The 57,671-nt window shown below is 46.7% G+C and carries 47 protein-coding genes and 2 pseudogenes; 30 read left to right on the top strand and 19 right to left on the bottom strand.

Annotation, left to right across the window (positions count from 1 at the left end):
- Nucleotides 1–491 precede the first annotated feature (491 nt).
- A complete protein-coding gene (locus ACO0KV_RS10830; protein ID WP_423042542.1) occupies nt 492–1,127 on the top strand; it encodes a DUF4136 domain-containing protein in 636 nt (211 codons plus the stop codon).
- A gap of 9 nt (nt 1,128–1,136) precedes the next feature.
- Here ACO0KV_RS10830 and ACO0KV_RS10825 read toward each other — a convergent pair whose 3' ends face one another.
- From ACO0KV_RS10825 to ACO0KV_RS10815, 3 genes are all read right to left on the bottom strand, one after another.
- Nucleotides 1,137–3,350, bottom strand: a complete 2,214-nt coding sequence (locus ACO0KV_RS10825; RefSeq protein ID WP_423042541.1) for a DUF1631 family protein — start codon at nt 3,348–3,350, stop codon at nt 1,137–1,139.
- A 258-nt stretch (nt 3,351–3,608) separates the two neighbouring features.
- Nucleotides 3,609–4,583: a quinone oxidoreductase family protein gene (locus ACO0KV_RS10820; RefSeq protein ID WP_423042540.1), complete on the bottom strand. Its 975-nt coding sequence runs from the start codon at nt 4,581–4,583 to the stop codon at nt 3,609–3,611.
- A gap of 9 nt (nt 4,584–4,592) precedes the next feature.
- On the bottom strand, nt 4,593–5,504 hold the full coding sequence (locus ACO0KV_RS10815; protein ID WP_423042539.1) for a DMT family transporter: 912 nt from the start codon (nt 5,502–5,504) through the stop codon (nt 4,593–4,595).
- A 244-nt stretch (nt 5,505–5,748) separates the two neighbouring features.
- Here ACO0KV_RS10815 and ACO0KV_RS10810 point away from each other — a divergent pair, with 244 nt between their 5' ends.
- From ACO0KV_RS10810 to ACO0KV_RS10765, 10 genes are all read left to right on the top strand, one after another.
- On the top strand, nt 5,749–5,952 hold the full coding sequence (locus ACO0KV_RS10810) for a hypothetical protein (protein ID WP_423042538.1): 204 nt from the start codon (nt 5,749–5,751) through the stop codon (nt 5,950–5,952).
- Between the two features lie 238 nt (nt 5,953–6,190).
- The gene (locus tag ACO0KV_RS10805) at nt 6,191–6,916 is read left to right on the top strand and encodes a YebC/PmpR family DNA-binding transcriptional regulator (protein WP_423042537.1); all 726 of its coding nucleotides are present in this window, start codon (nt 6,191–6,193) and stop codon (nt 6,914–6,916) included.
- A 1-nt stretch (nt 6,917) separates the two neighbouring features.
- Entirely contained in the window at nt 6,918–8,192 is a 1,275-nt protein-coding gene (gene purD, locus ACO0KV_RS10800; protein ID WP_423042536.1) for a phosphoribosylamine--glycine ligase, read from the top strand.
- A gap of 132 nt (nt 8,193–8,324) precedes the next feature.
- Nucleotides 8,325–9,224, top strand: a complete 900-nt coding sequence (gene hemF / locus ACO0KV_RS10795) for an oxygen-dependent coproporphyrinogen oxidase (RefSeq protein ID WP_423042535.1) — start codon at nt 8,325–8,327, stop codon at nt 9,222–9,224.
- A complete protein-coding gene (nadD, locus tag ACO0KV_RS10790; protein ID WP_423042534.1) occupies nt 9,215–9,886 on the top strand; it encodes a nicotinate-nucleotide adenylyltransferase in 672 nt (223 codons plus the stop codon). The genes hemF and nadD overlap by 10 nt, the downstream gene beginning before the upstream one ends.
- A 4-nt stretch (nt 9,887–9,890) precedes the next feature.
- Nucleotides 9,891–10,592 carry a ribosome silencing factor gene (rsfS, locus tag ACO0KV_RS10785; protein WP_423042533.1) on the top strand — a complete coding sequence of 234 codons (702 nt, stop codon included), beginning with the start codon at nt 9,891–9,893 and terminating at the stop codon, nt 10,590–10,592.
- Nucleotides 10,593–10,712: 120 nt separating this feature from the next.
- The gene (gene rlmH / locus ACO0KV_RS10780; RefSeq protein ID WP_423042532.1) at nt 10,713–11,183 is read left to right on the top strand and encodes a 23S rRNA (pseudouridine(1915)-N(3))-methyltransferase RlmH; all 471 of its coding nucleotides are present in this window, start codon (nt 10,713–10,715) and stop codon (nt 11,181–11,183) included.
- Between the two features lie 20 nt (nt 11,184–11,203).
- Nucleotides 11,204–11,821, top strand: coding sequence for a Maf family protein (locus ACO0KV_RS10775; protein WP_423042531.1), 618 nt, complete (start codon nt 11,204–11,206; stop codon nt 11,819–11,821).
- Between the two features lie 12 nt (nt 11,822–11,833).
- Nucleotides 11,834–13,300 (top strand): ribonuclease G, encoded by a 1,467-nt coding sequence (gene rng / locus ACO0KV_RS10770; protein ID WP_423042530.1) that lies wholly within the window; start codon nt 11,834–11,836, stop codon nt 13,298–13,300.
- A gap of 267 nt (nt 13,301–13,567) precedes the next feature.
- Nucleotides 13,568–15,142, top strand: coding sequence for an HDOD domain-containing protein (locus ACO0KV_RS10765; protein ID WP_423042529.1), 1,575 nt, complete (start codon nt 13,568–13,570; stop codon nt 15,140–15,142).
- Between the two features lie 139 nt (nt 15,143–15,281).
- Here the strand turns inward: ACO0KV_RS10765 and ACO0KV_RS10760 are convergent, their stop codons facing one another.
- Both ACO0KV_RS10760 and ACO0KV_RS10755 read right to left on the bottom strand, forming a co-directional pair.
- Entirely contained in the window at nt 15,282–15,746 is a 465-nt protein-coding gene (locus ACO0KV_RS10760) for a hypothetical protein (protein WP_423042528.1), read from the bottom strand.
- A gap of 162 nt (nt 15,747–15,908) precedes the next feature.
- Nucleotides 15,909–16,457: a hypothetical protein gene (locus ACO0KV_RS10755; protein ID WP_423042527.1), complete on the bottom strand. Its 549-nt coding sequence runs from the start codon at nt 16,455–16,457 to the stop codon at nt 15,909–15,911.
- Between the two features lie 100 nt (nt 16,458–16,557).
- Here ACO0KV_RS10755 and ACO0KV_RS10750 point away from each other — a divergent pair, with 100 nt between their 5' ends.
- The 8 genes from ACO0KV_RS10750 (at nt 16,558) to ACO0KV_RS10715 (ending at nt 23,413) form a co-directional block, all read left to right on the top strand.
- Entirely contained in the window at nt 16,558–16,923 is a 366-nt protein-coding gene (locus ACO0KV_RS10750; protein WP_423042526.1) for a winged helix-turn-helix domain-containing protein, read from the top strand.
- A gap of 116 nt (nt 16,924–17,039) precedes the next feature.
- On the top strand, nt 17,040–17,471 hold the full coding sequence (locus ACO0KV_RS10745; protein WP_423042525.1) for a DUF2946 domain-containing protein: 432 nt from the start codon (nt 17,040–17,042) through the stop codon (nt 17,469–17,471).
- Nucleotides 17,472–17,775: 304 nt separating this feature from the next.
- Nucleotides 17,776–18,249 (top strand): copper chaperone PCu(A)C, encoded by a 474-nt coding sequence (locus tag ACO0KV_RS10740; protein WP_423042524.1) that lies wholly within the window; start codon nt 17,776–17,778, stop codon nt 18,247–18,249.
- A 52-nt stretch (nt 18,250–18,301) separates the two neighbouring features.
- A complete protein-coding gene (locus ACO0KV_RS10735) occupies nt 18,302–18,847 on the top strand; it encodes a YcnI family protein (protein ID WP_423042523.1) in 546 nt (181 codons plus the stop codon).
- An 82-nt stretch (nt 18,848–18,929) separates the two neighbouring features.
- Complete coding sequence (locus ACO0KV_RS10730; protein WP_423042522.1) at nt 18,930–19,931, top strand: TonB-dependent receptor; 1,002 nt, start codon at nt 18,930–18,932, stop codon at nt 19,929–19,931.
- A gap of 42 nt (nt 19,932–19,973) precedes the next feature.
- Complete coding sequence (locus ACO0KV_RS10725; protein WP_423042521.1) at nt 19,974–20,396, top strand: DUF2946 domain-containing protein; 423 nt, start codon at nt 19,974–19,976, stop codon at nt 20,394–20,396.
- A gap of 137 nt (nt 20,397–20,533) precedes the next feature.
- On the top strand, nt 20,534–22,933 hold the full coding sequence (locus ACO0KV_RS10720) for a TonB-dependent receptor (RefSeq protein ID WP_423042520.1): 2,400 nt from the start codon (nt 20,534–20,536) through the stop codon (nt 22,931–22,933).
- A gap of 288 nt (nt 22,934–23,221) precedes the next feature.
- Nucleotides 23,222–23,413, top strand: coding sequence for a CsbD family protein (locus ACO0KV_RS10715; RefSeq protein ID WP_423042519.1), 192 nt, complete (start codon nt 23,222–23,224; stop codon nt 23,411–23,413).
- Between the two features lie 78 nt (nt 23,414–23,491).
- Here the strand turns inward: ACO0KV_RS10715 and ACO0KV_RS10710 are convergent, their stop codons facing one another.
- From ACO0KV_RS10710 to ACO0KV_RS10665, 10 genes and pseudogenes are all read right to left on the bottom strand, one after another.
- Nucleotides 23,492–23,944 (bottom strand): c-type cytochrome, encoded by a 453-nt coding sequence (locus ACO0KV_RS10710; protein ID WP_423042518.1) that lies wholly within the window; start codon nt 23,942–23,944, stop codon nt 23,492–23,494.
- A 67-nt stretch (nt 23,945–24,011) separates the two neighbouring features.
- Nucleotides 24,012–25,235, bottom strand: a complete 1,224-nt coding sequence (locus ACO0KV_RS10705) for an acetate/propionate family kinase (protein WP_423042517.1) — start codon at nt 25,233–25,235, stop codon at nt 24,012–24,014.
- Nucleotides 25,232–26,656, bottom strand: a complete 1,425-nt coding sequence (locus tag ACO0KV_RS10700) for a bifunctional enoyl-CoA hydratase/phosphate acetyltransferase (RefSeq protein WP_423042516.1) — start codon at nt 26,654–26,656, stop codon at nt 25,232–25,234. Before ACO0KV_RS10700 ends, ACO0KV_RS10705 begins: the two co-directional genes overlap by 4 nt.
- Nucleotides 26,657–26,703: 47 nt before the next feature.
- Nucleotides 26,704–27,483 (bottom strand): enoyl-ACP reductase FabI, encoded by a 780-nt coding sequence (gene fabI / locus ACO0KV_RS10695; RefSeq protein ID WP_423042515.1) that lies wholly within the window; start codon nt 27,481–27,483, stop codon nt 26,704–26,706.
- 128 nt (nt 27,484–27,611) lie between these two features.
- A complete protein-coding gene (locus ACO0KV_RS10690; protein WP_423042514.1) occupies nt 27,612–28,769 on the bottom strand; it encodes an ABC transporter permease in 1,158 nt (385 codons plus the stop codon).
- 22 nt (nt 28,770–28,791) lie between these two features.
- Nucleotides 28,792–29,946 (bottom strand): ABC transporter permease, encoded by a 1,155-nt coding sequence (locus ACO0KV_RS10685; protein WP_423042513.1) that lies wholly within the window; start codon nt 29,944–29,946, stop codon nt 28,792–28,794.
- Nucleotides 29,943–30,899 (bottom strand): annotated as a pseudogene (locus tag ACO0KV_RS10680) (ABC transporter ATP-binding protein); the annotation flags it as partial. The pseudogene ACO0KV_RS10680 and the gene ACO0KV_RS10685, both read right to left, overlap by 4 nt.
- Nucleotides 30,900–31,409: 510 nt before the next feature.
- Nucleotides 31,410–31,844 (bottom strand): annotated as a pseudogene (locus tag ACO0KV_RS10675) (ATP-binding cassette domain-containing protein); the annotation flags it as partial.
- A 122-nt stretch (nt 31,845–31,966) separates the two neighbouring features.
- Nucleotides 31,967–33,079, bottom strand: a complete 1,113-nt coding sequence (locus ACO0KV_RS10670; protein WP_423042512.1) for an HlyD family secretion protein — start codon at nt 33,077–33,079, stop codon at nt 31,967–31,969.
- Between the two features lie 42 nt (nt 33,080–33,121).
- A complete protein-coding gene (locus ACO0KV_RS10665; RefSeq protein WP_423042511.1) occupies nt 33,122–34,405 on the bottom strand; it encodes a TolC family protein in 1,284 nt (427 codons plus the stop codon).
- Between the two features lie 364 nt (nt 34,406–34,769).
- Between ACO0KV_RS10665 and ACO0KV_RS10660 the strand changes: the two genes are divergently transcribed.
- Nucleotides 34,770–36,632: a PHA/PHB synthase family protein gene (locus tag ACO0KV_RS10660; protein ID WP_423042510.1), complete on the top strand. Its 1,863-nt coding sequence runs from the start codon at nt 34,770–34,772 to the stop codon at nt 36,630–36,632.
- A gap of 102 nt (nt 36,633–36,734) precedes the next feature.
- Here ACO0KV_RS10660 and ACO0KV_RS10655 read toward each other — a convergent pair whose 3' ends face one another.
- Together ACO0KV_RS10655 and ACO0KV_RS10650 are read right to left on the bottom strand one after the other, a co-directional pair.
- Nucleotides 36,735–38,735: a diguanylate cyclase domain-containing protein gene (locus ACO0KV_RS10655; RefSeq protein ID WP_423042509.1), complete on the bottom strand. Its 2,001-nt coding sequence runs from the start codon at nt 38,733–38,735 to the stop codon at nt 36,735–36,737.
- A 199-nt stretch (nt 38,736–38,934) separates the two neighbouring features.
- Entirely contained in the window at nt 38,935–39,510 is a 576-nt protein-coding gene (locus tag ACO0KV_RS10650) for a Crp/Fnr family transcriptional regulator (protein ID WP_423042508.1), read from the bottom strand.
- 781 nt (nt 39,511–40,291) lie between these two features.
- Here ACO0KV_RS10650 and ACO0KV_RS10645 point away from each other — a divergent pair.
- Both ACO0KV_RS10645 and ACO0KV_RS10640 read left to right on the top strand, forming a co-directional pair.
- On the top strand, nt 40,292–41,401 hold the full coding sequence (locus ACO0KV_RS10645; protein ID WP_423042507.1) for a glycosyltransferase family 9 protein: 1,110 nt from the start codon (nt 40,292–40,294) through the stop codon (nt 41,399–41,401).
- 36 nt (nt 41,402–41,437) lie between these two features.
- Complete coding sequence (locus tag ACO0KV_RS10640; RefSeq protein ID WP_423042506.1) at nt 41,438–42,556, top strand: glycosyltransferase family 9 protein; 1,119 nt, start codon at nt 41,438–41,440, stop codon at nt 42,554–42,556.
- Between the two features lie 75 nt (nt 42,557–42,631).
- Here ACO0KV_RS10640 and msbA read toward each other — a convergent pair whose 3' ends face one another.
- Nucleotides 42,632–44,383 (bottom strand): lipid A export permease/ATP-binding protein MsbA, encoded by a 1,752-nt coding sequence (gene msbA, locus ACO0KV_RS10635; protein WP_423042505.1) that lies wholly within the window; start codon nt 44,381–44,383, stop codon nt 42,632–42,634.
- 17 nt (nt 44,384–44,400) lie between these two features.
- On the bottom strand, nt 44,401–47,928 hold the full coding sequence (dnaE, locus tag ACO0KV_RS10630) for a DNA polymerase III subunit alpha (protein ID WP_423042504.1): 3,528 nt from the start codon (nt 47,926–47,928) through the stop codon (nt 44,401–44,403).
- Nucleotides 47,929–48,272: 344 nt separating this feature from the next.
- Between dnaE and ACO0KV_RS10625 the strand changes: the two genes are divergently transcribed.
- The 8 genes from ACO0KV_RS10625 to ACO0KV_RS10590 all read left to right on the top strand — a co-directional run bounded on the left by ACO0KV_RS10625 (nt 48,273) and on the right by ACO0KV_RS10590 (nt 57,419).
- Nucleotides 48,273–50,309, top strand: coding sequence for a TonB-dependent receptor plug domain-containing protein (locus ACO0KV_RS10625; RefSeq protein WP_423042503.1), 2,037 nt, complete (start codon nt 48,273–48,275; stop codon nt 50,307–50,309).
- Between the two features lie 3 nt (nt 50,310–50,312).
- Nucleotides 50,313–51,296, top strand: coding sequence for an ABC transporter substrate-binding protein (locus ACO0KV_RS10620; RefSeq protein ID WP_423042502.1), 984 nt, complete (start codon nt 50,313–50,315; stop codon nt 51,294–51,296).
- Entirely contained in the window at nt 51,293–52,621 is a 1,329-nt protein-coding gene (locus ACO0KV_RS10615) for a diguanylate cyclase (protein ID WP_423042501.1), read from the top strand. Before ACO0KV_RS10620 ends, ACO0KV_RS10615 begins: the two co-directional genes overlap by 4 nt.
- 419 nt (nt 52,622–53,040) lie before the next feature.
- Entirely contained in the window at nt 53,041–54,783 is a 1,743-nt protein-coding gene (locus ACO0KV_RS10610) for a glutamine--tRNA ligase/YqeY domain fusion protein (RefSeq protein WP_423042500.1), read from the top strand.
- A 288-nt stretch (nt 54,784–55,071) separates the two neighbouring features.
- A complete protein-coding gene (locus tag ACO0KV_RS10605; protein ID WP_423042499.1) occupies nt 55,072–56,079 on the top strand; it encodes a CsgG/HfaB family protein in 1,008 nt (335 codons plus the stop codon).
- Entirely contained in the window at nt 56,079–56,411 is a 333-nt protein-coding gene (locus ACO0KV_RS10600) for a hypothetical protein (protein WP_423042498.1), read from the top strand. The genes ACO0KV_RS10605 and ACO0KV_RS10600 overlap by 1 nt, the downstream gene beginning before the upstream one ends.
- A gap of 7 nt (nt 56,412–56,418) precedes the next feature.
- Complete coding sequence (locus ACO0KV_RS10595; protein WP_423042497.1) at nt 56,419–56,784, top strand: DUF4810 domain-containing protein; 366 nt, start codon at nt 56,419–56,421, stop codon at nt 56,782–56,784.
- Nucleotides 56,781–57,419, top strand: coding sequence for a DUF799 domain-containing protein (locus ACO0KV_RS10590; RefSeq protein ID WP_423042496.1), 639 nt, complete (start codon nt 56,781–56,783; stop codon nt 57,417–57,419). Before ACO0KV_RS10595 ends, ACO0KV_RS10590 begins: the two co-directional genes overlap by 4 nt.
- The last annotated feature ends 252 nt before the right edge of the window (nt 57,420–57,671 follow it).

The raw sequence follows: 57,671 nt of genomic DNA, 5'->3' as shown, positions 1-57,671 counted from the left end.
GGTGTAATACCAGCAGGACAATCTTTCGCGACTCCTATACCAAAGTCTCATGAACCTTGCTCAGACCAGCATTTTACCAAGTCAACACCGGATAAGCATAAAACCACCCCAAGATTCGTCATTTAAAATACCAATCTGTCTGAAACTGCCCATTGTTATCCCCACCAGACACCCAACTGGTGCACAAGTTTTTTTTACGCCATATCCAAGCCCTTCCATTTCTGGCCCTGACGTAAGTCCGATGAGTACGCGACATGGCAATGAATGTTCCGTAAAAAATAGAGGAACTATTGTCTCAAATTGAGATCAAAAAGTTACAAATCGACATAGATCTAGGATGCATTAGTCTTATCATCATGGTATGGAAATGCATTGAGGTTGTCATCGACTAAGTGACCTATTAACCGAGATCCAAAAAAGCGCGGAAAATCGACTAGGAACTGGTCAATCCCATGGATCGTTGGCAATCGAAAAACAAAAAAGGAGTTGCAATGAAACGTTATTTAACCCCTGCCTTGCTGGCGTTGAGCATGTTGTTGACTGGCTGTGCTACTACCTTCAGCAGCCAAGTCAGCGTATTTCACGAATGGCCATCTGTTGCTCAGGATCAATCCTATATTTTAGAACGACAACCAGCACAAGAAAATGATCCAGAATATAAGTTTTATGAAGAAGAATTAAGAGCCGAATTGGGCTTGCACGGTTTCAAAGAAATTACTCCTGGCGCGACACCTGCATTGAAAATCGGTATGCAATATGCAACAACGCTCAGTGAATTGCAATTTATCGGACCATGGCATCCAGCCATGTATGACCCTTACTGGGGAATGCACTTCAGAAGTGCCTATTTTTATAGTCCCTATGGTTATGGTCCTTATTATGGCCGTCATTTCCGCGGACCAATTGACGCCAACGCTGTTCGCTACTATCTGCATCAATTAGAAATCAATATCAGCGAATTTAACAGCAATAAAAAACTGGCGACCATCAAGGTGAGTAGCGAACAATCTGACCCGCAGATTGCAACACAAATGCCTTACTTGTTAGAAAGTGCACTACGAGGGTTTCCTGGCAAAAACGGCAGCACGACGACGGTAGAACTGCCGCTCAAAAAAGACGGCAAGTAAGTCAGTCTCTTATCCCGGCGGATCGCGCAGTGCCTCAACCAAAGCGCGATCCACAACGGAGGCTGCAGATATCTGCACGGCGCTACCGCTTCTGAACTGCGCCACTAATTCTTCGGTCGCAATTGAAAACGAGTCATGGCCCTGACGATTCGTAAAAATATAGCGAGTCCGCTTCGGACTGACCCATGCCAATTTAAATCGGGTAGTCACACCTGCACTGGTCGTATAGTCAACCCAGACACCACGCTCCATGTCTTCGACCATTTGTAAGCAATCGTCAGGAAGATGTTCATGTTGATCCTGAACGTGCTTGTTCAGACGTCTTTCACTTGCTCTCTGAGCAATATTTACTGCAATTTCAAGCTGCCGACGTGGCGACAACTCTAATGGCGCTCTGGCGATCGCCGCGTGGCGCTCAGCCAGTTTTGAGAAAAACAAAACACGTTCCGGCTCATCCCATTTGATGGCATTGAGCCAAGCGTTCAATAACGTCAGCATGGCAGGTAATTTACTGACTAATTCTTTACGCTCTTCGGAGCTATTTTTAGGTTTCAGACTCCATACCAGATCATCCATTGTCCGCAACGCATTTTCTAATGCATTTGGTTTTTCTTCTTTGACGTTATGGGCAATGGTCAAAATTCTGATCCATTGATTCAACAAAAACTCTTCCAGGAATCCAGCCACTTCGCCAGTTTCAACACGGATGGCGACGTCGTTTTCAGCAAACTCGCGTGCGAGTCGCATTTTCTCTTGCTTAAGAGCAAGCGCAACCGGTTCGACGATCGACTGTTCGGCACTTTGCTCCTCTTCTTTAAGAAACGCCTCCAGATCAGCCACAACATCAGAAAAGAGGTCAATTTGCTGATCGAAATCCTGCTGAACCTTCTCGACGATTCCCTCAATCATTTGAAATAACGGATCTTCGTGGCTGGCGTCACCACTAAAGAACACGCTCGATTTTGCCAAGGTATCAATTAACACGCGTGCTGGGTGGCTGTCTTTGAAAAAGAAATCCTTGTCCATCAAAGCGACTTTGAGCGTCGGAATTTGTAACTGGCCGATCAGATTTTTTATGTCAGACGGAATGCTGGGATCACTAAAAACATAATCAAAAATTCTGGCGAGCAATTCGATCGTGTTTTGGTCGATATGCGTTAACTCTCCAGCAGCGGGATTCTGGGATAACTGACGTAAATGCAAGCGTTCGGCCGATAAGGCATCAGAGATATGCACCCTTTGCAAATTCGTCAGGTAGTTAAAAAAATCTCGATCAATGGTTACCGTATCGGCGGGCGCAGCAGATCCGCGAGGCACACCTTGTGGTGCATCTGTCCAACCATGTGTATCGCCGAGATTGGCACGCCCTCCCGCTTGATCGCGTTCTTTATCGGCAACGAAAGTAGAATTAATCGACGTTTCCCTGGAAGCATTCACCTCTTCTCGGGAGAGTGAAAAAATATGGCGCAATTTATTTTCGAGGTACGGATCTTGCGACTCGCGATCATGGAGCCGAGTGCGAATAAAACGCTTTTTATCTTCTTTCTTGGCGCTTTCAATGTCAACTAAAATGCCGCGCTCAATTAACGCATCATTTAAGCCCTGATAGACGCTATGGAGTTGCAGGAATAACTCAGGCTGCAAGAGACTTAAGACCAAATGCTGCGTTTCTTTACTGGCCTCAAACTCTAGCCACGCTTGCATCACGGCCGTCACAAACAACTCCGGACGGAACGGATTTTGAGTAACGCTGATCGGCGTTCGTCGTAAAACATGGCCTATGCGAATATTGAGTCCCACAAGTTGCTCTGCATTTTGGACTTCTAATGCGCTGCTGAGATTCGTCGTCAGCACCTTGCTTTCCATCTCTTCAAAACTGACAAGGGCAATATTTTGCGTTTCCGACGGTGATTTTATTTTACGCGTATTAACGACGCTGACTTCTTTGGCCAGAATTGCATTAATTTGTGAGGTCAGAATTTTGTAAAAACTGCTCTGATTGCGCTTAAGGAGGTGATAAGCCAAAAAACTACTTGCCGCTTCCTCTGGTCGAACAGTTTGCTCAGAAACCACAAATAGCGCTTGGGTCAAACGAGACGCGAACGCCTCGACCTGTGAGGAGACAAGATGAGTCGCTACCGGTACCAGGCTCTGCAATAGCAGCAAACGACTTGAGCTGGAAAAATCACTTTGCTTAGCAGCATTTAAAGGTATGGTGTCCATGACTAAATTTTCAAATTACGAGGTGAACACCTGAAAAGCATGCCATTAACATTTTAGGCCATCGCTTTTGCATCAGCATGTTTTTTCAGGTCACCGGAGCACCCATCAAGTCAAGAGGTATAGTACGCCTCACTCAAAAAAGTGACCAGTACTATCAATATAACTGCCACTAACAAAACAAGCAGTAAACGCCCAAATTTGGGGCTTCCATTCGTGTCAGGTTGCAGCTCGCCGTTATTTTGAGCCATAATTTTTGCCCTATGGAATTAATATTGTGGAACCTGTTGTTTTTCGGGCTTCTAAATCCTGATGGGCCTGCGCTACCTCACTCAATGGATATCGCTGGTGAATATCAATCTTCACTTTGCCACTCTCCACCATTGAAAACAAATGGGCTGCCATCGTTTCAAGATCGCTGCGTTTGGCGGTATAACTCATCAGGCTAGGACGGGTAATAAACAAAGACCCCCGTGAAGCCAACTCATTGAGACTAAATGGCGGGACAGCACCAGATGCATTGCCGAAACTCACCATCATACCTAAAGGAGAAAGGCAGTCCAGTGAATTAATAAATGTATCTTTACCAATGGAATCATACACAACTGGCACGCCTTTCCCTCCGGTAATTTCTTTCACCCGCTCGACAAAATTTTCTGTATTGTAATTAATTACGTGGGCACAACCATGGGCTTTCGCTAGTGCCGCTTTTTCATCGGAACCAACCGTGCCAATCATGGTGACACCAATTGCCCGTGCCCACTGGCAGGCAATCAAACCAACTCCACCTGCGGCCGCATGGAACAAAATTGTTTCACCACCTTGCAAAGCGAATGTTCTATGAAACAAATACTGGACAGTCAGCCCTTGCAACATCATCGCTGCTGCCGTCTCAAAAGAAATACTGTCAGGCAAACGGACCAAGGTATCTGCTGGCATGATGCGGGCTTCTGCGTAAGCGCCCACCGGACGCCCTGCATACGCAACACGATCACCGACGGCAACATAAGTAACACCCTCCCCCACAGCCTCAACAATACCCGCACCTTCCATCCCTAAACCAGCAGGTAAAGCTTGGGGATACAATCCGGTCCGAAAATAAACGTCAATGTAATTCAGCCCGCAAGCTTTATGTCGGACCAACACGTCACCCGGACCTAGTTTGCCCAGTGCTACCTCCTCGTACACCATGACTTCGGGGCCACCAACTTGATGCATCCTGACTGCTTTAACCATTGCGTTCTCCTAAATTTTCTTTTTTGACAATAAGTACATACCACCCATTACTAAAGCCGTACCACCCAGTTGCCACGTAGTAATTGGCTCAGCAAGAAAAAAAGCACCTAAAAATAAGGTTGAAACAGGGCCAATCATGCCCGCCTGAGAAGCCGTGGCCGCACCGATGCGTTTGACGGCAATCATCGTCATAAATACAGGCAGTACAGTGCAAAATATGGCATTAATTAGAGACAGCCAATATACCTCAGTTGGCTGAACCAGCATCGAAACGGGTCGCAAAACGAAAAACTGTCCGATGCAAGCGACACTCGATACGCACATGGCATACGACACTAGACGCATCGATCCCACAGTAGTCACTAGTTGACCTGACTGGAGCAGATAGACAGCGTAGGACACTGCGGCCCCCAATACCATCGTCGAGCCTAACAAAACGTTATCGCCGCCAAATTTCAAATCATGCAAAAAAACCAAAATAATGCCGGCATAACTGACAATCAGTGCAGCCCACTCAAGCAACGTCACTCTTCTTTTTAAAAAAGTCGCCGACATCAATAACACAAACGAGGGCGTCAAAAATAAAATCAGCCGCTCCAGTCCTGCGGTGATGTACTGCAGACCCAAAAAATCCAGAAAAGAAGACAAATAGTAACCAACTAGCCCCAAACCAACCAGACGCCAGCGATCAGCTGCGGATAATGGTGCTGAAGTTTTCATTTGCCATAAAGCGATTCCTGCAAAAAGCGGAAACGAAAATGCCATGCGAAACGTAATCAGCGTCACCGCATCGACGTGATAGCGATAAATCAACTTAGCGACGATCGCTTTAGTTGAAAATAAAATGGCACCGGTCAAAGCGATCATTAAACCGCCTAAATAGTGCCGGCGACGAGACGGTGAGGTAATTGATGAGTTCATAGTTGGCATTGTAAAGCTATATACAAGTTTCTGATTTCTTTGCGTACACATCGTGACGCAACTTTTCTCGCAGAAAAAACGCTCACAACGGGAAAGAATCTTCTCAGTATATTTCCTGATAGAAAAAATATAACAATCACTTACATTTTTTGTCCTAATAACATGAGAATGTGACTTTACTTAACGATTAATCAACAAATATTTACTTACAATCTAAACTTCTTTTTACAAAAAGCCCTATCCCATGCAATGCTTCACACCAAGAGAACTTTTTTCAGAAGAAAAACTGATACTTCCAAAACTGGTCACCAAAGCGGTCCTATCCGTACCTGTAAGCCACGATCATCGCGAGGCAACGAACCAGAACAATGAATTGCAGCAGATATTTCGTCGTTTATCGCAAGCAAAAGTGCCAGGAAAATCAACTCCGACGATCGAACAACCATAAGCGCTTGTCCTGGTTAGCGATATCAAAACGATCATTCGCGACATCCATCGCCGTTGAACGCATGGGCTAATTGGTTTCGGTTTTTCGGCTCCGACCCACGCTCCATTCGCGAATGCAATCGATTTCAAGAATTTCTGCTGTAGCAATATGGTAAAATGCCGCTCTTCAATATCAAACTAAGCCAGGCAAAACTGCCACTCAAACGGGTGTGTTATTGCCGATTCAGGAAAGAGCGATCATGGCAGGACATAGTAAATGGGCCAATATTAAGCATAAAAAAGCGGCGACTGATGCAAAACGCGGCAAAATCTGGACCCGTCTGATTAAAGAAATTACCGTTGCTGCCCGTATGGGTGGTGAAGACGTTGACTCCAATCCGCGCTTGCGTCTCGCTGTGGATAAAGCGGCTGATGCCAATATGCCAAAAGAAAACGTGACCCGCGCTATTCAGCGCGGCGCTGGCACATTAGAAGGCGCCGACTATGAAGAAGTCCGCTATGAAGGTTATGGCATCGGTGGTGCCGCATTGATCGTTGACTGCATGACTGACAACCGCGTTCGTACGGTGGCAGAAGTTCGCCATGCTTTCAATAAATACGGTGGCAATATGGGCACTGAAGGCTCCGTTGCCTTTATGTTTAAACATTGCGGCCAAATGTTGTTTGCACCAGGTACGAATGAAGATGCCTTGATGGAAGCTGCGTTAGAAGCAGGTGCTGATGACGTCATCACGGATGATGAAGGCGGTATTGAAGTATTATGCGCACCATTCAGCCTGTCTGATATCCGTTCTGCATTAGAAGCTGCTGGATTTAAACCAGAAGTTGCGGAAGTCCTCATGAAGCCAGACGTTGAGACTGTTTTTACTGGTGAGGACGCGATCAAAATGCAAAAATTGCTGGATGCTCTTGAAAATCTGGACGACGTCCAGGAAATCTATACAAACGCCATCGTTGAAGAATAATATGAAAATTCTCGTTGTCGGCTCGGGTGGCCGTGAACATGCACTCGCCTGGAAACTCGCTCAATCGGAACGCGTACAGACGATTTTTGTCGCACCAGGTAACGGTGGAACCGCGAGTGATGTCCGTCTGAAAAACATCAACATCACAGATCCATCTGCGCTGGCTGACTTTGTTGAGCAAGAACATATAGGCTTGACTGTCGTCGGACCGGAAGTGCCGCTGGCGGCTGGTATCGTGAATATTTTCCGTGATCGCGGCCTGAAAATTTTCGGACCAACAAAAGAAGCAGCACAGCTCGAAAGCTCCAAGGATTTTGCCAAAGCTTTCATGAAAAAACATGCAATTCCGACTGCGGAATACCAAACTTTTTCAGATCTGCAAGCGGCGCACGACTATATCGCAGCTAAAGGTGCACCGATCGTCATCAAAGCAGACGGCCTGGCAGCCGGTAAAGGCGTAGTTGTTGCAATGACATTGGCAGAAGCGCACGATGCAGTTGATATGATGTTGTCTGATAACAAACTGGGTGATGCTGGCGCGCGCGTTGTTATTGAAGAATTTTTAGTTGGTGAAGAAGCCAGCTTTATTGTGATGGTCGACGGCAAAAATATTTTACCGTTAGCGACCAGCCAGGATCACAAACGTCTCTTAGACAATGACGAAGGACCAAATACCGGCGGCATGGGTGCTTATTCACCGGCACCGATTGTCACACCGCAGTTGCATGCACGGGTGATGCGCGAAATTATCGACCCAACCGTCCAAGGAATGGCGAAAGACGGTATCGTCTTCACAGGCTTCCTGTATGCTGGTCTGATGATTGATGACCACGGCAATCCAAAAACATTGGAGTTCAATTGCCGTATGGGCGATCCAGAGACACAACCAATCATGGCGCGTCTCAAAACAGATTTGCTCAACGTAATGGAACACGCGGTCAACGGCACGCTCGACGCTGTCGAACTGGAATGGGATCGCCGTACAGCAATGGGGGTGGTGATGGCAGCCGCTGGTTATCCGGATACACCGCGCAAAGGCGATAAAATTACGGGCATTCCGGCAGAAACTGCAGACAGTGTGACTTTCCATGCTGGTACTATCCAGCATGAGAAAACCTTGCTGAGCAACGGCGGCCGTGTGCTATGCGTCGTCGGGCTCGGCGATACAGTCAAGCTGGCACAGAAACATGCTTATGATGTCGTGGAGAAAATTCACTTCGATGGAGCACAATACCGCCATGATATCGGCTGGCGTGCGCTGAACAAAAAACACTAAATTTATTACCAAGCAAAGATCAGGCTCAAAGATAGCTGAGCTGACGGGCTCAAGTCCTGTAAAATCACGACTTGCACGGAAATTAGGGCTGGACACTGTCCAGCCCGTCTTGCTTTTTAAGAAGGCAATAGAATGACGGATACTCAAGCTGTTAAGAATTACTTTTTATCGTTGCAAAAAAATATCGTTGCAGCATTAGAGGAAGTCGACGGCAAGCAATTTCTGACGGATAGCTGGGAGCGCCCTGAAGGTGGCGGCGGTATTTCCAGAGTCATTGAAGAAGGCCAGGTGTTTGAACGCGGTGGGGTTAACTTCTCACACGTCATGGGAAATAATTTACCCCCTTCTGCTGCCGCCAGCCGCCCTGAGCTGGCAGGCCGCAAATGGGAAGCCATGGGCGTGTCGCTGGTATTACATCCGCGCAATCCGTATGCACCAACGGTACACATGAATGTCCGTTTCTTCATCACCCATGCAGAAGGTCAGGATCCTGTGTGGTGGTTTGGTGGCGGCATGGATCTGACACCCTATTATGGGTTTGAAGAAGATGCGCAGCATTTTCATCAAACATGTAAAGATGCCGTTTCACAATTTGGTGCAGACTTACATCCGCGCTTTAAAAAATGGTGCGATGAGTATTTTTACCTGAAACACCGTAAAGAAGCACGCGGCGTTGGCGGTATTTTTTATGATGATTTTAACGAACTTGATTTCACCAGCAGTTTTGCGATGACGAGAGCAGTTGGCGATGCATTTATTCCTGCATACCGTCCAATTCTTGAAAAGCGTCACACTCTGGTCTATGGTGAACAAGAGCGTGACTTCCAAGCTTACAGGCGTGGTCGTTATGTGGAGTTTAACCTAGTGTTTGATCGTGGTACCCATTTTGGCTTGCAATCAGGCGGTCGGACCGAGTCCATCCTGATGTCGATGCCGCCGATTGTAAAGTGGCGCTATAACTGGACGCCGGAGGCAGATAGTCCGGAAGCCAGACTGTCCACCGAATTTCTGGCGCACAGGGAATGGGTTTAACAATAAAAGAAACGCGATGTGTACTGGTGCTGGGGGGTAGTTTCGATCCCGTCCACGTCGGCCATGTCGCCTTAGCGAGATGCCTTACTCGCCTGCTTGAGCCGGATGAATTGCGACTCATTCCCGCTGGGCAACCTTGGCAAAAATCAGCTCTGACGGCTACATCAGAGCAAAGAGTCAGTATGCTAAAACTGGCTTTTGAGGACTGGACCGACTGCCCAATCATCATCGATGAGCAAGAAATCCAGCGCGCAGAACAACAGCAGAGCAGTTACACCGTCGATACGCTCAGGCAGTTACGTGCAGCACTTGGCCCAGACACATCGCTGATTTTTGCGATGGGTGCAGACCAGCTGCTAAATTTGCATACGTGGTATCAATGGCGTGATTTATTCGAGGTTGCCAATTTATGTGTTGCGGCACGTCCCGGATATAGTTTGAACATAGCGTCACGGGAAGTTGCCAAAGAATGGCATGAACGACTGAGCAATGCAGAAGAAATGCGCCGTCAGCCATTTGGCAGAACGACGATAGAAACTGATTTGGCAGTCGATGTGTCCGCAACCCAACTGCGCACCGAATTAAAACAGCATAACCCGACAATGAGATTGCTAGTCCCCCACAAGGTGCTAGACTACATACAACAACATTCAATTTATTAAAAAAATGGATATTAAAAAATTACAAGCCTTAGTCGTTGATGCATTAGAAGACGTCAAAGGACAGGATATACAGTTATTCGACACAACCCATCTGACGAGCTTATTTGACCGCGTATTAGTGGCATCCGGCACATCCAATCGCCAGACCAAAGCGTTAGCAGCATCCGTACGCGACAAAGTGAAAGAAAATGGCGGCGCAGTCATCAGCGTTGAAGGTGAAACGACTGGTGAATGGGTATTGGTCGATTTGGGCGACATGGTAGTTCATATTATGCAACCAGCGATCCGCGCTTATTACCGTCTGGAAGAGTTATGGGGCGATAAGCCTGTCAAACTCGGCGCAGAAAAACGTACAGTAAAACGTGTGACTGCTGAATCTGACGATGCAGACAAGCCAAAACGTGCTCCGCGTAAAACAACTGGTAAAGCAGCGCCGCTGGAAGTTACGCACGACATGATGGCGATTCAAACAACCCTCGATGATGAGAAGAAACCAGCCCGTAAGCCACGTGCAACAAAAGCGGCTGACGGCGAAGCAAAACCAGCACGTAAGCCAGCAGCCCGTAAGGCAGCTGACGGCAGTGCAGTAAAACCTGCAAAAATCCCAACCGGTGGCCGGATTAAAGTCGCAGCGACCAAAACAGCAGTCGCCTCAGCCAAACAAGCAGCAGCCAAACGTCCGGCGCGTAAAAAAACAGCTGAATAAACACTTATTCAGAAGCAAACAATGGCTGCCTCGTGCAGCCATTTGCTTGAGTGCTGTTATATCACTTGTGCTAGCCTCAATGACAGATTCCCTTTTTACGTTTTCATCAAAAGCAATAACATGCAACTCATCATCGCCGCTGTCGGGCACAAGATGCCTGAATGGATTGAAACTGCGTTTCAGGAATATGCAAAACGCATGCCTCCAGAAATACGTATTCATCTCAAAGAAATAAAACCCATCGAGCGTTCTGGCAGCAAAACAGCAGAAACGGTCATGGCGTTAGAACGCGCTAAGATTGAGGCTGTTATCCCCAAAAATGCCCGCGTCATCGCCTTAGATGAACGAGGCAAAGACTGGACTAGCGTTGCGCTGTCCCAAAACCTCAGCAACTGGCAACAAGATGGTCGTGATGTCGTGTTTGTCATCGGCGGTGCCGATGGGCTCGATGCTGGATTCAAAGCCAATGCCGATGGCCTGATCCGGATCTCTAGTCTGACTCTGCCACACGGCATGGTGAGAGTTATCCTCGCAGAACAACTTTATCGCGCCTGGACAATCACCCAGAACCATCCGTATCATCGTGTTTAATCTCTTCATGACAGACCAGTATGCTGCACGAAAATAAAATCTATCTCGCTTCAAAAAGTCCACGACGCCGCGAACTGTTAAATCAGATTGGTATCGAATACGATCTGTTGTTGCTACGCGATGCACCACCTCGCGGCCCAGATGTAACCGAGGTTGTGTTGCCAGGTGAACTTCCATATGACTATGTCAGCCGTGTCACACAGGAAAAAGCAGCCATGGCCTGGAAAGTGATGCAGTTGCGAAAGCTCCAACCAAGACCCATTCTGGCGTCCGATACCACTGTGGTAATTAATCAAAAAATACTCGGAAAACCAACAAATCAAGAAGAAGCCGTAGCGATGTTAACGCAGCTTGCAGGGAACACCCATCACGTGCTGACAAACATCGCGGTTCAGCATATGCACGGTCTTGACACAGTCACTCATACCTCAGAGGTCAGTTTTGCGCCGCTGACAGAAGCGCAAATTTTGGCCTATTGTCAGACTACCGAACCCTACGACAAGGCAGGTGGATATGGGGTTCAAGGTGTTGCGGCGCGCTTTATTTCCAACATCAATGGCAGTTATTCTGGCATCATGGGATTACCGTTATTTGAGACTTGCAAAGTGTTACGTCAGTCTGGAATTTTTATCCCTTAACATCTGAATTTCATGAGCGAAAACCTCCTCATCAACATCACACCGCAAGAAACCCGCGTAGCCCTAATTTTTCAGGGTGCGGTACAAGAATTGCACATTGAGCGGACCTTATCCCGCGGCTTGGTCGGTAACATTTATCTCGGAAAGGTAGTCCGGGTTCTACCAGGAATGCAATCAGCGTTTATTGATATTGGCTTAGAACGTGCCGCGTTCTTGCACATTGCCGATATCTGGGATGCCCGCCTACCGGATAGTAATTCTGCGACACCGCTGACGCCCATCGAAAAATTACTTTACGATGGCCAGGCGGTGACTGTGCAGGTTATTAAAGATCCCATCGGTACCAAAGGAGCGCGATTATCCACGCAGATTTCGATCGCTGGTCGCATGTTGGTCTATCTGCCGCAAGATTCACACATCGGTATTTCTCAAAAAATCGAGAACGAACAGGAACGTGAAGCCCTGCGTAACAAGGTACAAAGTCTGCAACAGCCGGATGAAAAAGGTGGCTTCATTGTACGTACAATGGCTGAAGATGCTTCTGACGAAGATCTGAAAGCGGACGTAGATTATTTACGTCGTACTTGGTCAACCATCACGCAACTCGCCAAGACGCAACCGCCGACCAGCCTCCTCTATCAGGATTTGAACCTAGCGCAGCGCGTGCTACGCGACTTCGTCAATGAAGAAACTGACAGTATCCAGGTTGACTCCAGAGAGAATTTTTTAATGCTGCAAGAATTTGCGACGCGCTATATGCCGTCGGTCATTCCTAAGCTATCCCACTATACCGGTGAGCGTCCACTTTTTGATCTGTATGGTGTCGAAGAAGAGATAGAGCGTGCGTTAGGCCGACGGGTTGATCTCAAATCCGGTGGTTATCTGATCATTGATCAGACCGAAGCAATGACCACGATCGACGTCAATACAGGCAGTTTTGTCGCCGGACGTAACTTTGACGATACGATCTTTAAAACCAATCTGGAGGCTGCACACGCTATTGCCCGTCAGCTCCGCCTGCGCAATCTGGGCGGCATCATCATTCTCGATCTCATCGATATGGAGAACGAAGAGCATCAGGCCGCTGTCTTAGCAGAATTAAATAAAGCCTTGTCACGCGACCGCACTAAACTCTCAGTGTCTGGCTTTTCAGCTTTGGGTTTAGTTGAAGTCACACGCAAACGTACCCGCGAATCACTCGCTCATATTCTGTGCGAAACCTGCCCTGCCTGTTCAGGTAAAGGCCAGGTAAAAACAGCGCGCACTATTTGCTATGAAATTCTGCGGGAACTACTGCGCGAAGCAAAACAGTTTAACCCGCGTGAATTCCGTATCATGGCATCACAGATCGTGGTTGATATGTTCCTAGAAGAAGAATCACAGCACCTCACGATGCTCGGCGACTTCATCGGCAAGCCAATTTCACTACAAGTTGAGAACGTCTTCCATCAGGAACAATACGACATTATTTTGATGTAATCAGTATTGCATTCTCAGCGTCAGGCTGACTAAAGTAAAAACCCAGTTAGCCTGACCATCCCCCCCTTTTTTTCCTCAATTGCACCAATATTTATTTTTGGTTGCGTTTTCAAAAACTCATCGCTATAATTTTTATATCATTAAGCTTTCTGCACCGCCGTGTCTAGTAAGAGCGGTACCTGGTAAGGCTGCAAGGTAAACAACCATTCAGCATCAGTAACGCATCGACACGTTGAATGACCATCATTGGGTGAAAAAGCACAAATTATGCGACAGACAGACACAGCAGTCCCTCCAGTTACGATGCCCAGCTTTCAGTTGGAGCGCCTTCTGCGGAAGATTAATGAAGAGAGCGCCTTACCCACGCTCGGTGTTGCGATCGCTAAGGTAATAGAGATTACTTCTTCTGATGAAGATTCCGTTGCCCGACTGGCGCACTTCGTCCTCTCCGATGTCGGTCTGACCCAAAAAATTTTAAGTCTGTCTAATTCAGTGCAATATCGCCGCAGTTCCAGCGCCGCGATTACAACGATTTCACATTCTATTTTTTTATTGGGCTTTAATACGGTCAAAACCAGTGCGATGGCCATGCTCCTGATTGATTTTTTTAATGACAAAGCACAGGCAGTTAGCGTCCGGCGAGAATTAGTCCAATCTTTATGCGCCAGCATTATCGGACGGGAGATGTCGCAACGAGGTCATTTTCAGTTTAGCGAAGAAGCCGCGGTCGCCGCGTTATTTAAAAATATTGGCAGCGTTCTGGTCGCCTCTTTCGACCATTCGTTGTATATGCAAATCAAACAATTATCTGAAACGACAAACACAACACCCAGTGAGGCGGCGGAACGTTTATTAGGCTGCAGTTTCGAACGCCTCAACGAAATTGTCTTGCGCGCATGGAGTATCCCAGAAAGCATTATCCGGTCCATCGGTGTAGTCGAGTTTGATGCCATCAACAAACCATCTCTTCGTGTGGACTGGCTCAAACACGTTGCCAGCTTCAGTGATACCTTAGCAAAATTGATCATGGTAGGAAACCATAGCGCCACAGATCAGGTCGACAAGATTCTGAAAAAATATCGCAAAGTACTCGATATTGATCAAAAAGCGCTGGATGCCATGCTGCTAAAAGTAGAAGCTGAAACAAGACAATTGGCGAAAACGATGAATATCACCCTTTCCAACGATTATTCCCAGTCGGATGAGACCAGTCATAATGTAGACATCGCCAGCGAATTTATGACGACAACCGCAGCGCTCGCAGCACCGTTTACCCCTGCAAAGCATCTGAGCGGCAAGCCCTTTAATGCGCATAAGCTACTTCTGGCAGGCGTACAGGATGTAACCCAAATGCTAGCAGCAGAGGAGGTGCGCATCAGTGACCTGACGATGCTCATTCTCGAAACGCTCTATACCAGCATGGGCTTTCGCTTTGCCACGATTTGTTTACGCGATCCAACAACAGGAGACTACCTGTCGCGCACTTCTGTCGGCGAAGACTATCTGACGATCCAAAGAGGGTTTCATTTTGCGGGTAAATATGAAGCAGATTTATTTCACTTAGCGATGAATAATAACGTTGATGTCATGATCTCTGATGCAATGGCCCCCAAGATCCGCAACCTTCTCCCAGGGTGGCATCAAGCGCTATTACCGGATACAGGCAGCTTGATGATTTTGCCTTTGACAATACTGAAAAAACCGCTGGGATTTATTTATGCTGACCGCGCCATTGTTGCGGAGGAAGGTGTACCAGATGACGAAGCGGCATTGATCAAGACATTAAAAAATCAGATGCTGGCGGCGATGATGCGTAGCCATAAGATGCACGCGGTGTTATAGATAATGCTCTGGGGTGAGAAAAAAATAAGGCGCGCCCCATCAATCAATCAATCAATCAATCAATCAATCAATCAATCAATCAATCAATCAATCAATCAATCAATCAATCAATCAATCAATTAATTAATTAATTAATTAATTAATGTTGAATTTGAATCAAACCATATTTAGCAGCACTCTGCTGAAATTTCACCTGTCCCATTAAGTCTACGACCTTGACATTGAGAATAAGGTCAGAACTGGCATTTTGTGCGCGGATAGAAAAATCCCTCTTTAAGGGAATGTGCAGACTATATCCATCCACACCTCTTTTCCCAAGCTGTTCAACATTCACTGCCGCATACAAGCCATACTCATCGCCGTTCTTAATCTCAAAAACGGTATCCGAGTTAATACCCCCGCCAGAAAAACAAGACGTAATACGACTCGCCGCTGGGTATGAACCAGACAAATCACTACCGCAGGTAAGAATAGCTTCATACGCATCAGGCATGGCTTTTCCGAAACCGAAATAATGATATTGACTACCGAAGTGCTGAGTGCAAAGAAGTAATATCGCTCCAGATACGACAATCCAGGTCAGATTAACAGAGTTTCTTTTCATGCCACGATGCTCATCATCAAGTTGAATTTTAAAAATTTAACAATGCATTGATTGCTATGATAACCATATCGTTATTTATTTCATAGCGTTAAATTTAAAATTTGATGTGCGCTTGATGTCAATCATGCCGAAGATAAACAAGCCTCTAGAATTGGACTAGGACTACCTCGCAAAATGGGTTCTGTGCACGGACAATAGTCCTTTAATCGCATACACAACGATCAGACTACCGAACAAATCGCCGACAAACATGACAAAGAAGTCAGAAAAGAAATCCTGCGTGTCCCCGTGCACAAAAAACCAGATGTGATGAAAGAATGGGCTTGCAAATGCATAACCAAGGATACAGATCAATAGGCGTTTTGGCGTCAAATTTGCTAAGGAGGCATGCAAACCAAAAAAATATTCAGCGAGACGATAAACGAGATAAGGTGCGGCGGCAGCGAGAATTCCCCCCATGAACGACCGCACATAGTCATCGGGGAAAAAATAAAAAAAACAGACCAGCCAAGACACAATCAATAGACCGACCGCGCCAGCACCGCCAAAGAGTAGCGTACTTAGCAATCTCACCCCAGCAGGTAGATAAATCCAGTTAATACCCCGCGCAAATTCAAGGCGTGTAAAGATCATTTCATTCAGGGAAAGCGTCATGAGGAATAAAACAATGGTTGCCGCCACCATGGCGACATTAAGACGAAATTGGGACATTGAGCAGGTGTATGATGTGAACGACGTACAGTATTCTGTGTTAGATGGTAGAGCGTTATAATAGGCGCAATTCATTCAATGTCGGTTGCCCTGATCCAACATGAAAAAGACTTCAAGACCTGCTGATATCTATCTGCGGTTTCTGCAACTCGCAGAAACCCTGAGAGGCTTGCCGTCCCTACCGTCACTTGACCCCTTGGAAGAAAAAATTCTGGAACTTGTCGCCAGAACCCGACAAACAGAGGAACGTCTGTCTGTCCGTGACATGATGGCAAAAAGTGAGCTAGGGTCGCCAGCGATGCTGCATAGTCGGCTCAAGTCCATGCGTGAAAAAGGATGGATTATGCTCACGGATACAGAAGACACGAGACGCAAACAAATTGAATTAACGCAAGCAGCGCTGTTGCATTTCGACAAGTTATCAAAATGCCTATTGCAGGCAACTGAACAAATCAAAGCTACCTAGTCGGCCCCTGTCAGCCCCTGTTCGTTGACTTATTTCTCTTACGCAAACTTGTATCAACAGCACTTAAATTGATACAGATCCAAGTCTTTATGACGAGTCTTCGTTATAATAACTGGATGAGAAACTTTTTAAACGTTCGCCAATGGCATATCTGGATCGCATGTTTTGCGATACTGGTCAATGCTCTTGCGCCTTCCGTTTCTCACGCGCTCACGATGATGGACGCTAAATCTGGTTCTGCTAGCGCTCTGGGTTTTGCTGAAATTTGTTCAACACAAGCAGCAAGCCCAGTATCAGGTCAGGTAACCTCATTATCCAAGCAACAAGATCAATCAGTGCAAGATCCTCTTCAGTCTGCCTTGCATCATCTGAAACATTGCCAATGCTGCGTTAATCAAGCTGGCAACCCAGTGCTGCCGGTCCCCGATACTGAGCCACTCATAGTGCTCAGTGGGCATGATGCTTATCCTTCTCTGTTTTATCACTCCCCTTCTCCGCTATTTTCATGGGCCAGCTCCCATGCACGTGCACCACCTGCCTCTGCCTGAGTAACATCGTTACTTGTCAGCGTAACTACACACAACGCCCGCAGTTTGTCGTTTCACGGCATAGCCACCAGTAGAGCTAATGCCATTGAATCGTTGGTGATGCATTCTTTTAATAACGTCCCGAAGCGTTCTGAAGAATACGTATCAGCGAATCTGACCACGCCATGGGTCACACGGCCATCACTTACGTCGATGGCATGACAAACGAACTACGGCTCGCGTTTAAACACGAACTGGCCACAGAACAATGCATCGCCGATCTCCGTACTTTAATGCAATCTTAAACACATGAAGGACATCAACTATGAACAACATCAACCAGCTCTTATTGGCAAGCCTGCTGACCGTTTCAAGCTTTACCGCACAAGCAGAAGTGAAAATCAGTGACGCATGGGTACGCGCCACCGTACCGCAACAAAAGGCGACCGGCGCTTTTATGCAATTAACATCAACGCAAGATACACACTTGGTTGAGATTCGCTCAAGTGCAGCTTCCATGGCGCAATTGCACAAGATGGAAATGGTCGACAACGTCATGAGAATGCGTGAGGCAGATGGCCTGAATTTAACGGCGAACAAGGCAGTTGAATTGAAACCTGGTGGTTATCACATCATGCTCATGGGTCTAAACGCCCAGGCAAAAGTGGGCGACGTCATTCCGTTGACGCTGGTGTTTGAGAACAAAGACAAAAAGCGCGAAACCCTGATGGTCAATGCAACAGTAAAACCGCTGACACAAATGGGAACACCATCCGCAATGCCAGAGCATCAGCATTAATTCTTTACCCCCTCTTTGTTTCACTCAAAACAATCTACTCACGGACATTATGATGAAAACAATTTCTCAGATCACTCGACTTGCCTTGATCGTCACAGGTATTTTCTCTATGCAGATTGCAGCAGCGCATATCACCATCGATCAGCCATCCGCAAGCGCAGGTGCGTATCAAAAACTAACTTTTAAAGTCGGCCATGGTTGCGACGGCAGTGCAACCAATGTCATTAAAATCAGTATCCCCGTCAGCGTCTCGGGTACAAAGCCAATGCCAAAAGCTGGCTGGCAACTCACCACCAACATCGCACCGCTGACAACGCCCTACACCTCGCATGGCAAAACGATCAGCAGCGATGTACGCGAAGTAACCTGGACTGGTGGCCCACTGCCAGACGCTTATTACGATGAATTCTCCATTCAGGTCAAACTGCCAGACACACCAGGTAAGTTGTACTTTAAGGTATCGCAACAATGCGAAAAAGGTAGCCTCGAATGGGTAGAGATTCCGCAAGAAGGTCAAGGTAAAGGAAGTCTAAAATATCCGGCGCCTAGCATGGACATCGTCCCAGTCAATGACCATGAACACATGCATCAACACTAGGCAATCTGAACAATCTGAGCGAACTGAGCATGAGTCATTGCTAGAAGCTCAGATTTCTAATTGAAGTTGAATGAAGCTCACCATGAATATCAAAAAAATCCGCTTACTGGCTACCAGTATTGCCCTCTTATGCCCAGCTTTTGCACACGCTTGTGCGAGTTGTGGTTACACCTTGAGTTCTGACTGGGATGGTTTAAGTACCGCAGGTCAGGCAGGATTTAAGCTTGATGTACGCTACGACTATTTAAACCAAAATCAACTGCGCTCGGGTACAAGCACCATCGGCCCTACGGCGGCCAGTCAGATGCAAACCAGCACAGGACCACAAGAAGTCGAGAAATTCACGAAGAATAATTACGTGACTGTGGGACTCGATTACAGCAGCGGCGGTAACTGGGGCATCAATCTCGTTGTGCCCTATATCAAACGCGATCACAGTACCTTAGGGACAGCGTCCGACGGCTCAACTGCTGGTGCCGATGGCGGTCAATATAACTCTTCCACTTCCAACATCGGTGACATCAAGGTCATCGGTCGTTACGCTGGTTTTGATGAAGAACACAAATTTGGCGTTCTGTTTGGCACCAAATTACCGACCGGCAGCCATACTTTAACCGGCACTTCAACCGATACGACGAACCCAGGTTCAGCACTAATTGACCGCGGATTACAACCTGGTACAGGCTCAACGGATCTGATTCTGGGCGTGTTTTATGCCGACATGTTGAACGATAACTGGTCTTACTTCGCCCAGACGATCGTGCAGACTGCACTGAACTCCAGCGATCAGTACAAACCCGGCACGGGCATTAATCTGAATAGCGGCTTACGCTATAACGGTTTTGAGAACATCAAACCGATGCTGCAATTGAACGCAAAGTATGTCAAACATGATACGGGAGCTAACGCTGATACCAACAGCACCGGAGGCACGCTGGCGTATGTTAGTCCCGGCATTATCACCGCTGTGACAGATAAGGTGTCGCTGTATGCATTCGTACAGGTACCGTTGTATCAAAACGTGCGGGGTGTTCAATTAGCACCACGATACACGGCATCTGCGGGTATGAAGGTGTCGTTCTAAAAAAAAGCAAGCACCGTCACTTACTCATCCTCCAATCATCCTATGCGCACCATTGCATTGATACGCCAACTAACCATCAGCATCGCCATTCTGGCCATGCTGATGCTGCAGCTGGCGCCGGCGATTTCGGGTGTCATACTCAGTGATGCCGTTACGGATGCAGATGCCATCTGCAGTACAAGCAAAAATAGTAGCAGCAAGATTGCGAATCGGCTCTCACCATTGAGTCAGCCAACAACTGACTTCCCTAGAAAAACGCCGCTGCATTTCACGCATTGCCACTATTGTTTTACCCATGCCGGTTCATTTGCGCTCCCTATTTCGGCAACGATAGTCGCGCCGCTCGTCAGAGCGCATTTTCATTATCCGACTGCATTCTATCAATCCTCCCTTCCTCTGTTTGCGTGGTCACCTGCTCAACCCCGTGCGCCACCAATATCGATTTCAATCAGACAAACCTCTTAAGGACTGATCCTGAAAAAGATCGCCCGGCAGTCTGCTCACTGAACCGCTTCACACTTTTTAGACAAGACCTTCCTGCTCATGCCTATGACCAGGAGTTAACGACAGTGTCGCCATTATTATTTGCTTTAATTTGAAATATGAAAAAAATCATCCCTAGCTCTGCTAACACATCTGCTCATCAACCCGGAGCATTTACGACAGCATTACGTCCCATAGTGATCGCAGTGATGGCAAGTCTTGCATCAACAACGATGGCTCAAGACATCGATAATGCAGAACCAGACACACATACTGTTGTCGTTACTGGCAGCACAAACTATAGCGGTCCAGTGAATACGCCAGCGACCATCGAAACAGTCACTGTAAAGGAACTCAGCGACACCACCAACGTCATGAATATCGAAGATGCGCTGAAATATTTTCCGAGCGTTATGGTGCGTAAGCGCTTCAATGGCGATACGAATGAACCAGTCACTTCCCGCACCACAGGCGTCAATGCAAGTGCTAGGACACTCGTTTTTGCCGATGGTGTTCTTTTGTCGACCTTAGTCAATAACAATAACGGCAACGGTTCTCCACAATGGTTTATGGTGTCGCCTGAAGAAATCGATAGCATCGACGTGATGTATGGCCCCTTCTCCGCTGCCTACGCGGGTAATTCCTACGGCGCAGTGATTCAACTCAATACCCGTATGCCAAAGCAATTTGAAGCGACGGTAAAAGTGAATGTATCGAAACAAAATTTTGATCTGTACAACACCAGAAAAAGTTATAAATCAGGCGACTTGAATGCCACAATCGGCAATCGGCAAGGTGCGTTCTCTTGGTTTATCAGCGCAAACCATCTTGATAGTTTCGGTCAGCCAATCACGTTTGGTACGATCTCACAATCAACCAAAACAGCAACAGGTGCCTTACCTGTCATCACTGGTGCGATCTCAGATTTCAACCGTACTGGCGGTGCTATTGAGGTAATCAGTGCTGGCAATATCGCGCATACCATTCAGGATACCGCTAAAGTCAAACTGGCTTATGACTTGACTCCACAAACGAGCTTAAGCTACATGCTTGGCTTCTGGCAAAATTCTGCCAAAACACAAGTGACGACGTATCTCAACAATACAAGTGGTGTGCTTGCGACACCTTACTATGGAGCCGCTAATGGCAACGTGAATATCGGTGGCTATAGTTACAGCGCATCGAGCATTGCCGGCCAGTTTTCCAGCAACAACACACAGCAAGAACACTGGATACAAAGTCTGGCGCTCGATAGTAAAAATAATGGTACATGGGATTGGAATGCGGTGGTCAGCAATGTCCGCTACACGACAGACTTAACCCGCTCATCCACTGGCATTTATCCAACAGCGATGATAACAGGCGCAGGTCGTATTACTGACGCTAGTGGCACTGGCTGGACGACGGTCGACGCGAAAGCGAGCTATCGCCCAGACGCCAATCAGAGTCAACATATTCTAAGTTTTGGTATTCACGCAGATCAATTTAAATTAGTCAGCCCGACCTATAACACCACCGATTGGCTCAATGGCAGTACTGGTGCTGTCTATACGAATTCGCTGGGAAAAACGCAAACGAAGGCGCTTTGGTTACAAGATGAATGGCACATTAGCCCAACGCTATTGGCGACACTGGGGGGACGCTATGAGCAGTGGAAGGCGCTAAATGGCTACAACTATGCGATTGCGAGTAACGGCACTGGCTTCCCAGTCAATCAACCAAGCGTAGCGCATAACGGCTTCTCACCAAAGGCAACGCTGGCCTGGAAAGCAAATGATCTCTGGCAAATCACCGGCTCTGTCGGCCGCGCATTGCGCTTCCCTACCGTGGGCGAGTTGTACCAAAACGTACAAACTGGAACAACCTACACACAAGCCAACCCTTACCTCAAACCTGAAGACGTTACGTCGACTGAGTTTGCTTTCGAACGCAAAACCAAAGAAAGCCGTGTCCGAGTCTCAGTGTTTGGAGAACTCGTGTCAGACGCGTTAATTTCGCAAACCTCTACTATTACTGGCTATGCAACGCCGGTCTCTTTCACTCAAAACATCGATAAAACCCGTCAACGCGGAATCGAACTCGTTGCAGAAAAAGACAATGCGTTTATCTCTGGCTTGCAATTATCGGGCAGTCTCACGTTCGTTGATGCGTTGATTCTGGCCAACAGCTCTTATGTGCCGACAATTGCCGGCGCCACATCTATTGGCAAACATACCCCATATATCCCAGACTGGCGCGCAACGCTAGTGGCAACTTACCGTCCTGACACAAAATGGGCTTATACCTTAGCGGGACGTTATACCGGCCGTCAGTATGCGACTGTTGATAACACTGACATCAATCCTGGCACCTATCAAGGCTTCGAAAGCTTCTTTGTGACAGATGTGCGTGTTCACTATCAGGTTAACCGTCAATGGAGTGTCTCTGCAGGGATCGATAATCTCAACAATGAGAAATATTATCTCTACCATCCATTCTCACAACGAACTGCGTATGCAGAAGTGAAATACACCTACTGATCACATCACCTGATAAAAAGGGACGTCAACAATGACTTCCCTTTTTATCTTCCAAACAGAAAGTCTACGACGAGAGTTGAAGCTTCACCCGCTCATCCACCGGCTCACAATGGCGAATTACCTCGTGAAGAGCAACGATCGATAGCACAACGAACGCCTATGTCAATTTTTTTGGAACGTATAACTTCAGCTAAATGTATGCTAACCAACAGAAGCCCGATGTGACTTGGCTTACATTGAATGTATGTGGCTGTTGTCCACATCAACTAAATAATGAAGGAGTTAGCCATGAGCATTAACAAGGATCAGGTAAAAGGAAGAGTTGAAGAAGCCAAAGGTAAGGTCAAGGAAGTTGTTGGTAAAGTCGCTGGTGATAAGGAACTGGAATTGAAGGGTAACATTCAAAAAAATGTAGGGAAAGTTCAAGCGTCGGTCGGCGATGCAAAAGAGAGCATTGTGAAGTCCGTAAAAGCACTCTGATCAACAGACGAACGGTACCAGCGATACAATTTAGGTGTCGCTGGTCTCCTTAAAATAGAAAATTGGACCAGTTATCAGTTACTTCGTCCGCTCGATCATATACGCCACTGCCGCTTTGATCTCTGCATCACTGCAGCTACTGCAAGAGCCTCTGGCTGGCATTTGTTTGTAACCATGTAATGCATGCTCAATCAGAGTATCTGGGGGTTGTTTCAAACGAAGCGTCCATGCTGACTTGTCGCTGATTTTCGGGGCACCGCTGATTCCTGTCACATGACATTCTGCACACATCAGGTTAAACACCGTCGCGCCGGAGCGGACAGTAGTTACCGTGGCTGGGGCTGCGAGCACCCCTTGTAGGTGAAGAAGCGGGATTAACGTCAATACGAATCCAAGTAAATTTCTCATTGAGAACCAATCATTTTCCGGTGACATTTCTGACTCATCAATAAAATGAAAACCACATAGCGAAGCGGGAACATCGCCTGTCAGCCTACGAATTACAAACAATGCCCCCCAGAAATTTAGCATGAAACCACCACGAGGGTCTCGCGCCCCGTCAAAATACAGGTTCGCGCTACCAATATGTCAGAGCAGGTCAATCTCGGTTTAGCGTGATGGCGACAGATAACAAGGCCGCAGCATCCATTGCGGCAATACGTCCTTCATCTGTCGGAATCACCCAGATTTCTTGCTGACTATCCGCTGCATGGATCGATGCAATCGCGTCACCTCGCGCGCTCATGTTTTTCTGAGGGTCGATTTTCAAACCAAGATAAGTCAATCCGTTGACGACATCTTGGCGTAACTGCGCATCATGCTCACCGATGCCACCGGTAAACGCCAATGCGTCGACACCATTGAGACAGGCAACTAAAGCACCAGACTCTCTGATCACCCGATACGTGAACAAATCAATTGCAGCCTTCGCTTGCGGTTCCTGATTTTGACGCAATGTGCGCATATCTGCCGAAATACCAGAAACGCCGAGCAATCCAGACTCTTTATACAGCGTTTTCTCGATCCGTTTGGCATCCCAACCAGCCTGAAGTAAATGCAGGATAATTCCTGGATCAAGTGCACCGCAACGCGTTCCCATCATTAAACCATCTAAGGCTGAAAATCCCATAGTAGTTGCAATACTCTCACCGTTGAACATGGCGCAAGCGCTGGCGCCATTACCTAAATGCGCCATAATCACGCGACGTTTGGCCTGTTCCGATCGTTGCATGAGACGCCCAGCGACATAGCGGTAGGATAATCCATGGAAGCCATAACGACGAATCCCGCTTTCACGTAATTCCCGCGGCAAAGCCACGGTACGCTCGTTGAGCGGCAAGTTGGCATGAAATCCGGTATCGAAACAAGCGATTTGTGGCAAATCAGGATACGCCTTTTGAAACGCCACGACCCCTTCAAGATTATGTGGCTGATGCAAAGGCGCTAATGGATTAAGACTTTCTAGATAAGTTAAAGCAGTCGCATCAATAATCACCGATTGTGCATAGCGATCACCACCGTGGACAATCCTGTGCGCCACAGCAATAACTTTCATTGAGGCACTATGCTGTTCCAGTAACAAACGCAGACTGCTCAATGCCAAAGCAAACCGATCAGTTTCATCTGTCGCATCTCCAACTAATGGAAATACCTGTTTTTTACCGAGGAGATCCATGGAGATGGAGGGATGTCCACCTGGTTCTAACCCCTCCACGACACCTGATAAGTCTGCCGCATCAACTAATGCATGATGCACTGGATATAAAGCAAATTTTATCGATGACGAGCCTGCGTTCACCGCAAGAATCGCGCGCTCTTTCATAGTGCATTCTTTCTGTATTCATGTGCTAACAGCTTCACCAACGCGGCAGAAGCCACACGAGAGCTGGGCCCATCTGAACGGCTCGTCAGCGCAATCGGTACCCGAGCGCCTAAAACGACACCGCAGGTGGCGGAACCGGCGAGATATTCAAACTGCTTCGCCAGCATATTGCCAGACTCAAGATCAGGTACCATCAGAATATCGACATCACCGGCGACCGGCGAATCGATTCCTTTAATACGTGCGGCTTCGGCAGAAATAGCGTTGTCGAAAGCTAGAGGGCCATCAACAATTGCGCCTTTGATTTGCTGACGCTGCACCATTTTGCATAGCGCGGCTGCATCAATGGTGGATACGATTTTAGGATTTACCGTTTCTACTGCCGATAAGATGGCAACTTTGGGGTGAGAAATGTTGAGCGCGTGAGCGAGACCAATCACGTTTTGTAAGATATCTGCTTTTTCCAGCAAGGTCGGCGTAATATTGAGCGCGGCATCAGTCAGCAGCAATACCTTATGGTACATCGGCACATCGAGGTGAAACACATGTGATAAACGGAATTTTGTCTTTAGACCGGCGCAATGGACAACGGCCGACATGAGTTCATCTGTATGCAGACTGCCTTTCATCAGTGCCTCGACCTGGCCTGCTGCCGCTAATTCAACCGCTTTATCTGCTGCAGCATGGCTGTGGGCCACATCAATAATTTCTATACCGCGTAGATCTAGATCAGCAGCGCTGGCGACAGCGAGTAATTTTTCTTTAGGCGCAACTAATACCGGAATAATCAGCCCCTCTTTTGCGGCATCTAATGCACCTTGCAATGAATCGACATCACAGGGATGCACCACCGCACAGCGGATTGCAGGTAACTCTCTGACACTGTCAACAAGCGCTTTTTGCCTCGCACCCAAATCAAACAACGCCATCGTTGGTAAGCTCGTTCTTGGACGAGTCACGCGCTCAGTTGGGGCAATCACTAGTGCATTGCCGTACACGACCTTGACACCGTGTTGATTAACAATCTCACAATCTAGCGTCACTCGTTTTTTTTCATCCTCTTTAGCAATCACCGTCGCCGAGATCGTTAACGTATCACCGATCCGCACAGGTCTGGAGAAATGGAGATTTTGCTCAAGATAAATCGTGCCTGGGCCAGGCAAGCGGGTGCCCAAAATCGTTGAAATTAATGCCCCACCCCACATTCCGTGGGCGATAACACCATGAAACAAGGTATGTTCAGCGTACTCTTTATCGAGATGAGCCGGATTGACATCGCCTGAAATTGAAGCAAACGCCTGAATATCTGCCTGTGTCAGCGTTCGGGTCTGGGTGGCGGTCTGGCCGATGGTAATGTCGTCGTAGACTACATTTGAAATCATTGCCTGATCATGATTGACTGGGTAGACCGGATCGTTCATTGTGTATTCTCCGTGATAGGTCAGAAGGAATTTCTGTCAGCAAAGTATTAATTGACGATGTGGTAGCCACCATCCACATACAATGTCTGCCCCGTCATTCCTGACGACGCATTACTAATTAAAAAGGCGGCTAACTGGCCGACTTCCTCCACCGTTACAAGGCGTTTGAGCGGAGAGCGTTGGATAGCTTTTTCCATCAACGAGTCAAACTCAAGCAAGCCTGATGCAGCGCGGGTTGGTAGCGGACCCGGCGAAATTGCATGTACCCGTATGCCCTTCTCGCCCAACTCCGTCGCAAGATATCGTACCAGCGATTCCAACGCTGCCTTCACCGGCCCCATTACACCATAATGCGCAACGGCTTCATCCGCACCAAGGTAAGTCATCGTAATAAGACTCGCATCGTGGCTAAGATGTGGTTCGCACAATTTGGCTAATTGTGCGAATGAATGACAGGAGATATTCATCGAACGTAAAAAGCCAGCACTAGAACTATCAATCACACGACCGTGCAGATCATCCAAGGGTGCCCAGGCAATTGAGTGAATAACAAAATCTAACTGTCCAAAATGGGCTACGGCCTGTGCCACCAACGCCGCCAATGCCCCCTCTTCCTCCACATTGCAGATCGCCAATGGCACGTTAAGCTGATCTGCCAAGGGTTTGACATAGGGTTCCGCCTTCTGATTAACACAGGAAACTATCAATTGCGCTCCCATTGCGTGAATGACATTAGCACAGCCGTAGGCAATGCTCTGTTCGTTTGCCAGTCCGACGATCAGACCGCGTTTGCCCTGCAAAGAAAAGACTGCATTTTTTTCTGCCATGTTGCTACCCATTTAGATAAGTGATGTAGAAGAATTACATAGAAAAATGTTACATGGAGGTGCTCGATGGTGGACTTTATCGAAGTACCTTATTGAAGTATCTTATTGAGGTATCTTATTGAGGTACATTAACCAAATTGTTTTTTAAATTTCAAAATCGTCGCTGTACTGACCAGAACACCAATCAATAAAATACCAAAAAACATAGGCCATAACACCATTGCACCTGCACCTTTCATCAAAATGCCATAGCTTGCATTAATGTAGTAATACAAAGGAGATGCATACATGCCAAGGCGCATGATGGTCGGCATTGCCTCCGGAGGCGTCCACGCACCGGACAAAAACATCATCGGTGCCAGAATTAAAATCACCATCATTCCAGCCTGGGCCATATTATTGGTCACGGTTGCAATCAGAATGCCAATGCCCGCCAAAGTGCTGACGTATAAGATACTTAAAACAAAAAATAAGACCAGACTGCCAACGACCGGAATAGAAAAGACTGGCACCAGAATACCAAACAACCCTAAGGCAATACCTCCCAAAATCACCGCAACCATGGCAATAACTTTGGGTATCATAATCTGCAAAGGTGACAACGGTGAGACAAGTAATTGCTCGATCGTTCCGCGTTCTTTTTCTCGAACCATCGCTGCGGCAGGCAACAACATCGAAAACAAAGTCACCACGTTCAGTAACTCCGATATCCCCATAAACCATGCATCATTCTGGTTTGGATTGAACCAGACCCGTGTTGCATTATTGATAGCTGGTGCATCAATCCCGCTGGTATTAAGCTCAACGCCTGCGCGTACTAACGCTTGCTCCAACCCGTAGCGTGCAATGATTTGCGTTGCATCCACGGAAGCCAAGAAACCTTGCACAGAATTAGATGCATCGATTTGCAATTGAACTGATTTTTGCTCCCCCCGTGACAATCCGGCACCAAAGCGTGGTGGAATATCGAGTACGGCCATCGCTTTGCCATCATCTAATAATCGCTGCCCTTGGGCAGCGTTACTAATACTACCTAACCATCGAAACTCTGGCGGCATAAAACGACCCGCCAATTCCCGCGAGGCAACGCTTCGGTCGATATCGAACAGTACAAGTGCGGCATTGTTAAGCTGGAATGACACACCAGATGCGGCGTTGTAAATATCCGCAGTAAATGCATAAATAACGAATATCAGCAAAATAGGATCGCGTAGCAGTTGCAATAATTCTTTCCAGGTCATTGCCTGCAAGCGACTCCACCAAACGCGGTTAAATATAAAAATCATGGTCGGTATCCAGTCTCAGATCTCAGCGATCAGGACGTTTATGAAATGCCAGAAATCCGGCAGTGAACAATACTGTGGCGTAGAGAGCCAATATCAGCATGTCCATCCACAGTGATGTAAATCCAACCCCTTTCAGAAAACTTCCAATGACAATTTCTGCGTAATACATCCCTGGCAAGATATGTGCGATCACGGTAGCAGCGGCAGATAATGAGGGAATTGGAATGATCATGCCAGAATACAAAACGGCAGGAACAACAGTAACGATGGAAGTTCCGACCATCGCCGCTACCTGTGTATTGACCACGACCGACACCAGCAAACCGATACCGGTTGTGCAGATAACGTACAAAATTGTCGAGAGTAAAAAGAAAAGAGGATCACCTCTGAACGGTGCACCGAAGAGCAACAATGCAAACGCAGCTAACGCACAGGCGTTCACGACCGAAATACCAACATAAGGTAATAGCTTACCAATCAGATATTCGCCCCTCGACAACGTTGACGAGTACACGTTATAAATTGCCCCAGACTCCTTTTCCCTCACCACGCCAAGTGCAGTCAGAAAAGGGGGAGACAACATCAGAATCACCATAATCAGCTTAGGTGCCATTGACCAGATACTTTTAACTTCCTGGTTATACAAGTACCGGGTCTCTAGTTTTACCGGCTGTGCAGCACTGCGGACGCCCGCTTCGCTCACGCCAGTCAGTGAAGATATATAGGCTGCCAGATTATCCAGATTGATCGCCGCATTGATCGCATTGACATAGCCCTTTGCTGTCAGCGCCCGAAATGGAAATGTGCCATCAATCCACGTCTGCACGGCAGCCGATCTGCCACCACGAATATCTGCTCCAAACTGTGGTGGAATAATAATCACCGCACGCAGGCTATTATCAATGAGCAACTTCTCGACGTCTTTTTCACGCTGGGCGTAACCCTGAAACGAAAAATAACGTGAGTCCGTAAAATGGTGCGCATAGTCCCGTGAAGTCACCGACTGATCGTAGTCAACAATCGCCAACGGAATGTTTTCAACATCCAGCGATAAGCCGTAACCAAACAACAGCATTAATAAAGACGGAACAATAAATGCCAAAGAAAAAAATAAGCGATCACGGATAATTTCGCGCCACTCTTTATACGCAACGACGCGAATACGACGCAAATTCATGACTGTCCTCCTTGCGCATCTTTCATATCTTGCGCTTCCAAGCGCGTCACAATATGGACAAAAACGTCTTCCATCGACAATTTTCTGGGTGATAGTCTGAGCATGCCAAGTGGTGTAAGTAAGTCTGTAATATTCTTCGTATCACTCTCCAGATTAGGCAGTAAGACGTGTAATTGCGCTCCAAATAAAGCCGCACTGCTATAGCCAGCACTCTGCAACAGATCAAGTGCTGCCTGGGGATCTGAGGTTTGTATCTCGACTAATTTTCCGGCTTCAGCTTCGACATCTGCCTTTAGCTTATCCGGAGAGGCATCCGCCACCACCCGACCAGAATACATGAGTGCAATATGGTCGCAATGTTCGGCTTCAGACATATAATGGGTGGTCACCAAAATTGTCACGTTTTCTTCGCGGGACAATTGAAATAACACCTCCCAAAAAGCACGCCTACCAACTGGATCCACACCCGAAGTTGGCTCATCGAGGAACAACACCTGTGGTCGGTGGATTAATGCACAACCTAATGCAAGCCTTTGCCTTAATCCCATTGGCAAACTACCTGTCAGCACTTTTCCAAATGGGCGCAGTCCTGCCATATCCAGAATCCAGTCCATCCGTGCGGTCGTTTCTTTGCGGGTCAGACCATAGATCCCAGCATATAAACGGATGTTTTCCAACACCGACAAATCCAGATACAAAGAAAAGGCCTGCGACATATAACCGATACGTTCACGGATCTGCCGACCCGATGTACGCACGTCCGCACCAGCAACGTGCCCTTTGCCGGATGTCTGACTTAAAATGCCGGTAAGCATTTTGATTACCGTACTTTTCCCCGCGCCATTAGCGCCTAGCAAACCAAAAATCTCTCCTTGAGGGACCTTGAAACTGACCTCATCAACGGCTTTAAAGTCACCAAAAGTACGACTCAAATTCTCAGCCTCTATCGCCAACCCCTGGTTCTGATGTCGTTCGGCGGTGGTCGTCTCTGGTTTTTTTGGGTCGGAATGATCGAGGTGTTTCTGTCTTAATAGCGCAATGAACACATCTTCTAACTCAGGCTCAAGGACATCTACGTGCTGTTGCGGTATTTCAGCAAGACAAGCCATGACTTCCGCCGTTGCTTTGACGGGATCTGCTTCGTCCACAAATAAGCGCATTTCCTGCCCCAGAACTTCCATCTGCGGAAATCGTTGAGACAAACGCTTTACTGCATCTACCTGCTGGGTGGATTCACTGCAAGTACTGCTGACAATCGTGCCAACCGCCAGTGCTTTAATCTGTTCGGGATCTCCCGAGGCCAGGATTTTTCCGGCATTCATCAGGGCGACCCGATGAAAACGACTCGCCTCATCCATATAGGCTGTTGAAACGAGCGCCGTAATTCCTTTTTCTTTCAAAAGACGCGCTAAGATACTCCAGAACTCACGACGAGAGACCGGATCAACACCTGTTGTCGGCTCATCCAGAATAACAAGTTTGGGCTCATGAATTAAGGTGCAGACCAAGCCCAGTTTCTGCTTCATCCCACCCGATAAATTTTTCATCGGACGATCACGAAAGCGATCCAGCCGTGTACTACGCAATAAAGCTTCTTTGCGACTACTTAATTCTTCTCTGGAGAGCAAGCGCAAGCCACCAAAGTAGTCAATATTCTCTTCGACAGATAAATCGCCATACAGATTCTGCCCCAATCCTTGAGGCATCAGGCCAATTCTATCTTTTACGATTTCACTCGACTTTTCAGAATCAATAAGACAATCAAACACCCTTAATTCGCCTGCATCCTGCGCCAAGACGCCAGCAATCACCTTTAGCAAACTACTCTTGCCAGCGCCATCAGGCCCAATCAAACCGTAGATTTCGCCCTCATGCACTTGTAACGATACGCCGTCCATAGCAACACTGTCGCCATAGCGTTTCATGAGATTTTTTACGTCCACAACCGGACGTGGCAATGCCACCACGTTGATCTCAGATAACCCGCTTGTCCCTTCAGATTTCATCGTCAGCGCCGGCATCAGTTCCAACGTGGCTTTTGCCATAGCGTCGTTTCTTTCCAGCGAATGACGGCATCAGCCGGTATACCAGGTGTCAGTTTATGTTCAGGATTTTTAGCGATTACCAACTTGACTGCATAAACTAATTTAACTCGCTCATCTGTTGTCTGTACCTCTTTAGGTGTGAACTCTGCACGTGAAGATATGGTACTGACGGTGGCATCGTAAAATTGATCAGGTTGAGCATCGGTATAGATTCTGACTGGCAGCCCCAGGCGTAATTGTCCTATTTTTGATTCAGGTACATAGACCTTTAAATACAAGTGATCGAGATCGACAATCTCTAACACAGCCCCGCCCGGCATAACAACTTCACCTGGTTCGCGTAATCGCGTCAACACCACGCCATTACCTGGCGATTTGATAACTAGATCAGACAACACGGACTCGGCTTCAGTGACGGCTGCGGCAGCACGATCACGCTGTGCCCGGAGTGCATCCACATCTTGTTGTTTCGCTTTAATCTTATCGTTACCGAGGCCCGCTTGTGCCAACCCCTGCCGAGCACGATTCGCAGCTTCCTTGGCCGCATTGACATCGGACTGTGCTACCTGCCAGGCAAGATCAGCCTGTTCATAGCGGTGACGCTCGATAACGCCACGTTCAAACAACTCTTTGTTACGCTGTGCATCCAGTTTTGCTTGCATCTCAACAGCACTTGCCTTGGCCACCATTGCCTGCGCCTTACTCAGACCAGCATCCGCCACACTGACGCCCATCGGCACCTCTCTTTGGGCAATATCAAGATTTGCTTTTGCGGCACGCAGTTGCGCATCAGCACCTGCAAGAGCTTGTCGTGCCTGCTCAACCTTAGCCTGAAAACTCTCGTCCTCCAATTGAGCCACAACCGCACCAGCTTTCACGGTGTCGCCTTCTTTGGCAAACATTTTGCTAACACGGCCTGGATATTTTGCTGCGGCAACGATACGATCACCTTCGATACGGCCATTAGCGGCAATTAGTCCTTCTGGCAGTTTCCGGCTCTCGGCAAAATAATAGATCAGACCAATCCCGATCACTGCAGCGGCGACACCAATGAGCACAGGACCTAATAATTTATTTTTGTTTTCCATGTTGACTTTCTACGTGTTGCTGCTTAGTTGAAATGAAAATACTCACAGAGAACCAGCAGCGTACTGGAGTTGCAGACGCGACAATTCGCGGTCATACACTGCGTTATCACGGTTGGAGCAGGCTTGTAAGCGACTTGCTTCTGCATCCAACACTTCGCTGTTTGGTCCTAGGCCAGAACGATACCGTTCACGTGCAAGGGCGAGGCTCTCATCGGCCTGCTCAACCGCTTTATCAACCAGTTGCATGCGTGCATTTGCTTCCTGATGCGAAAGCCAAGATTGCCGAACCTGAAGCGCGATGCGCTCACGTGTATCCTGTGCTACTTCGGCAACAGCCTGTGCATTAGCGGCTAATTCGGATGCCTGATGGCGGACTAATCCGGCATCAAACAGATTCCACTTCATGACCACACCGACCCACCAGCCTTTATCTTCGGCGAGGTATTTATTTTCTAACTTGCTATACCCTCCGCTGACACCAATTTGCGGCAGATGCCCAGCTCTAACACTGGAGGCCTGCTGTTGATACGCCTCACTTTGTTTCGATAATTCTTGTAACTCAGGTCGCTGCGCATTGGCCGACTGCAACAAAGAAGGCAGATCCATACCACTATCTCGAAGAGACGCTTCGCTCACATCTTGCAATTCAACTGGTTGCTGATAAGGACGGCCCATCCAGCGGTTATATGCAGCACGGGTAAGTTCTAAGGCATTATTTGCCTGCAATCCAAGCTGCTGCGCATTGGCGAGAGCAACCTGGGTCGCCAGCAAATCATGTTTAGCAACGTAACCATGGGCAAACAACGCCTGCACATCAGATGCATGTCGACTGACCGCGCTGGAGTAACTGGTCGCCACAACGACCGCATGTTCCGCCCGCAAAACAGCGATATAGGATTGGGCAATCGCTAGTTTGAGCTCGCTACGGGTGAGATTTGTGTGCGCGAGGCTAGCATCAGCCATGGCTTTAGCAGCAGCGACACCTGAAGAAATTTTACCGCTGGTAAAAACAGGCGCCGAAATAGTGACACCACCGTAATATGCTGAATCCTGCGCAAACGGCAACGCAGCCCCCTGCAAGAAAGGCAAGCTAGGAATGGACAACTTTGCAGCGGGCTCATATTCGGTGCGTAAATAACCCGTCTCAAGCGTGACTTTAGGAAAGTAATTCGCTTCTGCGGCAGCGACCTGATGCTGTGCAGATTGTTCCTTGTATTGCGACGCAGCAAGTGTGTGATTTCTAGATAAAGCGGTCGTCCACGCTTGTTGCAAGGTCTCTGCCGAGCAGGTGCCGAAACTCAGAGTGAAAAGTTTAATATAGATCAAACTTTTTGCAAGTAATGTTATTTTGACGGAATTTGAGCACTTTTTACCTCGCGAATGCAATTTTTCGTCGCTACGATGATGGCTTCGATCATCTCGTTGTGAGACCATTTTGCCAGGGTAAGATAGAGTGAAATCAACGTTTCTCATATTGGTACCTAAAGATAGTCATCACAGTGTATTGCTGTGTATGCACAATCAAATTGATCAGAATCAATTCCTATCATGATTAATTTTGCAACAATCAAGAACACCTTGGATTGACGCAAAATTATGTCGGCAAAGCATGGTAACGAAAGAAGTACGAAACCCATCATCGAGCCCATATGTTTTTGTGTAAGTCCTGACTACCTTTAAAGGAATCCAGATGAGCGACAACCCAGTTGAACCAGCGCACGTACCCGTGAAACCAGGATCGGTACAGTCTATTCAAGAGATGTCCTATCTAAACGAGAGAAAATCACCTATTCACCCTCTCGATATGGCCTTGCAAAACCATATCGCCAAGTTAACGGGAGGTATCTCGCCGGCAAGTATCAGCTTGGCATGGATGGATTGGGCAATGCATCTGGCAACCTCTCCTGGCAAACAAATGGAATTAGTAGGTCTGTTACAACGACAAGCTGCTGATTGGCCGCTTTTTTTAAAAGAGAGAATACTGCAGGCGGCAGGGGTTAATAGCGATCACATTAGCAATGTCGATGATCAGCCCAGAGCGTCGGATACCCGCTTTGCTGATCAAGCATGGGCTCATTGGCCCTACAACGTCATGAGTAAAGCGTTTTTACAATCGCAGGATTTCTGGCAACAAGCAACGTCTGGCGTGCGCGGGATGACGGAACATCATGAGGACGTCGTCAACTTCATGTCCAGACAGTTACTGGACGTCGTTTCGCCTTCAAACAGTCCTTTCCTCAATCCCGAAGTCATTGAAGCCAGCAAAAACAGCGGCGGCAAAAATCTGGCTTCCGGTTTTGTTCATTTTTTGCAAGATCTGGGAATGGAATTTCCTTACAACACCGAGCATGACAAGGATATAGAACAACCACGCTATCAGCCTGGGCACGACGTCGCGACAACACCTGGTCAAGTAGTGTTCAGGAACCACATGATCGAGCTGATTCAATACGCACCGCAAACCAGCAAAGTCTACGCAGAACCATTGCTGATCGTGCCTTCATGGATCATGAAATATTATATTTTGGATTTATCGCACCACAACTCTATGGTGCGCTTTCTGGTTGAACAAGGTCATACGGTTTTCATTATTTCTTGGCGAAATCCTGACAAGGATGATCGTAATCTCGGTATGGATGATTATGTCGAACAGGGCTTATATGCAGCACTTTCTGTCGTCAACAACGTGACAAAGGGACGTGCTATCCACGCCGTAGGTTATTGCCTTGGCGGTACCTTGTTAGCAATCGGTGCAGCCGCAATAGCCAGGGAAAATGCGAACTCTCCCGTTGACCATAAGCCCATTGCTGAGATCGCCAGCGTGACCTTACTTGCTGCACAAACAGATTTTAGCGAACCGGGTGAACTGGGTCTCTTCATCGACGAAAGTCAGCTGGCAATGCTTGACGCATTGATGTGGAAACAAGGCTATCTGGATGGTAAGCAGATGTCAGGTTCTTTCCAGATCCTCAATTCGCGTGATCTAATCTGGTCAAAAATCATGCGTGATTATCAATTAGGATTACGTAACGAACCGAACGATCTGATGTCATGGAACAGTGATACCACACGACTGCCATATCGGATGCATAGCGAATACCTGAAGCATTTATTCTTGCATAATGATTTAGCGAAAGGGCATTACGAAGTCCACGGAAAAGCGATTGCACTCAACGATATTCATGTACCAATGTTCGTCGTTGGCACCGCAAAAGACCATGTATCACCATGGCGCTCTGTGTATAAAATTCATGTCCTCACGGATACGCCAATCGAATTTATCCTCGCATCTGGCGGTCACAACGCGGGTGTCGTTTCCGAACCGGGACACGCCCATCGTACCTATCAGTATTTACCAGAAAGCATACGCAACAAAACCTATAACGATCCTGATGCGTGGCAAGCCGAAGCAAAAACAGAACAAGGATCATGGTGGGTATACTGGCAACAATGGCTGAAAAAACATTCGGATGAAAAACAGATTAAAGCCTTGCAACCGCACACAGATAGCGATTTAGGTGCTGCGCCAGGCACGTATGTCTTTGAAAAATAACGCCAATGGACTGTTCCTTTCAAATAATCTCTCCGACCTGAGTCAACTTGAGCATCAATAAGTAATCTCTATTTTTGCTCAGGTTTCGTGGAGTTGGCGCAATTAGGTATGGTAAAGATTCGTCATGCTGTCGTAATAAATTTTAACGTTATTGCGACCACTTGCTTTTGCATAATACATCGCCAGATCAGCACTTTTTGCCAACTGGACTTCATCTTCACCATGTTCTGGGTACACAGCAACGCCAATACTCGCAGACAATTGGTGGTTTTGCCCTGCAACGTCAAAAGGTAAACTTAAAGCGTGACAGATTTTCTTTGCTAGCAATTCTGCATTTTTATGATCGCCAATATCGAGCATGAGCGCGATGAACTCATCACCTCCGATCCGTCCAACGGTATCAGCTTCACGAACGCAATCAAGCATACGTTTAGCGGCTTTTTGCAAAATCGCATCACCAACGGCATGTCCGTATTGATCATTGACTGGTTTGAACTTATCGAGATCAATAAACATCAATGCTAGCCGCGTATGATTTCTTCGTGCAAGTGCCAGCCCTTGCTCTACGCGTTCAAAAAACAAAATACGGTTGGGTAAATTAGTCAGACCATCATGATGCGCCAAATGAGCCAAGCGTTCATTGGCGTGCTTACGTTCAGTAATGTCGAGTTTGACAGCAATATAGTGCATCAACTTATTGTTCTCATCGACTACTGGTGAAATATGTGCCTCTTCCCAATACACATCACCAGATTTTCGGCGGTTAATCAGTTCACCTTTCCATGATTTACCCCTTGATAAATGAGTCCACATATCGTGATACGTATCAGCAGGAGTAAGTCCCGATTGTAGAATTTTCGGAAGTTGACCAAACGCTTCTTCGGCTGAATAACCCGTCTCTTTGGTAAATTGAGGATTGACATACTGAATACGGGTATCAGTGCCGGTGATGATGACTGAAGTCGGACTATGTTCGATTGCCATCGACAGTAGTTTTAGTTTAAGCTCCCCCGCCTTTAAATCAGCGACCGTTTTTCCTAGACGTCGATTTACTCGAAAAATATATAACGTAACGATGCCTACAACACAGACCAGCGACAGTGCTATCGCAATGATACTGTTGACGAGAGTATAGTTTACTGCTGGATTGTAATCATACAGAAAATGATCGAGAGAATAGTTTTGAGGAAGCATGCCGAGGTCGGCATAGGTATCCGCAATATGTTGCCAACGACCTGGATTCATGTAACCCACTGCGACAAGATCGTTACGCATCAGATCTGTTATCTTATCTGCCTCAAAGCGTAAAAAGCCTAGGGTATTACGACTATCTTTATGGCTGTACTTTTCTAAAATCAAGTGGGCAATTTGTTCTTTATGCGAGAGCGCATATTCCCAGCCGCGCATACTTGCATCACGAAATTCCTGAACCCGTTTAGGATGTTCTGCCATTTCCTTTTCGGAGGTAAATAAATTATCGCCGTAGAAATCAATGCCAGCGGAACGGGGTGTAAAAGTTTGATATGAATAGTGTGCCTGATCAAGAAAATAAGGTTCGCTAATTGAATAGGCCGACATCACATCTGCCTTGCCAGCCATGAGATCTTGCACGTCAAAACTATGATTTTTCCAGTGAATACTATCGAGGGGAACGCCCTCCGCCTTGAGATACGCAAGCAATTCTTCTGAGTGTGGCTCCAGCATGATCCGTTTATCCTTAAGATCATGAATGCTTTGGAACGCTGTACTATTTTTGGCAACGAATATCTGTGGAGAATGTTGAAATACGACAGCAATCACAACAACTGGCTTGCCGGCTTCCCGTTCGAGAATCAGACTGCTAGTGCCAACACCAAAATCCGCGCGCCCTCGTGACACCTCATCGCTGACATTAATGGTAGGATCAGCTTCACGGATATCGACATCGAGCCCTGCGCGTTCATAGTAACCTTGTTGCTTTGCCGCGTAGTAGCCAGCAAACTGAAAGGCATGTGTCCACTTCAGTTGCAAACTGACTTTTTCAAGCGCATAGACAGATGTAGCGCTACATGGAAAGAATAAGACGATTAATGTGGAACACAGTAGGCTTTTAAAGCGATTCATGGTTCACGCACCATTCAAATGCACCACATAAAATGATTTTCACGCTGAGTGACGAAGCGCCGTCAGCGCTGGCTATATTGAAATTTGATGATCAACTAAAAGTTGCAATGAGTAAACAGCAAAATAACGGGCGTATCAATTTAATTCTATATCAATGATATTAATGAATAAAGTCCAAAAAGCGACAAACAACATAGTTTTACATTTGTAGTCGTTTGCGGATACGACTCAGTGCTTCGGCAGTGACACCCAGATATTGCGCTACATCTTTTAATTGAATTCTCGCTGCCACCGTAGGATAGGTTTTTAAAAATGACTGGTATCGTGCTTCAGGTGACATTGTCAATAGCTCACGTTCGCGCAAATCTTTTCGAACGATATGCCATTCCAATAATTGACGTATCGCTCTTTGCCAGACTGGGTAAGCATCAGTTAATCTCTTCATCGACACTGAGTCGATTTGTTCGATTTCACACTCTTCGACAGCCGTGGCGAAATAGTCTGTCCTCAACCCGGCAATAAGCACATTTGGGCAAGCAAAAAAGTCCCCTTCGCCAATAAACGACTTAATCCACTCATGACCGTCCTCACTGAGGTAGGTCAACTTAACGATTCCACTACGAACGACGTAAATATGTGGTTGCCACTCGTCGGCAGCAAATATATCCTGACCTTTAGCTATGTAGAGAAGCTGAAACGAGGCGTTGAGAACTTCCCACTCAGGCAAGGCTTCACCCGCTGCACGCTCCATTAATACTCGGGTTTGCTGCATCATTTTTATTCAACTTCAATTAATAAGTCAGGTTGTTTTAACAAGTATTTACGTTGCGACTTTTGCAGCGACTTTTGCAGCGACTTTAGCGGCAGTTTTGGCAATGGAAAACGTAAAAAACTCGCGCAAAAAATTCCTTGCCATTACCCGCACTCTTTTTAAAAGTAACAAACCTGATCAGCATCCATGTTATCCATCGGTCAACCGTCAATCTGCGTAGCGTGGTGCCCGAATAAACCATAAAAAAATGACGAGAAAAGTAACGAACTATAAGCCAAATATAATCTTTTGTTTCCTACCATTAGCGCGATGAAATTATACCAGTGTTCAACTTCTATTCTCAAAGGATGAAGGTAAAAGCGATACGATATCGTGTCTTGGCGCAGATCATGTGTAGCCCCTGCTAGCAACCTCTTATATTGATAAACTTTTACCACCTAAAATTTAAAAAAAGCACCTGCAAAAGCTTTAACATTGATACGATTTATTTCGGAACACACATTTTTTTTACAAAAAAATGGCAAACGCCATGAGTCATGTCAGACCAGTAAATTGCCTTATCTTTACATGTAGGATAGTATTCTTATCGCAGATTTTCAGAGATTTTTGTTATTTTCATGGTGCAAAGTTCGTGTTCTACGACCTTCCTCTTATCGCCTAGACTGGCATATAGTTCATCGTACTCGTGTTTTTATCATAACCTCAGCAGGTTCGTAGAATTCTCCGCATATCAGCTTAAAACATTTTATTGTCAATTTTCACTACTCAAAAATAAGCACTCTATATGCAACTCATCCACGCACAGTCTCTAGAAAAAGCAAAGAAAATTTTGTTTATTACGCATCTAGCGATTGGCGACTTTACCTATTTACAGAATTTTTTCAGCGCATTCGCGCGCGCGTATCCACACATTCAAATTGATATCTGGATTGATGAAGTACGCCGTACATCAGAGCCTGCGAAATGGGAATTTCTTAAAAAATATTCACTCTACGACTGGGCCGAATATTGTCCTTTTTTTCGCAAAGTGTATCGCCGTACTTATAGCCCTGACTTGTTGCAGGAATCCATTGTTGAAGCACGAAATGAACAGTATCCTTTGATCGTTTCTTTGGCAACGCTGAGACCACATATCTATGCCCGTCTAGCTCGTGAAGTCGGACCAAATGCCTTTACTGTTGGCATCCGTGGGAAATCCAGATGGTATGCACCGTGGGATATCACAGCCTACAAGAGGCTAGATGCGACTTTCGTACCGTTTAAGACACCCAAGACTGGATATCATATTACTGATGTGTATGCAGACTGGTTTTTGCAATTAAGCGGTCTAAACGTATCGACTGAAGACCGCCTCCCTTTTGTCCATATTCCTGACGAGTGGACTGATTATGCGGCGCAACAGTTACAGGACTGGGGAATCACATCCGAGCGCGTTAGACAAGGCGACAAGATCGTCTTTATCAATGCCTTTGCTAAAACAAAAAAGCGCTGCTGGCCCCTCAAAAATGTCGCTGAATTAGTGATTGCGATGCGCGCATTGCCGCAATGGGCTACTACACACTTCATCATCAATGCCGTCCCGCAGGAGTTAAAAAACGTAAAGATGGTATTCAATGAGTACAAGTTAAACAATACTTACGTATTTAGCGCAAACGAGAATTTCTTTCAGTTGCCAGCGATCTTAAAACGTTGCGATCTGATTATTTCCGTAGAAACGGCGGTAATGCACTTAGCCAATGCGGTGCATGTCCCCGTCATTGCGCTGATGCGCCAAAAGAATCCCGAGTGGGTTCCAATTGATCACGATAACAGCACCGTCGTCATGACTGATCGACGTAGAGAATGGGTCGACGCTATTCCAGTCGCAAGAATAGTAGACGTATTAAAAAAATAGAAGTAATAGCGCGGTACCAGAAAAACAACCCAATTTATGACAATTCAACTTGTACCAGCAGATTTACTTGCGAAAGCAGACAAAATTCTATTTGTCGCCCATCTTGCACTCGGTGACTTTACGTATATGCAGAACAGCTTCCGCGCATTTTCGCGCGCCTATCCACATATTAAAATTCATTTGTGGATTGATGAGTTGCGTCGCACCCCAGATCAGAGTCAATGGGAACATCTACGTAAGTATTCGCTGTATGACTGGGTCAATTCCTGCGATATGTTTGCCAAGGTCTATACCGAAACATATAACCCCCCATTGTTCGAACAATCGATCAAAGAGGCGCAGGCAGAAGCGTATCCGATCGTTGTTTCGCTTGCGGTTCATAATCGACATCGTTACGTCAACCTCATCCGCAACATCAGCAAGGATGGTTTTATTGTAGGACAAAAGAAACGCGTTCGCTTCTTGGATATCAGAAAACACTATATCTACAGCAAACTCAACGCATTTATTCCGGCCTACAAAGTAACCCGCGAGCAGCAAGCGGGCAAACTCGATATTCCCCATATCAGTCGTATCTATGCTGGGTGGTTTCATCAGTTATTCAATTTAGATATTCCAACAGCGGATCTGTTCCCGTTTGTGACGATTCCTCAGCAATGGCACGATGATGCCAGTCAGCAAATTGCAAACTGGGGATTTTCTGCGGATGAAAAAATCGTTTTTCTGAACAGTTTTTCTAAATCACGTGACCGTACCTGGTCATTAGAGCGCATCTTTGAGTTAATCATCAAAATGAAAAAACTTGAAAAGTGGTCTGGCGTCAAATTTGTGGTCAACGTCGTACCAGAAAAGTTGCCAGAGGCACAGGCAATGCATGCACAATATCAGCTTGGTGGCGTACAACTGTTTAGTGCTGTCGAGAATTTCTTCCAGCTTCCTGCACTGTTAAGCCGATGCCACTTAATTATTTCAGTTGAAACTGCGGTCATGCATCTGGCCAACGCAGTGAATGTTCCCGTCATCGCCTTAATGCGACTGACGAGCCCTGAATGGGTACCGATTAATGCGGAGATCACAACGCTGGTGAAAGTATCCAATCGCAAAGCGTGGATTGATGATATTTCAGTAGATCAGGTCGTGGCCGCCTTGCCATAGAATGCTGAGACAAAAAAGGGGAGCAAATCGCTCCCCTTTTTTTAATGTTTTACGCCCACGAACAATAAAGCCGCATCAGTTCTGCGCTTCAGCACTGAATTGCAACTGGTGCAAATGTGCATAGGTGCCATTCTTCTGCAGCAGCTCAGCATGTGTGCCCATCTCGCTGATCTCACCATCGGTCAACACGACAATCCGGTCAGCACGTTCAATCGTTGATAAACGGTGTGCAATAACCAAGGTTGTCCTACCTTGGATCAGCGTATCTAAGGCAGCCTGCACCGCACGCTCAGATTCAGAATCAAGTGCAGAAGTCGCCTCATCCAGAATCAGGATCGGTGCATTTTTATAGATCGCACGTGCAATCGCTAAACGTTGACGTTGACCACCGGATAAACGTGTACCGTTGTCTCCAATTTCTGTTTGCAATCCCAAAGGCAAATCTGCGATCACGTCTGACAGATGGGCGGCCGAGACAGCCGCGTCAATTCTTGCCTGATCAGGGTTGCTGTCACCGTAAGCAATGTTAGCGGCAATCGTGTCATCGAATAACACAACACTCTGCCCCACCATCGCAATCTGAGCGCGCAGACTGGAAATCGAGATATCTGCCAGATCACGCCCATCTAACTTAATCGCGCCAGCTGTCGGTGCGTAGAAGCGTGGGACGAGATTGACCAGAGAAGTTTTACCGCCGCCTGACATACCAACTAACGCAACGGTTTCACCGGCCTTGATACACAAATTAATACCTTTCAACGCTTTGAGTTCTTGGCGCTCATAAGTAAATTCCGTATTAACGAACTCCAGATCCCCTTTAGCACGCTCGGCAAATTCAAAGCCTCCGACCGGTTCTGCCGGCGTATCAATCAGATTAAAGACAGATTCTGAAGCGATCAAGCCACGTTGCAAAGGACCATTCAGATCGGATAGTCGTTTGAGCGGCGCCAGCAACAGTAACATCGCTGTCAGGTACGCAATAAAGTCACCAGGGGTGAAATGATCGCTATGAAATGGCAATATGTTGGGCCGCATCGCAACGATCACCACCAACGACACCGCTAACGCCGCCACCATTTGTGTAATTGGTGTAGTTGAGCCGGAGGCAACCGTCACACGCTGTGCATACCCGCGCAATTGCTCGCTTTTTTTATGAAAACGGTTGTATTCGTAGGCTTGCGCACCGAAAATCCGAATCACCTGGCTTGCGCGTGTCGCTTCTTCAACGACCTGTGTTAATTCGCTGTTGAGCTTCAACTGATTCTGATTCAGCAAACGCAGTCTTTTACCTGTCAGGCGAACCACATACGCCATCGAAGGCACGATCAATAATGCAACGATGGTCAGTTGCCAATTTTGATAAACCAGAAAAATGATCAAGGCAAACACGGTGATTGTGTCGCGGATCAGCGTATTGATCGACACCTTCACCATCTCCACGACCTGCTGCACTTCAGAAATAATGGTGTTGATCAGACGGCCACTGGATTCATATTGGTAGTAACTGATCGGCACATCCAGTGTGCGTTTAAACATATCCCCGCGCATATCGCTGAGTAACTTATTGCCAATCCACGACATATAGTATTGAGTACAAAAGGTACAAATACCACGCGCAAAGAAAATGCCGACAATACCCAGTGGCACCATCCAGACTGGCATTGTTTTATCTTCTGAAAATCCGTTGTCCGTTAATTTTTTCATTAACGCCGGAAAAATAGGTTCCGTCATTGCCGCACCGATCATTCCCAACAAGGCTAAACCAATGCGGTTTTTGTAGGGTTTAACAGCGCGCCACAAGCGGACGAAATAAGGATTAATAGTCATAAAAAATAGTTCTCTCGCTAAGAGTACACAATCGCCACTTTGTTTTGCGCCAACATCTTCACTAACTTCAGCTGCAATTCATCGTCCGGATTAACCCGCCATTGATCCGATAAATAAAGCTCTGCACTAGCGGTCTCATTTTTATAATTAATCAAGACCGGACAACCTTCAGAATTCAGATGTGGCTTAAGTATTTCTTGTAATTTTTTGGTGTCGGTTTTGTTATCGAGCGTCAATCGCAAGCCTTGTGAAAACTGCACGCGCGCGCGACCAATATCCATGACTTTTTCAGCAGAAATCCGCAAGCCGCCAGAGAATCTGTCTTCAGAGACTTTGCCTAATACCGCCAAGAATTCATCTTCTTTCAGCAGCGACTTAAACTCTTCCATCAACTCACTGTAGACCGTCACTTCAACCACCGCCGTACTATCGTCAAGCGTTACCACCATCAGTTTGCCGCGCTGCGTCATCTGTGTGCGAACACCCGTAATGATGCCGCAAATCAAACGTAAATCGCGTGAAGGCTCCACCTTCGCCAGCGTGGTTTTAATAAACTGACGAACCTCTGGTGCATAAGAGTCGAACAGATGACCCGAAAGATAAAACCCGAGGGCCAGTTTTTCTTCGGTCAGACGTTTCTTATCTGTCCAGAATGGTACTTCGATGTATTGTGGCGGCGGGATCAAATCATCGTCATCGCCAAACAAACTGACTTGATTCGCTGCTTTATCGGCCTGTTCTGCAGCTTCAATCGCCAAACTAACTGTCGCCAATAATACGGCTCGGTCTTTGCCAAGACAATCCATTGCGCCAGCGCGAATCAACGATTCAATGGTCCGCCGATTGACCTGGCGTTTGTCGACGCGCTTACAGAAATCGAATAGATCTTTAAATGGACCATCGGCAATACGTGATGCAACGATATTTTCAATGGCATTCTGACCCGAGCCTTTGACCGCGCCAAGACCATAGCGAATCTGACTCGATTTTTTACCTGGCTCACCAACTGGGACAAAGCGATAATCCGATTGATTAATGTCCGGTGGCAGTAATTTCAGCTTACAGATATCAATCGCATCTTCAACGAGGATTTTGACTTTATCTGTGTCGTCCATGGCCAGCGACATATTAGCTGCCATAAACGCGGCAGAATGGTGAGCTTTCAGATATGCGGTGTGATAAGACAGCAACGCATACGCCGCAGCATGGGATTTATTAAAACCATAGCCTGCGAATTTTTCCATCAAATCGAAAATTTCGTCAGCTTTTTGCTGCGACAAACCATCTTTGGCGGCACCATCGCGGAAGATCTGACGATGCTCGGCCATTTCCTCGGCTTTCTTTTTACCCATAGCACGACGCAATAAGTCAGCGCCACCCAATGAGTAACCACCAACCACCTGCGCCATCTGCATCACCTGCTCTTGATACACCATGATGCCGTAAGTTTCAGACAAAATGCCTTCAGTACGCGGATCGGGGTAATCAAACTTCTCACCGTGCTTACGCTTACAGAAATCAGGAATCAGATCCATTGGACCCGGACGATACAACGCCACCAGCGCAATAATGTCTTCAAAGCGATCAGGACGTGCATCTTTAAGCATACCCTGCATACCACGGCTTTCCAACTGGAACACGGCAACCGTTTTGGCTTTAGTCAGCAACTCATAAGAGGCTCTGTCATCGAGTGGCAATTTAGCCAGATCGAATTCTGCCATCGCAGGATCGAGCATTTTGATATAACGCACAGCACGATCGAGAATCGTCAGCGTCGTCAATCCCAAAAAGTCGAACTTCACCAGACCGACGGCTTCAACGTCGTCTTTGTCGTACTGTGAGACCACACCAGAATCACCGCCCTGCGTATACAGCGGACAGAAATCGGTCAACTTGCCCGGCGCAATCAACACACCACCAGCGTGCATACCGATGTTACGGGTAATACCTTCGACCTGTTGCGCCAGATCGAGCAGCGTTTTGACTTCTTCTTCATTTTCTTGACGTTCAGCCAGCAAAGGCTCTTCGACAATCGCTTCTGCAATCGTGACTTGCTTACCAGGTTTAAACGGAATTAGCTTGGAGACGCCATCACAGAACATGTAACCAAAGTCGAGCACACGACCAACGTCGCGGATCGCCCCTTTAGCAGCCATTGTTCCGAAGGTGGCAATCTGCGATACCGCGTCTTTGCCGTAGCGGTCTTTCACGTATTGAATAACGCGATCCCGCCCTTCCTGGCAAAAGTCAATATCAAAGTCGGGCATGGATACCCGCTCTGGGTTCAAGAAACGTTCGAACAGCAAGTTGTACTGCAACGGATCTAGATCGGTAATCAGTAAGGAGTACGCCACCAATGAACCCGCACCAGAACCACGACCAGGCCCGACCGGTACGCCGTTATTTTTTGCCCATTGAATAAAGTCAGCAACGATCAAGAAGTAACCCGGGAAACCCATTTTGATAATGGTATCGGTTTCAAACTTCAGCCGCGCCTCATAGCGCTCGCGCTCTTTTTCACGTTTATCAGGATTGGGGAAAAGGTGTTGCAGACGGAATTCCAGCCCGCGCTTTGCCTCATGTACCAGAAAATCGTTCAGCGTCATTCCATCCGGCGTTGGAAAGTCTGGTAATTTTGGCTTACCGAGTTCTAACGTCAGATTGCATCGCTTAGCAATTTCAACACTGTTTTGCAGAACGCCAGGCAGATCGGCAAACAAGGTGGCCATTTCTTCCTGGGTTTTGAAGCACTGCTGATCATTAAACCGACGTACGCGGCGACCATTCGCCAGCATATCGCCTTCAGAAATACACACCCGCGCTTCGTGAGCGGTGTAATCCTCTTTATTGATAAATTGTATAGGATGCGTTGCTACGACGGGCAATTTCAGCTTATTCGCCAAAACAACTGCCGCACGGACATGGTTTTCCATGTTAGCTTGCCCAGCGCGCTGGATTTCAATGTAAAAATGATCCGGGAAAATGCTATCCCAGCGTTGTGCGCAACGCTCAGCCAGATCGAGATTGCCATTATCAATGGCGATACCGACGTCCCCGAAATGCGCGCCAGATAAGGCGATCAAGCCACCACCGTCGCCGTCATCATAGATTTTTTTGAGCCATTCATAACGAATTTCTGCGCGTCCACGGTGCTGATTGGTCAGCCAGGCTTGCGCTAGTAATTCGCATAACTGGAGGTATCCTTTGCGATTTTTGACCAGCAACATCAGACGTGACGGCTTTTCACGGTCATCGTCGTTGGTGATCCAGGCATCGCAACCAGCGATAGGCTTAATACCCTTGCCGCGAGCGGACTTATAAAATTTCACCATCGCGAACAGATTTGCCAGATCGGTGATTGCCATTGCAGGTTGCTTATCTTTGACAGCCGCCTTGATCGCATCGTCGATGCGCACCAGACCATCCACGATCGAGTACTCCGAGTGAATGCGTAAGTGTACAAATTGTGGGTCGCGAGGTACTGCGGGAGTTGCAGCTACTGCTTGGTCTCCATTTATTGGAGAAATGCTTAGTTCTGTAGTCATCCCGCTATTCTACCGTGTCGGGAGAACGGTTTATAGGCTTTCAGTCATACAAATTCATCGTGGGATCAGGAGAGAATCCTCCCTCGCAATAAAATGCCTACATACTTAATAAAATAGACATAAACCATTTCATTTTAGTGGTTTTTTCACCAAAGCCGCCTCGAGTAATAGAAAAACTATCGATTTTCTTAACAGACACAATTATGCTTTGGCTAAATCTGATTTTTTGCGCCGCAGCATTTTTTACGCGGTCATTCGTCGGTTTGGTATTTTTCTTTTTTATATTATTCGTTAAAGCGTTAATTCAAATGCAAGGCCCTAACGGTAAGACCACATCAGGCAATATGGCATCATTTTTTTTGATTTCATGTTTAAAAAAATTGCCTTATTTGCAAAAAACAAATCCTTTGAAATGGGGTATGTTGCTGTGCGCATTACCATATACACAACTCGCATACGCTGAAACCAATAACGACGAATCTATTTTCCTCGACGATGTCCCTGTTGTATTGAGTGCATCCCGTCTGGTGCAACCGATTAATGAAGCCCCAGTGGCAGTCGCCGTCTTAGATCGGGAGACAATTCGCGATTCCGGCGCGTGGGACTTATCCGAGGTATTCCGTTTGGTTCCGGGGATGTTTGTTGCTTATCATGCCGACCCTAATTTTTACTCAGCCGACAGCACGGTTGCGTATCACGGCATGGTGACCAGTACCACTTCAGACCGTATGCAAGTGCTGATTGATGGCAGATCTGTGTATTCTGGGCTTTTCGGTGGCGTTAACTGGAGTGATCTGCCTATCGTACTCGACGATATCGAACGCATTGAAGTTGTTCGCGGCCCAGATTCGGCGAGTTATGGTGCTAACTCATTTTTAGCTGTCATCAGCATCATTACCCGACACCCGGCAGAAACCCAGGGTGCCTACGCCTCCATCAGCTATGGCACAAATCGTATGGAGAGTGTCTTTCGTTATGGCGGAAAAAGCGGAAATCTGACGTATCAACTTACAGCGAGTGAACGCAAAGACAGTGGTGAGGCAGACATTATTCACAACCCAGCATCACCCGATGTTTTCTGGACATTGAATAAGTACGACAATAAAAATATCCGGATTTTTAATGTCAGGGCAGCCTATCAAGCCAGTGCAAATGACGCGTTAGAATTCCAGCTTGGCTATAACGGTGGTCCCAGACAAGCCGGAGAATACGACAATTTTATTTCTATTAACCGCACATCAGACAATCATTTCGAAATGATTAACTGGCGTCATGCGCTTGATGGAAATGGCGAATTAGCAGTCAAAGCATTCCACACGGAAGAACACATTCATGGGCGCTTACTTGATTCCGATGGCATCAGCAATGGTGATGCCTCCTTTAAGCGCGATGATCTAGAGATTCAGCACACGTTTTCAAGCTCCCCGACGGCACGTGTCGTTTGGGGTGCCAGCGTCAGGCAAGACGTAACCTACGCGCCATACTACCTTGGCGTCGAAAACAATCAATACTTGTACGGTAATTTTTACTACCGTCTCGGACGTATATTTAGTAATCTGGAATGGCATATCCGTCCGGACTTATTGTTTAATGCCGGTGCAATGTTGGAGAACAATTCCTATACAGGTACAGAGTTCACGCCACGTCTCGCATTGAATTGGCATATCACACCAGACCATACAATAAGGATAGGGTATTCACGTGCGACACGCGCGCCTTCAGTGTATGAGAAAGTCTACGAACAATATTGGCGCTCGCCAAATGAATATCCCAATTTGCCGGAACTAAAAACAGAAAAAGCAAAAGCAACCGATATCGGCTACATAGGACGAGTAGGCAAAATCGATCTTGATTTTCGATTATTCTATGACGACTATACCAATCTGATTGACGTCAAAAACCATAATTCACCGAAAAGCGGCAACTTGAATGCTGGCAATGCCTTAATGCGTGGTTACGAATTACAAATGAAAGCGCCGCTCTCAGATAAAACCCATCTCGTCTACGGTCTGTCAGGAGGTGGGGTCAAAAGTGATAATGTGAATGGCGTCATTTATACTGACTCCCTCCCTGCTTACAACCATAATCTGATGATTACTCATCAATTTAATGAGCAATGGCGAGGTAGTCTCGTGGCTTATCAGATTTCACGGACAAAATTCAATGATACCGATTTTAATCTGGCCCAGGGGCGGGGTTATTACATTGAGGGAAATAAGCGTTTTGATGGTAAACTCTCACGCCACTTCATCATGTACGGACGTCCGACCGAAGTCGCTTTCATTATGCAAAACATTGCTAACGCACATTACTTTGAACTCCGCCATGACAATGAGGCTCCCGGTCGGTTAGTCAGGATTAACGTCAAGACGGAATTTTGAAGCATGAAATGGATGCTGATGATTCTTCGTAAGCAATCAGCCCCAATCAGGTTGCTGAAGTCCATCGTCTTCTTTGCATTTCTAGGGTTTGCTCCTAGTAGCTTTGCGGTTGATGGCGTCACTATTTTATTAAGTGAAGAAGGCGGCGCATATTCAGAATTCGCAATTAGCCTAGGCAATATCCTAACCCAATCCACCAACAATCGCCCTGCGGTCAAAATAATCGCGATCAACAAATTCACTAGCGATGATTTGCCACACACATCAAACAGCCAGATTATCATCGCAGTAGGTACGTCTGCCATGCTAGCGATGGCACAAAAATTACCAGCAATACCCGTGCTCAATGTACTAATTCCACAAAACAGCTTCATCAAAGCAATTAAACAAAGTAATCGTTTGCAAGATAGTCGCAGGTTTTCTGCCGTTTATGTCGATCAATCATGGGCACGACAGTTTGGTTTGATTCAGGTGACGATGTCGAGTCATCCGCGTGTTGGCGTATTGCTGGGTAGAGATGAGACAGAGTCTATTCCTGCTCTGCAAAGTGCGGCCAAAGAAGCAGATATTAGTCTTAACATTGAAACCGTATCAGATGATGCAGAACTATTGACCGCATTGCGTAAGTTACTCATGAGCAGCGATGCGATGATGGCTGTACCTGATCCAAAAATATATAACCGAAATAATATTTCAAGTATTTTGCTCACTAGTTATCGTCAACAGATCCCTTTATTTGGGTTTTCGGCGTCCTATGTCAAAGCGGGCGCACTTGCTGCGGTATATAGTCTACCTTCGCAAATCAGCCAGCAAGTTGCAGAGATTATCAATAACTTACCATCCAACGGCAACTTGCCTGCGCCACAACATCCGCGCTATTTTTCGGTCAATACCAACCAACAAGTCGCACGGTCGTTGGGCATCAATATCGCCTCCGATTCCGAGTTACAAAATAAACTCAAACATCTGACGGAGCGTGCCCAATGAAACAATGGCGCCTCTCGCACCGTATTTTAGCGCTGGCACTCGCCCCAGTGTGGATCATTACTATCTTGCTCACAGGGACTGTTGCGGCGGTTGGTACCACTCAAATTGATGGCGCACTCAAAGAGCGCGGTGCACTGATCGCCCGCCATCTGAGCAGCGCCTGCGAATATGGCGCATTTTCAGGGAACCGCGAAGTATTACAAGCCTTAACGCAAGCAACCTTAAAAGAAGAGGATGCCCAAGGTGTTGTCGTCACTGATGCTCTCAATAACGTGTTGGTAAGCAGTGGCAAACTCGATCACATTGAATCAAACTTCGCACAGTCAGCACTCAAAGGAAACGTGATTCATGGAGCGCATAGCAGCTTAATTTTTGCTACGCCCATCTATCAAGGTACTCCCGCCACTGACAATTTCGATCTCATCGATCACGGACAAAACGTATCTGCCAGCAAACCTAAATTACTAGGCTTTGCCTATTTAGAATTAAGTACGGTGTCAAGTCAGCACGCGAAGACCTTATTCGTCTTTATTTGCTTCTTGATTGGCGTTGCTGGCACCGCAGTTGCCTCTTTCTTTGCGTTCCGTATGAGCCGTGATTTAACACGTCCGTTATCACGTCTGATCGAGGGTGTTCATAATATGGCAAAAGGCGACTTCGACACCCGAATCAAAGCAAATTCCGGCGGTGAGTTGCAAGACCTCGAAGAAGGTTTTAATCTCATGGCAGCAGAAGTCGAAAACAGCCATAACAAAATGCTAGAGGTCAATACGAATCTGGAATACCTCATAGCAGCGCGGACACAAGAGCTTGAGCTCAAAAATCAGGATCTCGAATACTTGTCTAATACCGATAGGCTAACAGGATTATTCAATCGCTTAAAGTTAGAAACGATTCTCGAAGAAGAACACATGCGTAGCAAGCGCTATGGAAGCCAATTTTCTATCGCACTCATTGACGTAGATAAGTTCAAATCTATCAACGACACCTTCGGTCACTCTGCAGGAGATCAGGTGCTCGTCAGCATCGGTATTATCTTGCAAGAAAACATCCGCAGTAGTGACGCGGTTGGACGCTGGGGCGGGGAAGAGTTTTTAGTTATTTTCAGAGAAACCTCCGCTGAGGATGCATTAGTGATCTCAGAAAAATTACGTGAATCAATTGCTGTACATGAATTCCATCTCGTCGGGCACCGGACCGCAAGTTTTGGTGTAACCCACTATCGTCATCCAGATAGCATACTTGAGATCATGATCCGTGCAGATAATGCATTGTATGAAGCAAAAAACAAAGGTCGTAATTGCGTTGAATTTCAGGATCACTAGGCTCAGCGGTTTCAACCGTTGCAGCAAATTCAGCCAAACTAGCTCAATACCATCCTTTGCGGAACCACAGCGCTTACCGACCAACGCTAAAACTTAACGCAAAAAAACACATTTATTGCAATATCCTCAATATAAGCCTGTAATTTCAATCAATACCGACTTATCTCCCGATGAACGATGCCAGCATCTCCTCAGCAAATCGCTATCAAAACACAAACAAACATACTTTCTGTGCTTCGCTACGGTAAAATACTTGTTATACCTTCATAAAAGTACTAAGGCTGATTTTTGCATGCTTGCAGCGTTCGGTCTGCGTTATTAAGCAGACAAGAAAATATTCAATCAATGTATGCAAAGAAACCAAGCCTCCGTCTTATAAAAACCAATCTCAGTCTTACAAAAATTAATCAGCATACTCTATGAGCAACGACAAAAAGCCAGCCGCAGCAGCAACCGACGCCCCCGTTTCTAACTTTTTGCGCGCGATCATTGACAATGATCAGGCAGCTGGTACCTACCAACGCGACGGCATGCCGAGCGTCATCACACGCTTTCCACCAGAGCCAAACGGCTATCTGCACATTGGCCATGCTAAATCGATCTGCCTCAATTTTGGTCTGGCACGTGATTATGCAGGTCGTTGCCATCTGCGCTTTGATGATACCAACCCAGAAAAAGAAGATCAGGAATACGTTGACTCCATCATGGACAGCGTTAAATGGCTAGGGTTTGACTGGGCACAACCAGCGTCCAACGGCGGCGGCAACCATTTGTATTTTGCGAGTGATTACTTCGACCGTTTCTATGCCATTGCGGAATACCTGATCGAATCTGGTCACGCCTACGTCGACAGCCAATCTGCCGAAGACATGGCGGCGAACCGTGGTGACTTCTCTAAACCGGGCGTCAACTCACCGTTCAGAGATCGCGCACCAGCCGAGTCACTCGACTTGTTCCGCCGCATGAAAGCAGGCGAATTCAAAGACGGCGAACACATCGTACGCGCCAAGATCGACATGGCATCACCTAACATGAACATGCGTGACCCAGCGATCTACCGCATCCGTCACGCGCATCACCATCGCACGGGCGATGCCTGGTGCATCTACCCGATGTACGACTACGCACATCCGCTCGAAGACGCAATTGAAAACATCTCGCATTCGATTTGCACCTTAGAGTTCCAGGATCACCGTCCGTTCTACGACTGGATCATCGAACACGCGGCGCAAGGTGGTTTCGTTCAACGCCCGGTGCCACGTCAATATGAGTTCGCTCGTCTGAATCTGACCTATGTCGTCACCAGCAAACGTAAATTACGCAAACTGGTTGAAGACAATATCGTCAGCGGCTGGGATGACCCACGTATGCCAACCATCGTCGGTATCCGCCGCCGCGGCTACACACCAGAATCCATTCAGGCTTTCTGCGAACGTATTGGCGTCACCCGCTCTGATGGCTGGATCGACTACAGCACCTTAGAAGGCTGCCTGCGCGAAGACCTTGATCCTAAAGCACCACGTGCGACGGCGGTATTGCGTCCATTGAAGCTCATCATCGATAACTTCCCTGAAGGTGAAAATATTCAATGCACAGCGCCAGTTCACCCACATCACCCAGAACGCGGCAACCGCGAATTCACCATCGGCAAAGAACTGTGGATTGAGCAAGAAGACTTCATGGAAGAGCCAGTCAAAGGCTACTTCCGCCTCTTTCCAGGTAACAAAGTTCGCTTGCGTTACGGCTACGTGGTTGAGTGCACAGGCTGCGATAAAGATGAAAACGGTAACGTTATTGCCGTCCATTGCAACTACTTTGCCGACAGCAAATCCGGCACCGAAGGCAGCGCCAATTACAAAGTCAAAGGTAATATCCACTGGGTCAATGCCGCTGACGCGATTGAAGCCGAAGTACGCTTGTATGATCGCCTCTTCACCGATGCCAACCCAGATGCCGGCGGCAAAGATTTCATGACCTTGTTAAACCCAGCATCCTTAGAAACTATCCGCGCCTTTGTCGAACCGGGCGTCGCCAACGTCGCCGCTGACACCCGACTGCAATTCGAACGCCACGGCTACTTTGTTGCTGATCGTGTTGATAGCGTGCTCGGGAAGCCGGTGTTTAACCGGATTACGACGCTTAAAGATTCGTTTGGAAAGTAATCAAATAAAATAAAAAAACGGACCAATTGGTCCGTTTTTTTTTATCCTCCCAGTGCTTAAATTTACTTTACGCCATGTTGAATAACCACTTGTTCAAATTTAAGCAAATCACAAAATACGCTTGAACAAATTAAGCAACATATTTCAACTCAAAAGAAGTAAAAATTAGATAACATTGCTAATAAATGTTAAAATTTAATACGTTTTTTTATTACTATCGTTGTCAAAAAAAACAAAAAATTTTCAATTAATCAATTTAAAAACATCATTCTTAACGAAGGATTTTCGATGGCTTTTTCCAACGACAATGTGAGCGTTTATGCACGTTTCACTTTGCCTGCACTTGTGGCCTCTGTGAGCATTTTCAGCGGATGCGCAGTCCAAACTCCTGCGATAACTCAAAAAGAAGCTCCAACTTCTATTGCAGCACAAAAAAATGCGCAAGAGCTGAATGCCGCAACGAGCATTTCATCACCAATTTTGAAGCGAAAAATTGCGCTCGGCCGTATTACCAACGAAACTAGCTATGGCAAATCGCTTTTACGCGATCAACATGATGATCCCCTTGGTAAACAAGTAACAGACCTGCTCAGTAAGTCCTTAACTGAGTCTGGGAATTATTTAGTATTTGAGCGGCCTGATATCGGACGCCTTCAAGACGAGGGCAATCTGACAGGCAACAAGCTTAATCTGATTGGTGTGGATGCCTTAATTATCGGCTCACTTACTGAATTTGGACGAAAGACAATTGGCGAGAGCGGTTTTGCGTCCTCATCAAAACGTCAGGTGGCTTTTGCAAAAGTAGATCTGCGCGTGGTCGATAGCAAAACAGGACGTGTGTTCTTCGCGACTTCTGGTGCTGGTGAAACATCGACAGAAACGTCATCAACGTTTGGCTTCGGCTCTCACGCCGGTTATGACGGTACATTAAATGACGCTGCTATACGTCAGGCAATTACAAGTGCAGTTAGCAAACTAACGAGCGAAATGAACGCTCGTCCATGGCAAACTTTCATCCTCAAATACGACGCTAATCAAATATTTATCGGCGGCGGTAAGAGCCAAGGTATTCGCCCGGGTATGGTATTTGACGTGGAGACGCAAGGCGAAAAAATTAAGTCCCCACAAACTGGGGCTGAAATTACTCTTCCTGGTCAGATCGTTGCCCGTATTCGCGTCAACTCTAACTTTGGTGATGATGAGTTGAATGAAGGATCTACTGCAACATTGATCAACGGCACATTAGATCAACAAAAAATCGACCAACTAGTTGTACGTCAAGAAAGAAAAAACTGATGAATAAAAGAGTTTCTTTAGGGATGCTGCTTTCAGTAACATTGTTTGTTGGTGGGCTTAGCGGGTGCGTAAAAATGCCTACTGAGAAGCAAACGATTGTTGACCAACGTCCAAGTGTCTCATTCGAAATAAATAGCGAATCATTAAAAACTGCACAGTTCTTCGTAGATGGTCAAAATTTTGGCACAGTTGGCGAGTTTGTTGAAGGCGTTGCGACAGTTCGTATTTTGAGCGGCACGCATAATTTACGAGTAGTTTTCGGCGACAACATTCTACTGAATGAAAAATTTTACGTCGGTGATGGCGTGCATCGCAGTTTTATTATTAAGTGATAATCAAATGAAAAAATATTTCATCTTCGCAATGGCTCTCGCTTTAAGTGCCTGTGCAACAAAGAAACAAGATATGTACCAATGGGGTGGCTACGATGGATTGCTTTATGAAGCATATAAAGATCCAAATAAAGTAGAAGAATTTCGTATAAAACTTGAGAATCAAATTGCAGCATCCGAATCAGCAAAACAAAAAGTAGCACCTGGGCTTTACGCTGAAGTTGGCACAATCTACTTACAAAGTGGGGCGAAAGAATCCGCTGTCAAATACTATAAACTTGAACGCGATACATGGCCAGAGAGCAAAGCGCTCATGACTTCAATGATCGAAAATATCGAGCGTCGTCCAACCAAAGAAGAAATAAAAAAATGAAAAAATTAATCTTTATTCTGTGTGCTCTGGTTATGACTGGTTGTGCAACAACGAATGTAAGCAAAAAAGATTTCAGTGCATTCGAAACTGCTGCCCCTCGCTCGATCTTGATAGTCCCTACCGTGAACCATTCATTGGACGTTGATGCACCTAACTACGTTTTATCCACCTTACCAGTTCCGTTGGCAGAAAAAGGCTACTATGTTTTCCCAGTCAATACGACCAAGGTTGTACTGGAGCAGGAAGGGCTCTACGAGGGCGATCTGGTACAGCGGCAAAAACCAGAAGTGCTGGCTAAGTTATTCGGCGCAGATGCTATTTTGTACGTCACGATCAATCGATGGGATGCTCAATACGCCGTGATCGTTACGACCGTGACTGTAGACTTCGACTATCGCATGGTAAGTAAAGAAGGGGTAGAAATTTTTAAGGAAAATAAAAAATTACAATATTCTCCGCAAAATAACGCATCGGGCAGCCCACTCGCGCAATTAATTTCCGCAGCAATTAATGCTGCTGTTGCAAGAGCAAAACCTAACTATATGCCATTAACGCGCATGGCAAATAACGATGTATTCGTTACGGGAAAAAATCCTATCCCAGACGGTCCGTACAAAGCCATCTCAAACAAATAAATAAATAAGTAACGACAAAAAAAACTGCCACTATACGTGGCAGTTTTCATTTGTTCTTGATAAAATATTTAGCGATGAAACATGATAACAATACCGAAAAACAATATCAATAATTCTATTATTCGAGGCGAATTCTAGGATGAAGTGCAATTTATGAACGGTACCGGTTAATGAGGGCAAGATGCGATAGCATTTGTGCCTTTTTGACCGGCCAGTCGAAATTGCATAATGAACTACACACATCTCACCCAA

Source organism: Undibacterium sp. RuRC25W, from assembly GCF_049339825.1.
Taxonomy (GTDB): domain Bacteria; phylum Pseudomonadota; class Gammaproteobacteria; order Burkholderiales; family Burkholderiaceae_D; genus Undibacterium.
The sequence above is the reverse complement of the archived record's forward strand: the minus strand, read 5'-3'. Positions and strand labels throughout refer to the sequence as shown.

What these genes read in the sequence shown, in the direction of transcription:
- ACO0KV_RS10690 (WP_423042514.1), bottom strand. Translation starts at nt 28,769, where the DNA reads ATGATTTTTATATTTAACCGCGTTTGGTGGAGTCGCTTGCAGGCAATG.
- msbA (WP_423042505.1), bottom strand. Translation starts at nt 44,383, where the DNA reads ATGACTATTAATCCTTATTTCGTCCGCTTGTGGCGCGCTGTTAAACCC.
- ACO0KV_RS10615 (WP_423042501.1), top strand. Translation starts at nt 51,293, where the DNA reads ATGAAACAATGGCGCCTCTCGCACCGTATTTTAGCGCTGGCACTCGCC.
- ACO0KV_RS10805 (WP_423042537.1), top strand. Translation starts at nt 6,191, where the DNA reads ATGGCAGGACATAGTAAATGGGCCAATATTAAGCATAAAAAAGCGGCG.
- ACO0KV_RS10595 (WP_423042497.1), top strand. Translation starts at nt 56,419, where the DNA reads ATGAAAAAATATTTCATCTTCGCAATGGCTCTCGCTTTAAGTGCCTGT.
- nadD (WP_423042534.1), top strand. Translation starts at nt 9,215, where the DNA reads ATGGGTTTAACAATAAAAGAAACGCGATGTGTACTGGTGCTGGGGGGT.
- hemF (WP_423042535.1), top strand. Translation starts at nt 8,325, where the DNA reads ATGACGGATACTCAAGCTGTTAAGAATTACTTTTTATCGTTGCAAAAA.
- dnaE (WP_423042504.1), bottom strand. Translation starts at nt 47,928, where the DNA reads ATGACTACAGAACTAAGCATTTCTCCAATAAATGGAGACCAAGCAGTA.
- ACO0KV_RS10600 (WP_423042498.1), top strand. Translation starts at nt 56,079, where the DNA reads ATGAATAAAAGAGTTTCTTTAGGGATGCTGCTTTCAGTAACATTGTTT.
- rng (WP_423042530.1), top strand. Translation starts at nt 11,834, where the DNA reads ATGAGCGAAAACCTCCTCATCAACATCACACCGCAAGAAACCCGCGTA.
- ACO0KV_RS10755 (WP_423042527.1), bottom strand. Translation starts at nt 16,457, where the DNA reads ATGTCCCAATTTCGTCTTAATGTCGCCATGGTGGCGGCAACCATTGTT.
- ACO0KV_RS10640 (WP_423042506.1), top strand. Translation starts at nt 41,438, where the DNA reads ATGACAATTCAACTTGTACCAGCAGATTTACTTGCGAAAGCAGACAAA.
- ACO0KV_RS10730 (WP_423042522.1), top strand. Translation starts at nt 18,930, where the DNA reads ATGAATATCAAAAAAATCCGCTTACTGGCTACCAGTATTGCCCTCTTA.
- ACO0KV_RS10740 (WP_423042524.1), top strand. Translation starts at nt 17,776, where the DNA reads ATGAACAACATCAACCAGCTCTTATTGGCAAGCCTGCTGACCGTTTCA.
- ACO0KV_RS10685 (WP_423042513.1), bottom strand. Translation starts at nt 29,946, where the DNA reads ATGAATTTGCGTCGTATTCGCGTCGTTGCGTATAAAGAGTGGCGCGAA.
- ACO0KV_RS10660 (WP_423042510.1), top strand. Translation starts at nt 34,770, where the DNA reads ATGAGCGACAACCCAGTTGAACCAGCGCACGTACCCGTGAAACCAGGA.
- ACO0KV_RS10645 (WP_423042507.1), top strand. Translation starts at nt 40,292, where the DNA reads ATGCAACTCATCCACGCACAGTCTCTAGAAAAAGCAAAGAAAATTTTG.
- ACO0KV_RS10590 (WP_423042496.1), top strand. Translation starts at nt 56,781, where the DNA reads ATGAAAAAATTAATCTTTATTCTGTGTGCTCTGGTTATGACTGGTTGT.
- ACO0KV_RS10735 (WP_423042523.1), top strand. Translation starts at nt 18,302, where the DNA reads ATGAAAACAATTTCTCAGATCACTCGACTTGCCTTGATCGTCACAGGT.
- ACO0KV_RS10820 (WP_423042540.1), bottom strand. Translation starts at nt 4,583, where the DNA reads ATGGTTAAAGCAGTCAGGATGCATCAAGTTGGTGGCCCCGAAGTCATG.
- ACO0KV_RS10620 (WP_423042502.1), top strand. Translation starts at nt 50,313, where the DNA reads ATGAAATGGATGCTGATGATTCTTCGTAAGCAATCAGCCCCAATCAGG.
- purD (WP_423042536.1), top strand. Translation starts at nt 6,918, where the DNA reads ATGAAAATTCTCGTTGTCGGCTCGGGTGGCCGTGAACATGCACTCGCC.
- ACO0KV_RS10810 (WP_423042538.1), top strand. Translation starts at nt 5,749, where the DNA reads ATGCAATGCTTCACACCAAGAGAACTTTTTTCAGAAGAAAAACTGATA.
- ACO0KV_RS10825 (WP_423042541.1), bottom strand. Translation starts at nt 3,350, where the DNA reads ATGGACACCATACCTTTAAATGCTGCTAAGCAAAGTGATTTTTCCAGC.
- ACO0KV_RS10715 (WP_423042519.1), top strand. Translation starts at nt 23,222, where the DNA reads ATGAGCATTAACAAGGATCAGGTAAAAGGAAGAGTTGAAGAAGCCAAA.
- ACO0KV_RS10655 (WP_423042509.1), bottom strand. Translation starts at nt 38,735, where the DNA reads ATGAATCGCTTTAAAAGCCTACTGTGTTCCACATTAATCGTCTTATTC.
- ACO0KV_RS10760 (WP_423042528.1), bottom strand. Translation starts at nt 15,746, where the DNA reads ATGAAAAGAAACTCTGTTAATCTGACCTGGATTGTCGTATCTGGAGCG.
- fabI (WP_423042515.1), bottom strand. Translation starts at nt 27,483, where the DNA reads ATGGCAGAAAAAAATGCAGTCTTTTCTTTGCAGGGCAAACGCGGTCTG.
- ACO0KV_RS10625 (WP_423042503.1), top strand. Translation starts at nt 48,273, where the DNA reads ATGGCATCATTTTTTTTGATTTCATGTTTAAAAAAATTGCCTTATTTG.
- ACO0KV_RS10750 (WP_423042526.1), top strand. Translation starts at nt 16,558, where the DNA reads ATGAAAAAGACTTCAAGACCTGCTGATATCTATCTGCGGTTTCTGCAA.
- ACO0KV_RS10745 (WP_423042525.1), top strand. Translation starts at nt 17,040, where the DNA reads ATGAGAAACTTTTTAAACGTTCGCCAATGGCATATCTGGATCGCATGT.
- ACO0KV_RS10700 (WP_423042516.1), bottom strand. Translation starts at nt 26,656, where the DNA reads ATGAACGATCCGGTCTACCCAGTCAATCATGATCAGGCAATGATTTCA.
- ACO0KV_RS10765 (WP_423042529.1), top strand. Translation starts at nt 13,568, where the DNA reads ATGCGACAGACAGACACAGCAGTCCCTCCAGTTACGATGCCCAGCTTT.
- ACO0KV_RS10815 (WP_423042539.1), bottom strand. Translation starts at nt 5,504, where the DNA reads ATGAACTCATCAATTACCTCACCGTCTCGTCGCCGGCACTATTTAGGC.
- ACO0KV_RS10610 (WP_423042500.1), top strand. Translation starts at nt 53,041, where the DNA reads ATGAGCAACGACAAAAAGCCAGCCGCAGCAGCAACCGACGCCCCCGTT.
- ACO0KV_RS10670 (WP_423042512.1), bottom strand. Translation starts at nt 33,079, where the DNA reads ATGGAAAACAAAAATAAATTATTAGGTCCTGTGCTCATTGGTGTCGCC.
- ACO0KV_RS10830 (WP_423042542.1), top strand. Translation starts at nt 492, where the DNA reads ATGAAACGTTATTTAACCCCTGCCTTGCTGGCGTTGAGCATGTTGTTG.
- rsfS (WP_423042533.1), top strand. Translation starts at nt 9,891, where the DNA reads ATGGATATTAAAAAATTACAAGCCTTAGTCGTTGATGCATTAGAAGAC.
- ACO0KV_RS10650 (WP_423042508.1), bottom strand. Translation starts at nt 39,510, where the DNA reads ATGATGCAGCAAACCCGAGTATTAATGGAGCGTGCAGCGGGTGAAGCC.
- ACO0KV_RS10605 (WP_423042499.1), top strand. Translation starts at nt 55,072, where the DNA reads ATGGCTTTTTCCAACGACAATGTGAGCGTTTATGCACGTTTCACTTTG.
- ACO0KV_RS10775 (WP_423042531.1), top strand. Translation starts at nt 11,204, where the DNA reads ATGCTGCACGAAAATAAAATCTATCTCGCTTCAAAAAGTCCACGACGC.
- ACO0KV_RS10710 (WP_423042518.1), bottom strand. Translation starts at nt 23,944, where the DNA reads ATGCTAAATTTCTGGGGGGCATTGTTTGTAATTCGTAGGCTGACAGGC.
- ACO0KV_RS10705 (WP_423042517.1), bottom strand. Translation starts at nt 25,235, where the DNA reads ATGAAAGAGCGCGCGATTCTTGCGGTGAACGCAGGCTCGTCATCGATA.
- ACO0KV_RS10720 (WP_423042520.1), top strand. Translation starts at nt 20,534, where the DNA reads ATGAAAAAAATCATCCCTAGCTCTGCTAACACATCTGCTCATCAACCC.
- rlmH (WP_423042532.1), top strand. Translation starts at nt 10,713, where the DNA reads ATGCAACTCATCATCGCCGCTGTCGGGCACAAGATGCCTGAATGGATT.
- ACO0KV_RS10725 (WP_423042521.1), top strand. Translation starts at nt 19,974, where the DNA reads ATGCGCACCATTGCATTGATACGCCAACTAACCATCAGCATCGCCATT.